This is a genomic window from Methylomonas sp. MgM2 (assembly GCF_054172045.1).
On the sequence record NZ_JBSYXO010000018.1, the window covers coordinates 1 to 57671 of the forward strand.

The 57671-nt window shown below is 50.1% G+C and carries 51 protein-coding genes (1 of these 51 running past the window's edge); 27 read left to right on the top strand and 24 right to left on the bottom strand.

What is annotated here, in order from left to right; translation table 11 throughout:
• Positions 1–165: 165 nt before the first annotated feature.
• Both ACW73I_RS13920 and ACW73I_RS13925 read right to left on the bottom strand, forming a co-directional pair.
• A complete protein-coding gene (locus tag ACW73I_RS13920; RefSeq protein ID WP_458029994.1) occupies positions 166–390 on the bottom strand; it encodes an FmdB family zinc ribbon protein in 225 nt (74 codons plus the stop codon).
• Between the two features lie 5 nt (positions 391–395).
• A complete protein-coding gene (locus ACW73I_RS13925) occupies positions 396–1523 on the bottom strand; it encodes a cobalamin-independent methionine synthase II family protein (RefSeq protein ID WP_458029995.1) in 1128 nt (375 codons plus the stop codon).
• A gap of 231 nt (positions 1524–1754) precedes the next feature.
• Here ACW73I_RS13925 and ACW73I_RS13930 point away from each other — a divergent pair, with 231 nt between their 5' ends.
• On the top strand, positions 1755–3167 hold the full coding sequence (locus ACW73I_RS13930) for an aldehyde dehydrogenase family protein (RefSeq protein ID WP_458029996.1): 1413 nt from the start codon (positions 1755–1757) through the stop codon (positions 3165–3167).
• A 19-nt stretch (positions 3168–3186) separates the two neighbouring features.
• On the opposite strand, the gene ACW73I_RS13935 is transcribed toward ACW73I_RS13930, so the two are convergent.
• Positions 3187–5457, bottom strand: a complete 2271-nt coding sequence (locus tag ACW73I_RS13935; RefSeq protein WP_458029997.1) for a DNA internalization-related competence protein ComEC/Rec2 — start codon at positions 5455–5457, stop codon at positions 3187–3189.
• Between the two features lie 146 nt (positions 5458–5603).
• Here ACW73I_RS13935 and ACW73I_RS13940 point away from each other — a divergent pair, with 146 nt between their 5' ends.
• The 3 genes from ACW73I_RS13940 to ACW73I_RS13950 all read left to right on the top strand — a co-directional run bounded on the left by ACW73I_RS13940 (position 5604) and on the right by ACW73I_RS13950 (position 9146).
• The gene (locus ACW73I_RS13940) at positions 5604–6869 is read left to right on the top strand and encodes a PepSY-associated TM helix domain-containing protein (protein WP_458029998.1); all 1266 of its coding nucleotides are present in this window, start codon (positions 5604–5606) and stop codon (positions 6867–6869) included.
• A 66-nt stretch (positions 6870–6935) separates the two neighbouring features.
• Positions 6936–7451: a DUF2062 domain-containing protein gene (locus ACW73I_RS13945; protein ID WP_458029999.1), complete on the top strand. Its 516-nt coding sequence runs from the start codon at positions 6936–6938 to the stop codon at positions 7449–7451.
• A 594-nt stretch (positions 7452–8045) separates the two neighbouring features.
• Positions 8046–9146 carry a tetratricopeptide repeat protein gene (locus ACW73I_RS13950; RefSeq protein WP_458030000.1) on the top strand — a complete coding sequence of 367 codons (1101 nt, stop codon included), beginning with the start codon at positions 8046–8048 and terminating at the stop codon, positions 9144–9146.
• Positions 9147–9361: 215 nt separating this feature from the next.
• Here ACW73I_RS13950 and lolD read toward each other — a convergent pair whose 3' ends face one another.
• From lolD to fur, 3 genes are read right to left on the bottom strand one after another with little or no spacing between them, the layout of a single operon-like run.
• Entirely contained in the window at positions 9362–10039 is a 678-nt protein-coding gene (lolD, locus tag ACW73I_RS13955; RefSeq protein WP_458030001.1) for a lipoprotein-releasing ABC transporter ATP-binding protein LolD, read from the bottom strand.
• Positions 10032–11279, bottom strand: coding sequence for a lipoprotein-releasing ABC transporter permease subunit (locus ACW73I_RS13960; protein ID WP_458030002.1), 1248 nt, complete (start codon positions 11277–11279; stop codon positions 10032–10034). Before ACW73I_RS13960 ends, lolD begins: the two co-directional genes overlap by 8 nt.
• 11 nt (positions 11280–11290) lie before the next feature.
• Positions 11291–11707, bottom strand: a complete 417-nt coding sequence (fur, locus tag ACW73I_RS13965) for a ferric iron uptake transcriptional regulator (protein WP_458030003.1) — start codon at positions 11705–11707, stop codon at positions 11291–11293.
• 114 nt (positions 11708–11821) lie between these two features.
• On the opposite strand from fur, the gene ACW73I_RS13970 reads away from it, so the two are divergent.
• Positions 11822–12364 (top strand): outer membrane protein assembly factor BamE, encoded by a 543-nt coding sequence (locus ACW73I_RS13970; protein ID WP_458030004.1) that lies wholly within the window; start codon positions 11822–11824, stop codon positions 12362–12364.
• Positions 12365–12576: 212 nt separating this feature from the next.
• Here ACW73I_RS13970 and ACW73I_RS13975 read toward each other — a convergent pair whose 3' ends face one another.
• The 4 genes from ACW73I_RS13975 to ACW73I_RS13990 form a co-directional block, all read right to left on the bottom strand.
• Positions 12577–13515: a DUF2950 domain-containing protein gene (locus ACW73I_RS13975; protein ID WP_458030005.1), complete on the bottom strand. Its 939-nt coding sequence runs from the start codon at positions 13513–13515 to the stop codon at positions 12577–12579.
• Positions 13516–13613: 98 nt separating this feature from the next.
• Complete coding sequence (locus tag ACW73I_RS13980) at positions 13614–15449, bottom strand: DUF3300 domain-containing protein (protein ID WP_458030006.1); 1836 nt, start codon at positions 15447–15449, stop codon at positions 13614–13616.
• 194 nt (positions 15450–15643) lie between these two features.
• Entirely contained in the window at positions 15644–16336 is a 693-nt protein-coding gene (locus ACW73I_RS13985) for an ion channel (protein WP_458030007.1), read from the bottom strand.
• Between the two features lie 67 nt (positions 16337–16403).
• The gene (locus tag ACW73I_RS13990; RefSeq protein ID WP_458030008.1) at positions 16404–17408 is read right to left on the bottom strand and encodes a lipoprotein N-acyltransferase Lnb domain-containing protein; all 1005 of its coding nucleotides are present in this window, start codon (positions 17406–17408) and stop codon (positions 16404–16406) included.
• Between the two features lie 228 nt (positions 17409–17636).
• Here ACW73I_RS13990 and ACW73I_RS13995 point away from each other — a divergent pair, with 228 nt between their 5' ends.
• The 7 genes from ACW73I_RS13995 (at position 17637) to treY (ending at position 27020) form a co-directional block, all read left to right on the top strand.
• On the top strand, positions 17637–17987 hold the full coding sequence (locus ACW73I_RS13995) for an STAS/SEC14 domain-containing protein (protein ID WP_458030009.1): 351 nt from the start codon (positions 17637–17639) through the stop codon (positions 17985–17987).
• A gap of 38 nt (positions 17988–18025) precedes the next feature.
• Entirely contained in the window at positions 18026–19270 is a 1245-nt protein-coding gene (locus ACW73I_RS14000; RefSeq protein ID WP_458030010.1) for a cation:proton antiporter, read from the top strand.
• Positions 19271–19440: 170 nt separating this feature from the next.
• Positions 19441–19842: a transposase gene (locus tag ACW73I_RS14005; RefSeq protein ID WP_458030081.1), complete on the top strand. Its 402-nt coding sequence runs from the start codon at positions 19441–19443 to the stop codon at positions 19840–19842.
• Between the two features lie 469 nt (positions 19843–20311).
• Positions 20312–21016 carry a DUF5752 family protein gene (locus tag ACW73I_RS14010; protein WP_458030011.1) on the top strand — a complete coding sequence of 235 codons (705 nt, stop codon included), beginning with the start codon at positions 20312–20314 and terminating at the stop codon, positions 21014–21016.
• The gene (locus ACW73I_RS14015; RefSeq protein ID WP_458030012.1) at positions 21003–22241 is read left to right on the top strand and encodes a glycosyltransferase; all 1239 of its coding nucleotides are present in this window, start codon (positions 21003–21005) and stop codon (positions 22239–22241) included. The genes ACW73I_RS14010 and ACW73I_RS14015 overlap by 14 nt, the downstream gene beginning before the upstream one ends.
• Positions 22242–22264: 23 nt before the next feature.
• Positions 22265–24127, top strand: a complete 1863-nt coding sequence (treZ, locus tag ACW73I_RS14020; RefSeq protein ID WP_458030013.1) for a malto-oligosyltrehalose trehalohydrolase — start codon at positions 22265–22267, stop codon at positions 24125–24127.
• Positions 24117–27020 carry a malto-oligosyltrehalose synthase gene (gene treY / locus ACW73I_RS14025; protein WP_458030014.1) on the top strand — a complete coding sequence of 968 codons (2904 nt, stop codon included), beginning with the start codon at positions 24117–24119 and terminating at the stop codon, positions 27018–27020. Before treZ ends, treY begins: the two co-directional genes overlap by 11 nt.
• Positions 27021–27056: 36 nt before the next feature.
• Here the strand turns inward: treY and ACW73I_RS14030 are convergent, their stop codons facing one another.
• From ACW73I_RS14030 to ACW73I_RS14040, 3 genes are read right to left on the bottom strand one after another with little or no spacing between them, the layout of a single operon-like run.
• The gene (locus tag ACW73I_RS14030; protein ID WP_458030015.1) at positions 27057–27389 is read right to left on the bottom strand and encodes a TusE/DsrC/DsvC family sulfur relay protein; all 333 of its coding nucleotides are present in this window, start codon (positions 27387–27389) and stop codon (positions 27057–27059) included.
• The gene (locus ACW73I_RS14035; protein WP_458030016.1) at positions 27380–27673 is read right to left on the bottom strand and encodes a DsrH/TusB family sulfur metabolism protein; all 294 of its coding nucleotides are present in this window, start codon (positions 27671–27673) and stop codon (positions 27380–27382) included. Before ACW73I_RS14035 ends, ACW73I_RS14030 begins: the two co-directional genes overlap by 10 nt.
• Entirely contained in the window at positions 27673–27993 is a 321-nt protein-coding gene (locus tag ACW73I_RS14040) for a DMT family transporter (protein ID WP_458030017.1), read from the bottom strand. Before ACW73I_RS14040 ends, ACW73I_RS14035 begins: the two co-directional genes overlap by 1 nt.
• An 82-nt stretch (positions 27994–28075) precedes the next feature.
• Here ACW73I_RS14040 and ACW73I_RS14045 point away from each other — a divergent pair, with 82 nt between their 5' ends.
• Both ACW73I_RS14045 and ACW73I_RS14050 read left to right on the top strand, forming a co-directional pair.
• Entirely contained in the window at positions 28076–28807 is a 732-nt protein-coding gene (locus ACW73I_RS14045) for a flagellar brake protein (RefSeq protein ID WP_458030018.1), read from the top strand.
• 208 nt (positions 28808–29015) lie between these two features.
• Positions 29016–30065: a threonine aldolase family protein gene (locus ACW73I_RS14050; protein WP_458030019.1), complete on the top strand. Its 1050-nt coding sequence runs from the start codon at positions 29016–29018 to the stop codon at positions 30063–30065.
• 692 nt (positions 30066–30757) lie between these two features.
• Here ACW73I_RS14050 and ACW73I_RS14055 read toward each other — a convergent pair.
• On the bottom strand, positions 30758–32200 hold the full coding sequence (locus ACW73I_RS14055) for an ATP-binding protein (RefSeq protein WP_458030020.1): 1443 nt from the start codon (positions 32198–32200) through the stop codon (positions 30758–30760).
• A 227-nt stretch (positions 32201–32427) separates the two neighbouring features.
• On the opposite strand from ACW73I_RS14055, the gene infA reads away from it, so the two are divergent.
• Positions 32428–32646, top strand: coding sequence for a translation initiation factor IF-1 (gene infA / locus ACW73I_RS14060; RefSeq protein ID WP_458030021.1), 219 nt, complete (start codon positions 32428–32430; stop codon positions 32644–32646).
• A 36-nt stretch (positions 32647–32682) separates the two neighbouring features.
• Here infA and clpA read toward each other — a convergent pair whose 3' ends face one another.
• Complete coding sequence (gene clpA / locus ACW73I_RS14065) at positions 32683–34962, bottom strand: ATP-dependent Clp protease ATP-binding subunit ClpA (protein WP_458030022.1); 2280 nt, start codon at positions 34960–34962, stop codon at positions 32683–32685.
• 9 nt (positions 34963–34971) lie between these two features.
• Positions 34972–35295 (bottom strand): ATP-dependent Clp protease adapter ClpS, encoded by a 324-nt coding sequence (gene clpS, locus ACW73I_RS14070; RefSeq protein WP_458030023.1) that lies wholly within the window; start codon positions 35293–35295, stop codon positions 34972–34974.
• A 125-nt stretch (positions 35296–35420) separates the two neighbouring features.
• Here clpS and ACW73I_RS14075 point away from each other — a divergent pair, with 125 nt between their 5' ends.
• From ACW73I_RS14075 to mtaB, 6 genes are all read left to right on the top strand, one after another.
• Positions 35421–35876, top strand: coding sequence for an NUDIX hydrolase (locus ACW73I_RS14075; protein WP_458030024.1), 456 nt, complete (start codon positions 35421–35423; stop codon positions 35874–35876).
• Entirely contained in the window at positions 35873–36967 is a 1095-nt protein-coding gene (mnmA, locus tag ACW73I_RS14080; RefSeq protein WP_458030025.1) for a tRNA 2-thiouridine(34) synthase MnmA, read from the top strand. Before ACW73I_RS14075 ends, mnmA begins: the two co-directional genes overlap by 4 nt.
• Before the next feature lie 62 nt (positions 36968–37029).
• Positions 37030–38388: an adenylosuccinate lyase gene (purB, locus tag ACW73I_RS14085; protein WP_458030026.1), complete on the top strand. Its 1359-nt coding sequence runs from the start codon at positions 37030–37032 to the stop codon at positions 38386–38388.
• Positions 38389–38654: 266 nt separating this feature from the next.
• Entirely contained in the window at positions 38655–40394 is a 1740-nt protein-coding gene (locus ACW73I_RS14090) for an NAD-dependent malic enzyme (protein WP_458030027.1), read from the top strand.
• 81 nt (positions 40395–40475) lie between these two features.
• The gene (locus ACW73I_RS14095) at positions 40476–41705 is read left to right on the top strand and encodes a nucleoside recognition domain-containing protein (RefSeq protein WP_458030082.1); all 1230 of its coding nucleotides are present in this window, start codon (positions 40476–40478) and stop codon (positions 41703–41705) included.
• Between the two features lie 8 nt (positions 41706–41713).
• Positions 41714–43000, top strand: coding sequence for a tRNA (N(6)-L-threonylcarbamoyladenosine(37)-C(2))-methylthiotransferase MtaB (mtaB, locus tag ACW73I_RS14100; RefSeq protein WP_458030028.1), 1287 nt, complete (start codon positions 41714–41716; stop codon positions 42998–43000).
• Between the two features lie 72 nt (positions 43001–43072).
• Here the strand turns inward: mtaB and ACW73I_RS14105 are convergent, their stop codons facing one another.
• Together ACW73I_RS14105 and ACW73I_RS14110 are read right to left on the bottom strand one after the other, a co-directional pair.
• The gene (locus ACW73I_RS14105; protein ID WP_458030029.1) at positions 43073–43831 is read right to left on the bottom strand and encodes an MlaA family lipoprotein; all 759 of its coding nucleotides are present in this window, start codon (positions 43829–43831) and stop codon (positions 43073–43075) included.
• A gap of 131 nt (positions 43832–43962) precedes the next feature.
• Complete coding sequence (locus ACW73I_RS14110) at positions 43963–44751, bottom strand: MlaA family lipoprotein (RefSeq protein ID WP_458030030.1); 789 nt, start codon at positions 44749–44751, stop codon at positions 43963–43965.
• A 93-nt stretch (positions 44752–44844) separates the two neighbouring features.
• On the opposite strand from ACW73I_RS14110, the gene rnt reads away from it, so the two are divergent.
• The gene (rnt, locus tag ACW73I_RS14115; RefSeq protein ID WP_458030031.1) at positions 44845–45507 is read left to right on the top strand and encodes a ribonuclease T; all 663 of its coding nucleotides are present in this window, start codon (positions 44845–44847) and stop codon (positions 45505–45507) included.
• Here rnt and grxD read toward each other — a convergent pair.
• The 4 genes from grxD to leuS form a co-directional block, all read right to left on the bottom strand.
• Positions 45497–45811: a Grx4 family monothiol glutaredoxin gene (gene grxD / locus ACW73I_RS14120; RefSeq protein ID WP_458030032.1), complete on the bottom strand. Its 315-nt coding sequence runs from the start codon at positions 45809–45811 to the stop codon at positions 45497–45499. The genes rnt and grxD overlap by 11 nt on opposite strands.
• Positions 45812–45894: 83 nt before the next feature.
• Entirely contained in the window at positions 45895–46911 is a 1017-nt protein-coding gene (gene holA, locus ACW73I_RS14125) for a DNA polymerase III subunit delta (protein WP_458030033.1), read from the bottom strand.
• Positions 46901–47413 carry an LPS-assembly lipoprotein LptE gene (locus ACW73I_RS14130; RefSeq protein WP_458030034.1) on the bottom strand — a complete coding sequence of 171 codons (513 nt, stop codon included), beginning with the start codon at positions 47411–47413 and terminating at the stop codon, positions 46901–46903. The genes holA and ACW73I_RS14130 overlap by 11 nt, the downstream gene beginning before the upstream one ends.
• 25 nt (positions 47414–47438) lie before the next feature.
• The gene (leuS, locus tag ACW73I_RS14135) at positions 47439–50027 is read right to left on the bottom strand and encodes a leucine--tRNA ligase (RefSeq protein WP_458030035.1); all 2589 of its coding nucleotides are present in this window, start codon (positions 50025–50027) and stop codon (positions 47439–47441) included.
• A gap of 91 nt (positions 50028–50118) precedes the next feature.
• On the opposite strand from leuS, the gene ACW73I_RS14140 reads away from it, so the two are divergent.
• Both ACW73I_RS14140 and ACW73I_RS14145 read left to right on the top strand, forming a co-directional pair.
• Positions 50119–50607, top strand: coding sequence for a zinc ribbon-containing protein (locus ACW73I_RS14140; protein WP_458030036.1), 489 nt, complete (start codon positions 50119–50121; stop codon positions 50605–50607).
• Positions 50608–50667: 60 nt separating this feature from the next.
• Positions 50668–51441, top strand: a complete 774-nt coding sequence (locus ACW73I_RS14145; protein WP_458030037.1) for a ParA family protein — start codon at positions 50668–50670, stop codon at positions 51439–51441.
• A 103-nt stretch (positions 51442–51544) separates the two neighbouring features.
• On the opposite strand, the gene ACW73I_RS14150 is transcribed toward ACW73I_RS14145, so the two are convergent.
• Both ACW73I_RS14150 and ACW73I_RS14155 read right to left on the bottom strand, forming a co-directional pair.
• The gene (locus tag ACW73I_RS14150; RefSeq protein ID WP_458030038.1) at positions 51545–52837 is read right to left on the bottom strand and encodes a cytochrome-c peroxidase; all 1293 of its coding nucleotides are present in this window, start codon (positions 52835–52837) and stop codon (positions 51545–51547) included.
• A gap of 211 nt (positions 52838–53048) precedes the next feature.
• A complete protein-coding gene (locus ACW73I_RS14155; RefSeq protein ID WP_458030039.1) occupies positions 53049–53894 on the bottom strand; it encodes an aldo/keto reductase family protein in 846 nt (281 codons plus the stop codon).
• 747 nt (positions 53895–54641) lie between these two features.
• Between ACW73I_RS14155 and ACW73I_RS14160 the strand changes: the two genes are divergently transcribed.
• From ACW73I_RS14160 to ACW73I_RS14170, 3 genes are all read left to right on the top strand, one after another.
• A complete protein-coding gene (locus ACW73I_RS14160) occupies positions 54642–54977 on the top strand; it encodes a hypothetical protein (protein ID WP_458030040.1) in 336 nt (111 codons plus the stop codon).
• 475 nt (positions 54978–55452) lie between these two features.
• On the top strand, positions 55453–56706 hold the full coding sequence (locus tag ACW73I_RS14165) for a Gfo/Idh/MocA family protein (RefSeq protein WP_458030041.1): 1254 nt from the start codon (positions 55453–55455) through the stop codon (positions 56704–56706).
• Positions 56703–57671, top strand: the 5' portion of a protein-coding gene (locus tag ACW73I_RS14170; RefSeq protein WP_458030042.1) for a Gfo/Idh/MocA family protein. The gene runs 144 nt beyond the window's last position; 969 of the gene's 1113 nt are visible here — the first part of the coding sequence; the start codon lies at positions 56703–56705; the stop codon falls past the right edge of the window. The genes ACW73I_RS14165 and ACW73I_RS14170 overlap by 4 nt, the downstream gene beginning before the upstream one ends.

Below are 57671 nucleotides of genomic sequence, written 5' to 3' on the forward strand. Positions count from 1 at the left end.
ACCGATCAGACGCAACTTGCCTTTACCTTGGCGTATCAATTCTTGCAACGCGGCGATGGGCTCCCGCCAGGACAAACCTCCGCCTATCGCCAGGCAGTCGCCGTCCTGAACGTAGCCCACCAAATCCGAGAGCCCGCAGCGCTTGTCGAAAGCCGTATGCATAAGCTAACACTCATGCGGCGACGCATGAACGGAACCGCCACAGCACGGACACGCACCCTCAAGGCTGTCTTCCAACGGATGGGCCTGCGGCGAACCGTCTTCTAACATTGCGGCTTTTTCGCCGCCGCACTGAGGACAAACCCAGCGTTCCGGCAACCGGGTTCCGGCGAACACCATGCCGCTGAAGTTGTGCCCGCACTGCGGACAATGCAGCTGATATACGGGCATAAGCCTTAAGCGGCTTTGACCGCTGGTACCGCCAATTCGGACCTCACGATCTCGGTACCCTGCACTAAGGCATGCAGTTTATCAACGGCGATATAGCGTTGCAGCAAGATCAAACCGCAATCGGTCGTAACGCCCAACCGGTCGGCCGGAATAACCTTCAACAGCCGGCGAATACGGTCGGCAACTTGTTCGGCCGTTTCGGTAATCGTACTTTTGACATCGATCACACCGGCCCAAAAGTCCACATTCGCCGGCAATGGGTGATCTTTGAATACTTCCAGACCGCTCATGTCATCGCTACGCCGGCCGCAGTTCTCCAGGTTCAAGACTTGTATGTTGGCCTCATAGGCTTTAGGCACCACCGACGCCGTGGCCGAAGGCGCTTGTCCGCGACGTTTGCTGAGGTCGAACACCTCGCCGGCCTGCGCCGTTTCGTCCGGCAAATAAGCGGGCGTTCCGCCCCAATTGCCCCAACAAACATGCACGATGATTTTGGCGTTGTTAACACCCTCGACCGCCCGGTTGAAAGCTTCAATAGCCCAACCTTCGAAGCCGTAAGGCCAGGTAAATTCGTCCAGCTGAATAAAATCGACACCCAGCGCATCGACCTCGCGCAAATCTTCATTGATTGCCGCCGCAATCGCCATCGCCCGGTCCCGCGAGGATTTGTAATGTAAATCGTTGGTGCACTGCGCCAACACCTGCACACCGGTGTATTGTACTTTGGTCGGTTTGTTTGTAGCCCTTTTCAGCGCCTTGGCTTGTTCCAGCATGATACTGCCGTGGCGTTTGACTTCCCGGTCCAGCGTTCCGGCATGTAATCGGCTATAAATGGGAAAACCCAAGTGTCCGCCTTTCAAGTTATAACCGAGACGGCGAAAGTAATAGTAAACGGCCTGATCGGCGTAATTGTCGCCGTGTAAACGACCATCGGCGATGATATCCAGACCGGCATTTTCCTGGTCCTTGGCAATTGCTGCAACCGCGTCTTCCAGGGCTTCGCGCACCAATGCATCGGGCGGTTCCTGATCGCCGGTAAAATGTCTGGCAAACTCGGCATCCCACCACCTCGGATTGGGATAATTTCCAACCATACTGGTGGGTATCAAAATCTGTTGACCACGGATATTCATAGCGCCTCCTCGGATGGGCGATCACTGGTGCGGTTAGAGTTTTTGACTACGAGGAGAGAGAACGGATCGGCGGTGTACTAAAATGATTTATTATTCTGTGAACATACCCCGATAAAACCCGTTTCCTAGACCTACTCCCGGCTTGACTTTTACTACCATTTATATTAATTCGTCAACAAATTTTGATGTCGATCAAATTTTCTGATTCCCATTTGCTGGAGGATGTCCAACATGCGCGCTGAAACCGGCAACATCGATGCAGAGATCGGCAGGCTAATACTGAATGCGCAAGCCGCACAGTCCGAAATCGCCGAATATGAGCAGGCGCAAGTCGACCGATTGACCGTCGCAATCGCTTGGGCCGTCGTACGCCAGGACCGGGCGGAGTCTTTGGCCAAATTGGCGGTCGACGAGGGCGGCTTCGGTAATTACGCCGACAAAGTCGGCAAGATCCGAAACCGCATCATGGGCACTCTGGCGGACATTTCCACGATCAAGACGGTCGGCATCGTTGAGGAAATACCGGAACAAGGTCTGATCAAAATTGCCAAGCCGGTCGGTGTCGTCGCGGCATTAATTCCGACGACCGGACCGGATGCCACACCGCCGCTTAAAGCCTTATTGGTACTAAAAGGCCGCAACGCCATCATCATCGCCGCCCATCCCCGCACGCAGAACACCACGGCCTTGGCCGTCGACTATATGCGGGAAGCGTGCGTCAAGGTCGGCGCACCGGCCGACCTGATCCAGCTGATACAAAAACCGTCGCTCGCTAAAACCCGGGAATTGATGCGGCAAGCCGATCTGATCGTCGCCACCGGCGGCGAGGCGATGGTCAAAGCCGCCTATAGTTCCGGAACCCCGGCGTACGGCGTAGGCGTCGGTAATTCGGTTCATGTCGTCGACGAAACAGCCGATATCGTCGATGCCGCCAACACGATAGCCGCCGCGAAAACCTTCGATTACGCCACCAGCTGCCTGGCCGATAACGCGGTCGTCGCGGAACACCATATTTACGACGAGCTCGTATCGGAGTTGGAAGCCAACGGCGGTTATCTATGTAACGCGGAGGAGAAGGCCCGGCTGCAAAAACTGATGTGGCCGGAAATCGGCACGGCGATTCCGGCAGTCGAGGTCATTGCGAAGTCCGCCGCCCATATCGGGCGATTGGCCGGCATCGCGTTGCCTGCCGGCAAGCTGTTTATAATCGTCGAAGAAGGCGGGGTCGGGCCGGAGCACCCGTTCTCCGGCGAAAAACTATCCCCGGTATTGACGCTTTACCGCTACCGTGACGGCATCGCCAATGCGGTCAAGCTGGTCAACGCGATTACCGCTTACCAAGGCCGCGGCCATACTTGCGGCATACGCTCGACCGCCGAGGCCAACATCATGGCACTGGCCATGGGCACTAAAACCGCGCGCGTGATGGTCAATCAAAGTCTGAACGAGGGGGCCGGCAGCCCTCGCAACGGCTTGCCTTATACATTGAGCCTAAGCTGCGGCACTTGGGGCGGAAACATCACCACCGAAAACGTTAACGCCAAACACTTTGTCAATTTGACCTGGGTATCGCGTCCGATTGCCCGGCGCACCATCGACGAACAACGACTGTTTGCCGAATATTGGGAAAAATTCGGCCAATGACGGGTCGCGAAACGGTTTTTCAATCGTCAACGGTCCAATAGCGTTTCCGGCTATCCCGCCACGAATCCACTCGCATGGTTTCATCGTCAAACATCACCGCGATGGCACCCTGTTCGGCCGTCGTCAAATAGCGGCATTCCCGTTTACGGTAACGCGCCAACACGCGTTTATCCGGAAACCCGAAGCGGTTCATATAGCCGGCCGATATCAATATCAATTCCGGGTCGACTCGATCCAGAAAATAGCCGCGAGAAGACGTTCGGCTGCCGTGATGCGGCGCAAGCAATACCGAACTCTTCAACTCATCACCATAGAAATCCGCCAATGCCCGCTCGGCCTCGCGTTCGATATCGCCCGTCAATAGCACGGCATGCTGCGGACCGGTCACTTTTAAAACGCAAGAGTTATTATTTTTCGAGTCGAACGTTTTGATGCCCGGCGATAGTATTTCGAAATCGACCCCGTCCCATCGCCAACGCTGCCCGGCTTGACAGTAGTGACCGTTGGGCAGTGCCGCCCATTCCGCCGCACTACTATAGACCTCGTCCACCGCAAGGCCTGCCAACAGAGACGCCGCGCCGCCGCTATGATCGTTTTCGCCGTGACTAATCATCAAGCGGTCGATGTGATTAATCGCTCGATAACGCAGAAAAGGCAGTATCGCCGCCTCTCCCATATCGAACTGTTCCGAATATTTTGCCCCCGTATCGTAAACCAACACGTGATTCGCCGTTTGCACCACGGTTGCCAAGCCCTGCCCTACGTCTAACATAGTCAGCCAGGCATCGCCGGGTCCGGGTTTATCCGCCCGGCCGAATATCAACGGCAAAAGCAAGAACGGGCTCAAGTATCGGGCCGGCATCCCTTTGGGCGCCAAGCACAGTAAGATGCCCGCAATTGCGAATAGCAAGGCAAACCCGCTTGGCGACGGACAGGATACCGTCGCCAACGGAAGCGCCGCCATTTTCTGTAACAACAAGCCCAGGTATTCTAGGGCATGGTCTATAAGCCAAAGCAATTCGGCGGCAAGGACAGGGGAAATCAACGCAACGGCAGCCGCCGAAAGCGCCGCCGGCGTGACCAGCAGACCGATCACAGGTACCGCAACCCAATTAGCCAGCGGCGCAATCAATGAAACCTGCTGAAAAAACACGATCAACAGCGGCGCCAGGCCGACCGCCACCGCGGTATGCAGCTTAGCCGTTCCGGACCAGGAATTTAGCCGGCTCAAGCGCCCTGCCGCCAGATAGATCAGTAAACCTACCGCCGCAAAGGACAACCAAAAACCGACGGACAATACGGCTAACGGCTCGATCAATACGACCACAAACAGAGCCGACAGTAAAACCTGCAGCGGAGCGGTATTGCGCTGCAAGACAATCGCCGCCAGTCCCACCGTCAACATGATTAAGGCTCGCTGGGTCGGAATCGAGAACCCGGCCAGCGCGGTATAAGCGAGTGCCGCCGCCCAAGCCATGACCGCCGCGACATTTTGGGGCGATACGCTCAATACGTTAGTCCATGTCCAAACGCGCCTCGCCAAGATAAATACCAAACCGGCAATCAATCCGATATGGGTGCCGGAGATGACCATTAAATGAACGGTGCCGGTCTTGCGAAATATCGCCCATTGGTCCTTCGAAATGGCGTCCTGGCTACCGATCGCCAGTGCTTTGACGACACCCAGCCACCTCGTGTGCGGCCCGGCAGCATCCAAGCCGTTCGCTATCTTCTGCCTTAATCCCGCCAGGTATCGGCCAATATGAAATTGCGGCTCGAGCATACGCGCGACGGGCTCGGGCCGCACATAGCCTGTCGCACCGATATGATTGGCAAACAACCAGGTCTCATAATCGAATCCGCCCGGATTACTCATCCCATGAGGCTTTTTTAATCTAACGGTCATGTCCCAGCTTTGGCCGGCCCTAACGGGCGTCGGCGGCATATACCAGCTCAATCTTAGTTTGCCGGGCACGCCGTTCGGCGCATCGGTCACGACAAACTCAAAACCAAAGCGGTGACCTTGCCGCTTCGGAATACCGGCGACATAGCCCTGCACCGCCACATCCCTGCCCTGCAACGCGTCTGTCAGGCGATCGGACAGCCGCCAATCCGCATACAAACCGGCCCAAACGACTCCCACCAGAAAGAAACAAGCCAAGCGCAGGCGCAGTTGGGCGAACACCAAAACCGCCGCAATGAGTGCAGCCCACTCGGAGCCATCGGGCAGTCTGGTCCATTGCTGAACGAGCGAGACACCAACGACAAATGCCGATACCGCTAAATACATCGGATTGCGCGGTTTGAAAGTGAATTCTCAAGCACCCGGCGTTGATTTTGCCTGGCTACGCTAAGCCCGGTAAACTGTAGTCTTTTTCTATTTTCCATCTTGCGGCTTATCTTCCTTTCCAAATGGCCTACCAAATTCCTCGTTCAATGACCCGGACAGTTTGGCTCCGGATTCATCTCTATTTAGCGCTCGTGTTCGGTTTATTGTTTGCGCTGATGGGGCTAACCGGCAGCCTCAACCTATATCGCGAAGAAATCGACGCCTTGCTGAATCCCGATCTCATCGTCGAACAAAATCAGGGCCAGCCTTTGCCGCTGGATAAAATTCTTGCGCAAGTGCGCAAGGCGCATCCGAATCGCCATGGCGCTTGGACGCTGGAAATGCCCCGTAGCCCAAACGGCGTGATTACGGCTTGGTTCGACAACCCCCAGGAAAGTGTAGGCAAATTCTATGCGCCGTTGATGGTCGCTATAAATCCCTATACCGGTCATGTGATTAGCAGTCGCTTTTGGGGTGAAACATTGACCACCTGGCTGCTTGATTTGCACACCCATTTGCAGTTGAATGCCGAAGGCCGCGATTTGGTCGCCATATTGGCCGTATTGCTGTTCATTTCAGTCGCCAGCGGTCTCTATTTGTGGTGGCCGGGCCTAGCCAATCCGGCTAACGCTTTTCAAATACGCCATAAATCCGGCCTGATGCGGTTTATCATGGATTTGCACCGTTTAATCGGTTTGTTCTCCGCCGGCTTTTTGTTGTTGCTGGCGTTTACCGGTTTTCATTTAGCTTATCCCAAACTGCTGGAAAATCTAACGTCCGCGCAGGACATGGGGCACGGCGGCACCGGGTCTAATGTCCAGAGTACCGCCGCTCCCAACCCTAATCCGGTCACGCTTACCGAAGCGGTTTTAATCGCACGAGGATTATTTCCAAGTTCGGAAGTAAGACGGATCACAACGCCTAGAGGCGAATTGGGTACTTATCGGATTAATCTACGCCAAAAACGCGAACTCAACCAGCGCCACCCCTTTACAACGGTATGGGTGGATAGATGGAGCGGGCAAATACGCGAGGTTAACAATCCGACGCAATTTTCGGCCGGCCAGACGTTTACGACATGGTTGTGGCCCTTACATACCGGTGAAGCCTTTGATAGCCGATTTATTTGGTTTATCGTCGGCTTGACGCCGTTAATTCTTTGGCTCAGCGGCGCCTCATATTGGCTGTACCGCAAAGGTTTGCTTCAAGACCGTGATATCGATCTGCCCGGACTATCGAAAAAAGCCTGCATCCAATTTTTAGCGCTTGGCCGGCGTTACGGCAAATCAATGATCGTACTACTGCAACCTCGATTAAGCGCGGCGTTAAGAATAGCCCGCATATCTATCAAGCGATGGTCCGAACGAGCTTGAGTCGGCTTAAGTTTGCCAAAACCTGCTAGAATCAGCCAGCAATAGTTATCCATCGAGAATAGAGACATGCCGAAAAAAATAATAAAAAAGTACATGCCGGATCACGAGAAAATCAAGTCGATCAAAAGTTTACACTTCCTCGGCGATCGTTTACACGACCCCAATCTGTGGCACCTGAACCGGCATTCGGTGTCGCTGGCTTTCGCCGTCGGTTTATTTTTTGCTTGGGTGCCCACACCCACTCAGATGGCGATGGCCGCCGCGGCGGCACTATTCGTACGTGCCAATTTGCCGATTTCCGTGGCTTTGGTTTGGATTACCAACCCGATCACGATGCCGCCATTATTTTATTTCGCCTATCGGGTTGGAATTTGGCTGTTAAATAAACCTCACTATAACGGCGAATTTTCGGTGGATACGGTATTTTCCAGCATGGCCGATATCGGCGGGCCATTCTTGTTCGGCTGCCTGGTCCTCGCCATTACCTGCTCCACCCTTGGCTACTTCGGCATGAACGCTTTCTGGCATTGGCATGTCGCCCACCGCTGGCGACTGCGAAAAGAAAGCCGAGCCAAGTCTTGAAACCAACAGGCGAAATAACGGATTGCGACTCCGCTTTCGCCTTTTACATTTATATGACTTTTCTGTTACCGCTCAAACTCGGCCTGACATTTGTAAAGTTAACCTCGATCGGATCGTAGACTGGGGGAACGGAATCGACCCATTTTTGCCACTCGCGCTTCTCCAAAGCCGCCAGTCGACCGAAGCCAGATTCTGGAATTGGAGGACTATAAAGCCGACGTTGGGACCTCAACCAAACGGCCATAAACGGACGTAGGTTAGTAGAAAAAATTGCATTCATAATCATGTAACATGGTTAATGTAATACGTATAACAAAGCCAAAATTAACATGCATATTTGAAAAGAGAAGCCATGCAATAACTTATGAGACTATTAATACCGTCGCCGAAATAGGCATTTTTGGATCTTATGAACCATACCAAATATGACAGCTACGGGTGTTCAAAGAACGCTAGTTTGCTTGATCAAGGTAACCGTATTCACCACGATTCCATTCCGATAGATAAGCACCGTGCCGGCGTTCGCGCCATCACCATAAACCCACAGAATAAAAATTAGCTAATTTCATTTAATTCTACCTGAAACCAGCAATCATGAGCGACACTATTAATGTTAGATTTTTCCAAAGTGATAAGCCCTATTATACTTACAATAAACCTCTGCCTTTATACAAGCGCCTGTTTTTCCCGAAAGGTACCTGGTCTCCATATTGCGAACCGTGCGGCAAATGGGTTCATATAGATTATCGCGTATTAGGCATAGCAATCAGCAATAATGAATTATCCGAACTTGATAAGTCGGAAATCATAAAACGAATGCTTGATCAAGACTGGTCTGTTTTGAAAACCATTGAACGTCCTCACGATTGGCATATCAACGTACCAATGATTTTCATTGCCCTAGGCCGGTGCCAAACTTGCGATGGGCCATTAATTGTCTTGGGCGAAACCCGAGGTCAGGCGAGTAATGGCACAATGTATATGGGTACGATTTTCTCTATGGAATTAGATAAAACGTCAGCTCTGGAACTTTTGGAAATAGCTATTGACCGAAACTTGGCTGTCAATGAAACAATGGAAGACAAGGTTATTGATTTATGCAAAGCCCTCGGAAGTGCGAAGGATTTTGTCCAGGTCGCTTTAATACGGCAACGTAGGAAAGAGGCATGGGCATTTGGCCAACGTGGTGCCGCCGCTCTGGGCAAGCATAAGCTAGATGAAGCCGAGGAAGCTTTTAATAACGCCCTGCAAATTTTCAAAGAATTAAATGATAGAAAGTCTCAAGCTGTGACTTATAGTAGCCTAGGATCAGTATATGGCAGTCTAGGTACACTGGATGCCGCTGTAACTTCATTTAAGAGTTCAATGGCTTTGTTCGAGGAACTAGACAGCAAGCCAGACTTGGCAAATGTCTACGGTTCTCTCAGCCAAATCCATTATGTCCAAAAGAAGTTTGATCAAGCCGAAATTTTCATCAGAAAAACATTGGAATTGGAAACGACACTGGGCAATAAACAGGGAATGATTAAAGCTTATCATGGCTTAGGGTTGACACAAATCGCACTGGACAAGCAGGAGCAGGCTAAAGATGCTTTTGCGGAAGGCTTGAGATTGAGTAAGGAAATCGGTGATAAAGCCAGCGCAAAGACCTTTCAAATCGAGTTGGATAGGACGCGATTGGAAACCAGCGGTTAACAAGGATTTTGATTCTATTTCCTGACCACATGCCAATCTGCTCGCCGAATACCGGACAGTTAAGTGGGTCATGGGTTGCTTAGCTAACTATATTGGAAAGTTACCCCGGGCGGCGGGTTTTGGCCGCTAGCTGCCCAGCAAATTGGCCGATTCGACTGTGGTCAATTACAAAAATTGGCAGGCCGAGCGTGAGCCAACGCGACCATCGTTACCCTTTACACAATCAAACCGTCTTCCATATGCAGCACGTGATCCATGCGGCCCGCCAAATCGGGATCGTGGGTAACCACCAGAAAACTCACGTGTAATTCCTGATTTAATTCCAACATCAGCTGATACATTTGATGGGCGGTTTTACTGTCCAGATTGCCCGTGGGTTCATCGGCCAGCACGCATTTAGGCGTGTTGATCAACGCCCGCGCCACCGCGGCGCGCTGGCGCTCGCCGCCGGATAATTCGCCCGGTTTGTGCTGAATACGATGGCCCAATCCGACTCTTTTCAATAATTCAGCCGCTCGCTCCTGTGCTTGCTTGATCGGCTGATTGCCTATCAATAAAGGCATCGCCACGTTTTCCAGCATGGTGAACTCACCCAACAGGTGATGAAATTGGTATATAAATCCAAGCGACTCGTTACGTAACCGGCTCAACTTACCTGAGCCGACTTTGTTCAAATCGCAGCCATCCAATACCACGGTGCCGGAGGTCGGTTTTTCCAGACCGCCCAGCAAATGCAGCAAAGTGCTTTTGCCGGAACCGGAGGCACCCATGATGGCAACCCGTTGGCCGGCATGAACGGACAAATCCACGCCTTTTAACACCTCGACATTCAGATCGCCCTGCACATAGCGCTTGGTGAGTTGCCGGCACTGCAATATCACTGGCTTACTCATACCGCAGCACCTCCGCAGGATTAACCCGAGAAGCTTGCCAGGCCGGATACAAAGTCGCCAACAAAGACAACAGAAACGCTATGCCGGCTATCCAGTACACATCCAGCCAAATCAGCTTCGAGGGCACTTCGCTGATGTAATAAACGTCGGCCGCCATGAATTGAATGCCGAAGGCTTTCTCGATAGCCGGAACGATGGTTTCCACGTTTAAGGCCAGCGCCACGCCGCCCAGCGTACCTAACAGCGTGCCGACGGTACCGATCACGCAGCCCAACACGATAAATATACCCATCACCGCGCGATTAGTGAGCCCTTGGGTTTTCAATATCGCGATATCCCCGCGCTTGTCGGTCACCACCATGACCAAGGTCGACACGATGTTGAACGCCGCGACCGCGACGATCAACAGCAAAATGATGAACATCGCCCGCTTTTCGGTTTGCACGGCCTTAAAAAAGTTACTATGGGCCAGGGTCCAGTCGCTCACCTTATATTCATAGCCTAAGGCATCGGCCAAACTTTGCGTAATCCTGGGCGCATTGAATAAATCGTCGAGCTTCAAGCGTAAACCTGACACGGCCGGTTCGATGCGGAACAACTTAGCGGCGTCGTCCAAATGTATCAATGCCATGTTGCGATCGTACTCGTACATCCCGACCTGAAATAGGCCGACAACCGTGAATCGCTTTAGACGCGGCAGAATTCCAGCCGGCGTTGAATTCACTTGAGGGGTGATCACGGTGACTTTATCACCGACAAAAACCCCCAAGTGGTTGGCCAGCTCGGCCCCTAGCACGATGCCGAATTCGCCCGACTTAAGATCGTCCAGACTGCCCACTTTCATCTTGGAAGCAACTTCCGAAACCTGCGGCTCATATTCCGGCAAAATGCCTTGAAGCATGGTTCCGCTGACTTGCCGATCCGCATTAATCATTACCTGGCCTTGAATAAATGGCGCGGAACCAAGCACGTGGGGCATGGAATGCGCGCGTTCGGATAATGCTTGCCAGTCATCCAATCGACCGTAGCGACCGGTAATTGTGGTATGTGCGGTCATACCGAGAATACGCTCGCGTAGTTCGGCTTCGAAGCCGTTCATCACCGATAACACGGTAATCAATGCCGTCACGCCCAAGGCGATCCCAAGTACGGAAGTCAATGTGATAAAGGAGATGAATTGCGTGCGCCGCTTCGCCCGGGTGTAGCGCAACCCGATATACAGGATTAAAGGTTTAAACATGCGGAGGTTAATTAAGAGCCCTTACAATCAGAGCAGTAGCCGTAGAGATAAAGACTATGTTCAGTCAGAGTATAACCTAAGCGTTCAGCGATTTCCGCTTGCCGTTTTTCGATCAATTCGTCGGTAAATTCGTCGACTTTACCGCATTTGATGCAAACCATGTGGTCGTGATGCCCGCTGTCGTTCAATTCAAAAATGGAGTTGCCACCCTCGAAATGATGGCGATTGACAAGGCCTGCCGCCTCGAACTGGGTTAAAACCCGATAAACCGTCGCCAAGCCGATTTCTTCACCCTCCGCCAGTAGGATTTTATAAACTTTTTCCGCCGACAGATGCCGGTCACCGTTTTGTTTCTCAAGTATCTCCAGAATCTTGACCCTAGGCAAGGTGACTTTTAAGCCGGCGTTACGTAATTCCTGTGATTCCATAAGCTAATATTCATCTTTCATCATAGCGCGCCATTGTAGCGTTTTTTGACCGGAGCTGTTGACGGAATTATGGGATACTATAACACCGTTTTTCGCCAGAGTTTCCGTTACTCCATGAACCGAACCATTTTTCTGCTCGCCATTGTCTCGCAAACGACATTGACTGCCTGCGAAACCATTATGACCAACCTGCCCGGCGTTTATAAAATAGATATCGAGCAAGGAAATATCATCGATCAATCGATGATCGATCAACTACGTCCGAACATGACCAAACGGCAAGTGCTTTATATTATGGGATCCCCGATGCTGCAAGATACGTTTCACGAACAACGCTGGGATTATCTTTATTCGGAACAACCGGGCGGCGAAGCGCGGACACAAAAACGCGTGACCTTATACTTCAACGACGACTCGCTAATCGGCGTTCAAGGCGATTTTCGTCCCAGTACCCTGCCGGTTGTCAAGGAATCGACCGAAACCAGCGTCGAGGTTCCCAAACGACATCTGGACTCCACGATGTGGGAAAAGATCACCAGCCTATTCGGCGGCGGTGACAGCGATCAAGCCACGGCGACTGACGACGAATCCGATAACGCACCGAAGGCATCACCTCAGGTCGATTACGAAATAGGCACCAAAGAAAATCCAATCTAATTCGATTTTTCCTAACTATTCAGCGCAGGCTGCGGAAATGCCCGCCCAGGCTTTTGCAAGAAACTACCAATCCCGCCTATTTGTTTCTAGAGGTTTATTGTTCAGTCGGGCGCGGAGCCCGGGTTAAGCCAAGACAACCTCAAGTATCGGCTGCCGTTGAAGTCGCCATTCGGCATAAAATGCCAGCGTCGAGCCAGGATGATCCGTTTTGTTCACTCAGAGCCCGGAAAAAGTTCCCAAGTTGAATCGGGATCATACTCTTTTATCTTCGCAACGACTTTTTCGGTTTTAGGGCCTAAGTCTTTTTGGTAAGTCTTACCTTGGTGATTGACCATGAAAGTCATAATGCCCGAGGATGCATATTGAGCCGGAAAGGCGATTAAACCGAATCCGGCAATCATATTTCCGTTGATGATATAGTCATATTTTCCACCGGGCGCATTGCGTCCCTGACGAGTCAGGATACGGTAATAATAACCATGATAAGGCGCGTTCTTTTCATTTTGCCCTTTTTGCTTATAACCTTGCGCTCTCGCTTCGGCAATCAGCGGACCGAGCGGGCTTTGCGGCTGTCCTTCCTCCGCCTCCCAAAACAGACCATCAAACTTGCCCGGCTCACTCATCAATTTTTGCGCATACTCCGACACGCTGTTGCCGTCCCAATCGGAACCGGCATATTCGAATTGCGCTTCGACATAACCTCGCATTGCCGCGACAGTATTCAGCTCATTACGGCCAATGCGCCGGTTTAGAATTTCTTCGCGCCCTTGTTCCGCGTCGAATTGCCAGGCTTCACCGAGTTTCACAATGGGGATAGGAAAAGACCAATCGGCATTGCCGACATGCAGTATCGATTTAGTTTCATCGACCGGTTCAACCAGCATTTTTTCTTTCGCTAAGTTAGCAAACTCTAAACGATTCTTCTTATCTTCGACGTCGTCACCGGACGATATCAAATCCGCTTCGGAGCTGCCGAATAAGGAAATAAGCTGATCTTTATCATCACTCGTTACCGCTTCGAGTAATGCCTTGGCGGCGTCATCCGGATTCGGAAAAGTTTTGGCGGCAACGCTGTTGGTTTGTCCGGGATCCGCAGAAGCGGGAGTCGAGTCCGCCGCATGAGCGGACAAGGGAATAAAAATCAGTGTCATAAGAAGCACGTGCATAATTTCGCGATACATGATTAAAACCTCGGTCTTTACGGCTTAAACAAAAATAAACGGACAGCGGTTAGCGGATAACAGAGCGATCATCGACGGCGCCCGCCACCGCCTCGAAAACCTTCTCTATCCGATGCCCGGAAGTTTCCACCACTCGCCGATCGCTGGGTGCTAAAAGCACCGCGTTGGCTAAAATCGCGCGAGGCATTAGCGTTGCGAGCGGATTCAAACGCATTGGGTCGAGTCGTTTCGCTACGCCGTTGTGTCGCCATTTGTTGCTGCCAACGTTCTTGGCCACCGGTTTGGCGCGGTTTCGATCGCGTTTGTTCGGTTCTGCCTTGATTGAAGTTGGCCGATTCGTTCAGCCTCCGAGAACTTTGCGCTGATTTTTTATTGCTTAAATTCCGCTCTTGCGCCTGACGTTGGCCCATTCCAACCGATTTTCGGCTGTTAGCGCCCCGTTCGCTCTGCCTGCGCGTGCTTCGGTCCGATGCGCTTGCCCCTTTAAATGCATTATTATCGCGCCGCTGAGTGCTCCCAAGGCGGTTCTGAACGTCACTCGCTGTGGCTTTATTTCTCCGCGCCTGACTATCCGATTTTTGCAACCGCTGCCGAACATCGTCACTGCTGAGACGGCGAGCGCCGGCGCCTCCCGAAACCGAACCTCTTCCACCTTCAGCAAAGCCCCTGGAATTTGCCGGTAAGGTTTGCGCAGCGCCCAGTCGCTGGCCGGCTAAGGCCGGTTGCTGCTGGATACGTCCAAGTCTTTGTTGCGCGTCTTTGGGATAATCGACCCCGCGCCGGTGCCGCGGATCGGGTTGCCAACCGGCAGGCAGTTGCGACGGTTTGAGGTCGGCCTGTTTAAAATAGCCGCGGCGGTCTACATTGATATCGTTGCCCGAGATATTGATGTTGCGGTTGTAATTAATATTACCGCGGTCTCCATAATAACCGCCGCCATGCCAACAGTTACCATTACGACAAACGCTGTTGCCGTAATAATGCCCCACGTAAGGCGGATAACCATAACCATAATTCCAATCATTTCTGGTCCATTCCATAATGCCCCAAGTCAACAATCCACCCACCAAGGCCCCGGTGGCAAAATTGACCCAGGAATCATCGGTCGTGGTGGTGGTCGTAGTGGTCGGGTAGTACGCCGGGTAATAGCTGCTTGCAGGGGCGGAATTGACATTTACAACGGTTGAGGATGGTGCCGGCGCCATTGGTGCTTGGTAAACCACTTCCGGATTATATTGAGGCACGTAAACGGTATCGGCCTTGGCGGGCTTGATGGTAATCACCTCCTTCTGAACCGGCGTCGACGTAACAACGGCGCCTGACGCTTCCGGCGGCTGTTCTACCGACACGACCTGTGCATCGACTTCCTGCTCGGGAGTGCTTTTTAGGAAGCCTCCGTCCTTTGCACGCTTACGCAATGCCTGAATCGTATCCATGACCTCGTCCGGTTTGGCCAAGAAGGTGTTACCAAGCCGGGTAGTCCAATCCAGATGATCGTTCATCATCTTAAGAACCATGGGCACGCTGGTAAGACGCAGGATACTGGCGTCCCAGTCTTTGCTGCTCAGCGTCGAAAGGTCGGGATTCGTTTCCAGCCAACGCGCCGCCTGCACAACCTCGAGCGGATAAGTCGAAGCCACCAGCAGTTCGGCCAGCAATGGGTCCGGGTACAAAGCAATCGGCGCTAGCAAAGATTCAAGATCATTCATTGGCGGATTTGCCGCTTGATTGCTTACCGTCGATTCAGTCGGCGCGGTCGCAATCGAACCGCTGTCGGCTGCCTTGCTTGCCGTTTCCTCCTCTTTATTGCACCCCACGGGCGTGAGAGCCAGGGCGAACAATACCGCGCGAAATAGGGCTAATTGTCGGAAATTGGAACCAAGCAGTGGTTTTGAGTGAGTCATGGCTTTTCTCTCTTCAGAAGCGCGTTCCCAAAAGTAAAAATAGAATACTAAGCGCACATTTTCAGCACGTGTCACTGAAAAAATTTAACACTTCACGTGATTCGGCAAGCACATACGCCATTCGTTTCCGGCGTACAAGTTTCCAATATTGTTGTGTTGGCAAAGTATACCGGCCAATCGGCTGGATTTGTCAGTTACTTCACTCGCCGGTTGCTGTAAACGCCGACCAAACTTGCCACCATGACGGCCAAATAAAACTGACCGACAACGGTCTCCAGGTAAGCTAAAGTTCTGGACAGGCCGCTAACGGGCGCGATGTCACCGTAACCCAAACTAGCCAATGTAACAAAGCTGAAATAAACCAGATCGGGGAATATGGCTTGTTCTTCCTCGTTAATATTGCCTGTGAATGATGCCAGGCCATACAGGTGCAGAATGCGAAACAACAACGCCCAGATCATTCCTATTAGGAGATAAACACAAAACGCTCCAATTAGCGAATTAAGGTCTACTTGATGCATGACGAACACGTTACGTCCGGCGATGAATGTGCTAAGACTACAAAAAATTAACATCAGACCAAGACCAATAGCCTCCAGCTCCCTACTGAAGCCCATAATGAAGGCCGCGCCTTCCACAAAACTGATGCCTACAATCAAGAATATGCCGAATTCGAATATACGACGGGAATCGGCCATACTCCAGACCGAAATCAACATAAACAGACTAAATAATAAAGTGACCGAATACCGCCCAACCAAGGCGACATCATCTGCAAACGGTAATATCAACAAAATTAATATCAACCCAAGAAACAGGTAAAAAAAGTTTCCACCTCGAACCAATTTATTTCGTTCGTCTTTATTGTTTATTACGCTGCTGTTCATCTGATTTACTTTTTGTTTTGAACTAATTTACCCCTAATGTCGCACGATTCGTTCTGTCGTGACGATTTCAATCTCGCTGATTAGCACCGGCACGGATACGCGCGGAAAAGTCCCCATCCTGGTCGGCCGCCTTAGCGAGTGAATTGATATGCGCACGACGTTGTAATTCCTCAAACGACATCTGCTGATCCAGTCGTTTAGACTCATAGAGATACTCAGGCAGATAACCGCTCAGTAAAATTTTCCAGGAAAACGGCAAATGATCCCGGTTGACCAACGACTGCAACCAGATGGCGACGGTACAGTTATCGAACAAGGTGTTGTAAAAGGTCGGTTTTTCGCGCAGTTCGTTGATCTTTTTCAGATAACTCAAAAATAAGCGTTCGGCGTTTTCCCGCTTGCCCGTAGCTTTATACAGATAGCCCTCCTCAACGGGATTGTTTCGGAAATTGGTGCGCAGAGCAATCACATCCCGTTCGTCGGCGACGATGTAAATCAGTTCGTACTGACGGAAAAAGCCTTTGATGGTGGAATATTCTTCGCCCTTTTCTTTTCGGGTCTCGATCGATACCGCCAAATGACCTTGGTCGCCGAAATCGAAACTCATGATGGTATGCGCGATGGCCGGCCCCATCCAATAGAAGGCAAACAGATCGACGCCTTGCAGCTTGCTTATGTTGAAGGTTTTATCGTAATAGGCGGGCTGATAGTCGAATTCGCTGCGGTAATGGAAGTTGCGTATATTGCGCAAGGTGACCTCGTCGCCATCTATCGTGGCGGAAGCAAGTCGCGCGACATCGATTTGCCAATCTCTGTCGTTGCGAGGCTCGATGGCAAGCCACCAGGCTAATAAACCGACGAATAATATCAGATGGACCATCGGCCACACATGAATGCGCCTAGAACTGAAAACACCGATCATCGCCAAGAGACCGGAAAAGCCGAATACCGCTGCAATAAGCGTTTGCAAAAGGTTTGTCTCTGAATCGCCGTAATAGATGGCCAACATGCCCCACAGGGTGATGCCGATCAGGATGGGCAGCCAGACGATTTGTTTGATGATTTTTTTCATCGCTCCCTTTAAGTCAAAGTGGTGAACTGTATTTTTTCGGTAAATCCGGCCTAAGGCATCTATACTCTTTCCGTAAAGACGGGGCAAAAATCGACGCCCGTTGTCGCAACATTAGATAAAAAAGCCGATTAAGTTTAAGTATATATATTTTGTGTATATGCCGCATGGAAAGCGCTAAGGCCGGCAACGCTACCTATCGAATTCGATCTATGTCATGAGGATAATTCCATGAGTGTGCAAATAGTCAGTAATTTCGAAGGCATCGTAACGGCCAAAATCACCGGTAAGCTTTATGCTCCCGAATTGGCCGCCTTACAGAATTGCGTAACAGACATCATCGATGACCACCGAGGGGTTATTCGTATTCTGATCATTCTCGAAAATTTTCAAGGCTTTGGTAAAGACGGCGACTGGGATAATATCGCTTTGATGACGGCCAGCGATGCTTACATCAACAAGATGGCCATAGTCGGTGAAAAGAATTGGAAAGAAACGGCTCTAACGTTTACCGCTCAAGGCTTGCGTGAATTTCCCATCGAATATTTTCCGCCGGATGAAGTATGGCGGAAGCATGGCTAAATGAAAACTAGACATCCCCTCCCTTACTCGCTGATATTATGATCTTCATAGCCGTCTTTGTACTCACCGTATTTTTTTACAGTCTGGTATCCCGCCGCTTGGAACGCACGGTAATCACCGCACCCATCATTTTTACGTTGGCGGGCATAGCGCTCTATCGCTTACCTCCGGCATTTAGCGATCCTGAACTCAAGCGACAGGGGTTTCTAGTGATAGCGGAAATCGGTTTGGTAATGACACTATTTACCGACGCCGCCCGCATCAACTTGAAAAGTTTGAGGACCAACCGTAACCTGCCGATTCGGCTGCTGACAACCGGCATGTTGCTGACCATTCTGCTGGGTACTGTCGGCGCGATGTCGATTTTTCCGAATCTTAGCTGGCAGGAAGCCGGCATCCTGGCGGCCATTCTGGCACCAACCGATGCCGGATTGGGCATGGTCATCGTCAATAGCCCCTACGTGCCTGCCCGCATCCGCCAAGCCTTGAATGTGGAGGCCGGACTCAACGACGGTCTTTCCGTGCCGTTTTTGATGTGTTTCATTGCGATGGCTTTACAAAGTAGCGAAGGCGCGGCGGCCGTGCTCTCCCGTTTCGTGGGCGAACAAATCGGTTATGGTTCCTTGATCGGAATCATTATCGGCGCCGGTGGCGGCTGGTTGATGACCTTGGCGACACGCAAACAATGGATGGCGGACTCCATGCAGCAAATGGGTCTGGTGTCGATTCCATTGTTCTGTGTGATCGCGTCCGAGGCCGCTGGGGCCAGCATGTTCATTGCGGGCTATGTCGCGGGTTTTGCCGTTCAAATAGGCTTCGCCGAAGCCGGACGCCACAGCGTGGAATTCACCGAAACCTGGGGGCAGCTGTTCGATTTTTTCGTGTTCTTTCTGTTCGGTTTGCTGGTGGCGCGTTCATGGACGCAATTTGACGCTTACCATCTATTCTACGCCGTATTCAGTCTGACATTGGCCCGCATGCTGCCGGTTGCGCTAGCCTTGCTCGGCACCGGTTTAAGCCGCTCCACCGTCTTGTTCATGGGCTGGTTCGGCCCGCGCGGTCTCGCCTCTATTGTTTTAGGCTTGGTATACCTTGAGGGTGAAGCACACCTTGGAGGCGAAGCTACCATCAAACTCGCGCTGATGATGACCATACTGATCAGCATATTCAGCCACGGCTTAAGCGCGATTCCCGGCATAAACCACTACGCCGATTGTGTCAAACGATTAAGCGGCGACGCGCCTGAACACCAAGGAGACGATGCGGAAAACATCGCCGTATAGTTTTCAACACCGGATATCGAAACGATGTTTAAACAGCACTGCGGAGTTGAACACGCGACGTATGAAACCCGCGTCTCATGAGACAAAGTGTAGTTTCGGCTGGATACGCTTTGCTTATCCAGCCTTCGCCTAATTGATAAACCTTACGACCGTACTACCTGTTCCTCGACATCTTCAGTCGCCGGATCGTCGGTTGGCAAGTGTTCGAGGACGAAAGCAGCCAACGGGCCTGCGCGCTGTTACAGGACATTGTTCTCCGCGAAGGCCTGCGGCCGCAGCAGGTCGTCCTGCATTCCGACAACGGCAGTCCGATGAAGGGCACCACGATGCTGGCGACCTTGCACCGCCTCGGCGTCATGCCGTCGTTCAACCGACCCGCGGTGAGTAACGACAACCCGTATTCCGAATCGCTGTTCAAAACCTTGAAATACCCGTTGCAATCCTTTGCCGACCTGCCCGCGGCCCGGAAATGGGCGGGCGATTTAGTGCCGTGGTATAACCACGAACACCGCCATAGTGCTATCGGCTTTGTCACGCCTAACGCCATGCCGGGCTGGACGAGGCGCTGCTAACTCAGCGCAAGGCGCTTTATGAACAAGCCAGGACTCGACATCCACGGCGCCGGAGTCGACAGACCCGCAACTGGAACAGAGTCCATATCGTGCATCTCAACCCCGAGCAGGCACAAATCAGGAGGCGCCTAACCAAAACAAAATAGCCGCATAAGTTTTTACATCAAGGCGACAACTAGCTTGAAGTTTTCCGCCCAATGCAGCGATAATGATGCTGCCCAACACCTCAATGAGGCCTGGGCAAAACGCTTTCAATCAATCAACAAATCCCAACAAAGCGCGCCTAAGCTATTTCTCACCATGAGCCTTCGCTCAGGCTCATGTCTGGATTGGAAAATACTATAATCGTGTTTATCACACGCGAAAATCGAGCAATCGCGATATTTGGCGATCATGTGGAACCATGCTATGTTAAAAACGATCTGTTTGCCTGTTAATCTTTCCAAACTTGCCGGGAAAGGAGGAAACAATGACTCCGATCGAACCAGCCGAAACCCAAGCAGGCCTTAGCTCCGCTTTTGCAATTCGCGACTGCGCGCTTATCGCTATCGCCCCCGGGGCTAAGGCACTGACCTTGAAAGAGCTGCGCAACAATCTCGCCGAGATTCATCCGGCCAGCATTTACTATCATTTCTGGGGTAGCTTATTACAAGCCCGCTTCGAGGAACACGAATATAACAACGATTTCGCGGCCTGGGCTAGACACAGCCTGCACGATGCCGAACTGGCCGAGCGTCTGGCACTTATCGATCCAACCGAATTTGAAAATATCGAAGACACCCGGCACGAGTTGATAGAAATCATCGATCAACGTTTGGACGAAAGCGAACGCCTGCAATGGCTGCCTGCCTTGCATGCTTTCGAATTCATTCAGTCGCAAATCGTCGTTTTCGACACCCGAACCGAAATCAACAGTCCCGAAGCGTTAGCCGATTTATTACCCGGCTTGTCCACGGGTTCGATTTTCTACCATTTCATAGATGCCCGTCGCCGCAGTTCGCAGAAGCTCGACGATTTCAGCATGTGGCTAGCCGCGTTCGGCGATCGCTACGCCGACCTAATTCCGAAACTATCGGAAATCGATCCTTATTTCGGTTCGCTGGCGGAATTACGCAACACCCTGGCGCGGACTTTTAGCCATTATTTCCGGGGAGTAGCCAATGAATCTGCTTGAAGAGTATGCACGCATCACCGGTGAAGACGTTATTGATCACCTTCAACAACTCGCGACGCATCTACGGGGAAGAAAAGTCGTCCATGTCAACTCTACCCGCATCGGCGGCGGCGTCGCTGAAATTCTGACCAAACTGATCCCATTATCTCGAGAATTGGGTATTGATGCTCATTGGAAGGTGATTACCGGCGAAAGCGAATTTTTTGAATGCACCAAGGGCTTTCACAACTCTTTACAGGGGGACCGGCATATCATCCCGGAACGGTTGCTGAACGTTTACGAACAAACCAACGCCGACAATGCCGACCAACTTCGATCGCAACTTCAAGACGCGGAATTCGTGTTCATCCACGATCCGCAACCTGCCGCTCTGATCAAGCATTTTCCCGAACGCAAAGGCAAGTGGATATGGCGCTGCCATATCGATGCCAGCCACCCTTACCGCCCGGTCTGGAAATATTTGCGCAATTTTATTACTCCCTATGACGCCAGCATTTTCTCGCTCGCTTCGTTCGCACAGAATCTTCCCCATCCCAAATACATTATTCCGCCCAGCATAGACCCTTTGGCGGAGAAAAACATCGATCTGCCGGCGGGCGAAATTGACGCTGTCTACCAACAATTCGACTTGGACAAAGAACGACCGGTGATGCTGCAAGTCTCGCGTTTCGACCGTTTCAAAGACCCGGTCGGCGTGATTCGTGCCTACCAAATGACCAAAAAGTTTTTACCCAGCGTGCAATTGGTACTTGCCGGCGGTAGCGCCACCGACGACCCGGAAGGCGAAGCCGTGTTACAAGAAGTGCAGATCGCAGCCGCCGAGGATAGCGATATTCATGTCTTATTGCTGCCGCCGGATGCGCATCGTACGATCAACGCGCTGCAACGTGCCGCCAATATCGTATTGCAAAAATCGCTGAAGGAAGGTTTCGGCCTGACCGTCACCGAAGCACTATGGAAGGGTAAACCGGTCATAGGGGGCGATGTCGGTGGCATTCGGCTGCAAGTCGTCAATTTTCATACCGGCTTTCTGGTCAGCACGCCGGAAGGCGCCGCGCTACGCGCCCGTTATCTGCTGCACAAACCGGAACAGCTAAAAGAAATGGGAGAAAAAGGGATGCAATTTGTACGCGAAAACTTCTTGATTACCCGCCAGTTGCGCGAACATTTGACGCTGATGCTGATTTTGCAAAATCAAGGGAAGGATAGGATAGAGTTGTTCTAATATCTAGTTTCGGCGATATATGGATGAGCAATACTGATAACAAGCCTGTTCACCGGCATCACTCCATGCCGTTCGGCGCCGAGTTGCTGTGTAATGGACGCACGCGTTTTCGGCTTTGGGCGCCCGCCGCGCGCCGCGTAGATATTTGTTTCTTGGAAAACGATCGGGAATTATTGTTTAGCATGGACGCGCTGCCGGGAGGCTGGTTTGAATTGACTCCTTTCGTGGCTCGAGCCGGCACCCGTTATCTTTTCCGCATCGACGACCGGCTTTGTGTTCCAGACCCGGCCTCGCGCCAACAAGCCGATGACGTCCACGGGTGTAGTATAGTCGTCGATACCGGACACTGGTCGTGGACAGACCAAGACTGGCGAGGTCGCCCCTGGGAAGAGACTGTTATTTATGAATTGCATGTTGGCACTTTTTCCCCGGAAGGCACCTACAGAGCCGTAGCCGACAAACTAGACCATCTGGTGTCGCTAGGCGTTACTGCAATTGAATTGATGCCGATCGCTGAATTTCCGGGTCGGCACGATTGGGGCTACGATGGCGTATTACCTTTTGCACCGTCAAATAGTTACGGCAGCCCCGACGATTTGAAATATTTGATTCAAACCGCGCATGCCAAAGGCATGATGATGTTTCTGGATGTGGTCTACAATCATTTCGGACCGGAAGGCAATTATCTGCATCACTATGCGCCGGATTTTTTTAATTCGGCATACCATACGCCATGGGGTGCAGCCATCAATTTCGATGGTGAAAACAGCGACTGCGTGCGGCGGTATTTCATCCACAATGCGTTATATTGGTTAGAAGAATTTCACTTTGATGGTCTACGCCTCGACGCGGTGCACTCCATTTTCGATAAAACCCAACCGGACATCCTGGAAGAACTGGCCGACGCAATCCTAAGTCATTTCGGGCGGTTTCGTCATATCCATTTGATACTGGAAAACGACCATAACGCTGCCCACTATCTCCGCCGAGATAACGTAGGCAAGCCCCTTCGTTACGCCGCGCAATGGAACGACGATATACACCATGTCTTGCATGTATTACTGACCGGCGAAAAGCAAGGCTATTACGTCGATTACACCGACGCACCGATTTCGCACCTGGGCCGGTGCTTGACTGAAGGTTTCGCCTATCAAGGGGAATCGTCTATCTATCGGAACGGCGAAAACAGAGGAGAACTGAGTTGTGATCTGTCACCCTTAGCCTTTGTTAGTTTTTTGCAAAACCACGACCAGGTCGGCAACCGCGCCTTAGCCGAACGCATTAGCGTTTTGGCGCCGGAACAGGCGATCCGCGCGGCAACGGCCCTCTTGCTGCTGGCGCCCTTCCCGCCTTTGTTATTCATGGGGCAGGAATGGGGCAGCCGCCAGCCATTTGCTTTTTTTTGCGACTTCGAGCCCGAACTGGCCCAAAAAGTCAACGAAGGCCGCCGGCTAGAATTTAACCGGTTCTTCGGTTTCGCCGACGATGGCCTGCCCATCACCGATCCTTCTAGTGAAACCGCCTTTATTAACTCCGTGCTGGATTGGGAAACGGTGAATGCTACGCAAGGAACGCGATGGTTAGAATTTCATAAGAACTTGCTGAAATTGCGCCATCGAGAAATCATCCCCAGACTCTCCGGCATGCGAGGGAGAGCGCTTGTTCGAACGATAGGCCAACACGCCTTGAAGGTATGCTGGCGCTTGAGCGACGATTCCGAGCTCTGTCTGATCACCAATTTAAGTGCTCAGCCGATAGCGCTAAATGATAAGCCTCAGGGACGCTTGCTGTTCGTTACTCCGAATTCCATCAACGTCCAAGCACAAACATTACCAGGCTGGTCGACAATCTGGACGCTAAAGCACATGAATTTTCATGCAAAATGAATTAGTTCCGCGTGCCGTTTACCGCCTGCAACTCAATCCCGATTTCACCTTCAACGATGCCAGCGATATCGTCCCTTATCTGCAGGCATTGGGTATCAGCCATCTATATTTGTCTCCCAGCCTAAAACCGCGAGCGGGTAGCGGCCATGGCTACGATATCGTCGACCACAACAGACTGAACCCGGATTTGGGCGGCGGCAAAGCCTTCGCCCGACTCGTCGACTGTTTGCACGCCCACGCCATGGGATTGATACTCGATGTTGTACCCAACCACATGGGTATCGGCAGCGGCGAGAATCGCTGGTGGTTGGATGTGCTGGAAAACGGCGAGGCCTCTACTTATGCCACCTACTTCGATATAGACTGGCACCCTATCAGGGAAAGTCTGCGCGGCAAGGTGTTGTTACCCATACTTGGCGACCATTACGGCAAAATTTTGGAGGCTGGTGAACTGAAACTCGAATTCGACGAAAAACACGGCGAATTTTCCGTTTGTTATTTTGCGTGGCGCCTTCCGCTCAACCCAGAAACCTATCCAACGATATTAACCCACGACGTTGAATGCTTCGCTATGCTGGCAAACCGGGAAAATCACTCCGCGATCGAATGGCATAGCCTGTTGACCGATTTTGAGCAATTACATCAACTTAGAGCAACACCGGTGGAAAAGGCGCGTTCCGCCGCCGCTTGCAAAAAGCAACTAGCCGCTCTTTATCAACATTCGTCCTGCGTGAAACTCTATATCGAACAGGTACTCGTCGTTTTTAACGGCGTGCCCGGTCAATGCGAGTCGTTCGATCGATTGCACGAGCTATTGGAATTGCAAGCATATAAGCTCTCGTATTGGCGAGTCGCCTCCGACGAGATCAATTATCGCCGTTTCTTCGACATCAATCATTTGCTTTGCCTGCGGCAACAGAATCCCGAAGTTTTCGAAGCCAGCCACAGACTCATCTTCGCGCTGATCGCCGATGGCAGTGTCGATGGATTGCGCATCGATCACATTGATGGTTTATGGGATCCCGGCGGCTACTGCCGGCGGCTGCAACAGGAGGCGGGACGCATCAAGCCTCGAGCATTGAATCAAAAAAACGCCGAACCCGAGCGTCCGCTATACCTCTTAGCCGAGAAAATATTGGCCGGATACGAACATTTGCGCGAAGATTGGCCCATCGCTGGAACAACGGGTTATGAATTTGCCAACTCGGTCAACGGCCTATTGGTCGACAGCGGCGCGGAACGCGAACTGACTCGAATTTATGCTCGCTTTATCGGCCGGAAGCTGGATTTCAACGAGGTGCTTTACGAATGTAAACGGCAAGTAGTCCGCAACCAACTTTCCAGCCATCTGACGACGCTGGTCAACCTTCTAGCGGCGATCGCGGAATTCAACCGCAGCACGCGCGACTACACCTTGAACGGACTACGCGAGGCTTTGACCGAGGTCGTGGCCTTCTTTCCAGTCTACAGAACCTATATCAATATAGGCAATATTAAAGATGAAGACCGCCGTTTCGTCGATTGGGCCATCGCCCAGGCCAAAAAACGCAGTCCGGCGGCGGATATCACTATCTTCGATTTCATTCACGATGTCATGTTGTTTCAGAACTCCGAAAGTCATGGTGCCGAGTATGTTGGCCAAATTCGGCAGTTCGTCATGAAATTCCAGCAATACACTGCACCGGTAATGGCCAAGGGCATGGAAGATACCAGCTTTTACGTTTACAACCGCTTGGTCTCGCTAAACGACGTCGGCGGCGATCCTCGCCGCTTTGGAACGTCCATAGCTGCCTTTCATCACGCCAATCAGCAGCGTCTGAAACAATGGCCCGATAGCCTGATCACGCTTGCAACTCATGATAGCAAGCGTAGCGGCGACGTACGTGCCCGTATCGATACGCTGAGTGAATTTGCATCGGACTGGCGCCAAGCCCTTTCCCGTTGGCGCCGGCTCAATCGCGGCAAGAAGCGACGAGTGAATGGGCAGCTAGCGCCTTCGCGCAATGCCGAATATTTGCTCTACCAAACCCTGTTGGGCGCTTGGCCGCTGGAAAATATGACCGATGATGCTAGGCAAACATTCGCCGAGCGCATCGAAACCTATATGCTGAAGGCGGTGCGGGAAGCGAAAGTCAATACCTCCTGGATCAATCCGAATCAAGATTACGAAGAGGCCGTCAGCGGATTTGTCATAAGCGCGCTGAACCCTAAGCAAAGCGGGGCCTTTTACGAGGATTTTCTGATGTTCCAACGCCGAATTAGCCTGTTCGGTTTTTATAACAGTCTTGCCCAAACCTTGTTGCTATTGACTTCGCCAGGCGTTCCTGACTTATACCAAGGCACCGAGTTATGGCAATACACTCTGGTCGATCCGGACAGCCGTCAACCGGTGGATTTTGCATTGCGTCAGCGCGGCCTGAAGAACTTCTTGGAGGCACAACACAGCATAACCCCCTCGGGGAAACTGCGGAACATGTTAAATCACATCGAGAGCGGCCAAGCCAAATTGTTCGTGATATGGAAAACCCTAAACTTCAGAAAAGCCTATCCCGAGCTGTTCAGCCGAGGCGACTACCAAGCGTTGGAAACCGAAGGTCAAAAGGCCGAACACGTTTGCGCCTTCGTGCGGAGAAAAAACGATCACTTGGCCCTTACAGTCGTCGGCAGATGTTACGCTCAGCTGGAGCCCGGTTCGAATCCGCATACCTTTAATTGGGAGGATACTCGGATCATACTGCCCGATACCCTCAAACAAGTAAGCTTTCGAAACGTGTTCTCCGGGGCGGTGCTGCAAATCAAGCCGCAGGACGGGCTACCCTGTTTAACCGCCGAAGAATTATTCAAAGTTTTGCCTATCGCCTTATTGGTAGCCGATGGGATGAAATGCGGTTAATTCCGGGTAAAAGCATGCGGCAAAGCCGCTTCGATGCTATAAACAAGTGGGCGGCTTCGGCAAACCCGCCAGTTTGCATGCGTATTTCAGTGGCCCTTTAGGAAAAAGTTTTTGTAAGTAACGACTTTGGCCTTTTTCGTCACCTAATTTTTTGCGTATTGCCGCGGCAAACATGCGTGCATTCGGTAAATGCCGAAACTGGAAATAATAATCCCGGATAAAGAGCAAAATCTCCCAGTGCGCCGGACTCAGTTCTAAGTCTTCCCGAGATGCCAGACTCTCTGCAACCTGCTCGTTCCACTGTTCAGCATCGCGCAAAAACCCATCGTCGCTGGTTTCGAGACTCAAACCATCGACGATCAGCACCATGTTTGAATCACCGTATTTTTTTCCGTTAACTCTACAAACTTCAGGTAGTCAATCGACTGCACACCGTGTAATAGTTGCTCTACCGCAATTCCGCCGACAGACAATACATCCCGCAGCACAAAGATATGACAACCGCGTTTTAACAATTCACTCAGTAAAGGGTTATCTTTATGCCCCTTAAACGCCGCCCAAACCGCGCCCGATTGTAAAATCAAATCATCGTCAGCGGCTATTCGATCAGCCACGGCTGCCGATATTGAATTTTGAGCTATTAGATGCAACATTACTCGACGTACGTCAGTCTTAAACCAACAACACCCACCACGATCATCATGATAGAGGCTAATCGGACTAAGTCTGCGGATTCTTTAAATAAAAAAATACCTAAGACAGCCGCGCCGACCGTACCCATCCCAGTCCAGACGGCATAAGCAGTGCCTAACGGCAACGTTTTCAAAGACCACATCAATAATCCAAAGCTGCAAGCACCAGATACGCAAGTAGCCACACTAGGCCATAATTTGCTAAATCCTTCGTTATATTTAAGACTCAACGCAAAAATAATTTCCGAGCACCCGGCACTAAATAATAACAACCACCCCATTAAACTACCCTTTTACATGCACAATAATTGTTACTATTTTACAATAGCCCTCTCGATAACCTGCAACTCTTAGCATCCATTAATGGCAACAGAATCCGATTATTTGGTGAGAAGCACCAAAATGGTGTTTAACCACTTTAACGAACTGGTGACTAAAAAATGCCTGATCACCGCGCATTTCGGCGACAGAAACGAATCGTTTTTGACGACCATAATCGGACTGGATAAGCAAAACAATACGCTCAATCTTGATTGCGCGCCGTCGGATACATTGGACCAACGGCTTATTTCCTCTCCCAAGGTGCTGTTTCGAACCGAAGTGAACGGCATCAAAGTGTCTTTCAGCGGAAAGGAAATCAAAAAAATTGCATCCGGCTCCGATTGGGTACTGTCAATGCCGATACCGGATTCGATCTTCTGGATGCAACGCCGGAAGTTTTACCGAGTAAAAATTCCGCTATCGCATACAAACAGTTATTGCCGCTTGACCTTTAACGTTGACGAAGAAACCCAGAGCGAAACGTTTCGATTATATGATTTAAGCATTTCAGGATTTTCATTCCTGAATCCTAACCCCAAATGGCAAGATCAATTGCAACCCGATTGCGAGTTCGTTGATTGCACCTTGCATCTGAACAATGGGAACCACGCGCCAGTTAGCTTTGTGATCAAGAACAATGTCGAGGTTCGCACGAATCCGTTGGGTGTTCAGGATAAGATTGGTTGCCTGATAAATCATCTATCACCTAGTTTCGAGACCAGCGTCCAACGTTACATGCAAGAAATACAACTACTGCAAAAAAAAATTGGCTAACCGGAAAGTCTTATTGCCTGAAAACGCCACATTCACATCCGCAACCTAATAACACGTTTACGGCCTGACGACCGGCCGCGCACAAAACGCACATTGTGCAAATCGATCTTCCCGGCTATACCGCAAGGTCGATTTTGGGTATTCTTTTAGCTTGTTTGATTGATTGTTACTGATACGGACTCGATCATTTAATGCTGAATTAGCCGCCATGATTTTTGCTTCGGATAACTGGGCTGGCGCTCACCCCGCCATCGCAAAACGCTTGTTAAAGGAGTCAACCGGTTTTTCGGCGCCTTACGGCGCCAGTCAACTGGACGACGAAGTCGAGCATCGTTTTAGCGAAATTTTTGAGCGCGAAGTTGCCGTGTTTTTCGTCGGAACCGGAACTGCGGCGAATTCGCTGGCTTTGGCGTCGGTCAATCGACCCGGTGGCGTGACGTTTTGCCATCGCGAGGCTCATATGATTGAGGACGAATGCGGAGCGCCTGAATTTTTCACCCACGGTGCGCGGCTAGCCCCGGTCGACGGCGAAAACGGCAAAATAGATCCCCATCACTTAAAGGCTGAAATCGCCCGATTCCCGCCGGGTTTTGTCCATACCGGTCAACCAATGGCCATTTCGCTGACGCAGGCTACTGAAATCGGCACCTTATATAGGCCTGATGAAATCACCGCGATCTCAAATGTCGCCAAACAATATGCCTTGCCCTTGCATGTGGATGGAGCGCGTTTCGCGAATGCAATAGCCGCATTAAATCTGTCGCCTGCCGAATTGAGCTGGAAACTCGGTATCGACATCCTATCCTTCGGTGCAACAAAAAATGGCTGCTGGTGTGCCGAGGCCTTAGTCTATATGCATCCTGAGATGGCGCGTGATCTGCCGTTCATTAGAAAACGAGCGGCACAATTATTTTCAAAGACTCGTTTTATTGCCTGCCAATTCGACGAATATTTAAAAAATAGCCTTTGGCTAGAGCTTGCGACCCATGCCAACCAAATGGGACAACGCTTACAACGCGGCATTAAAGACTCCGAACATGCCCGGCTGGCTTGGCATGCGGAAACCAATGAGATTTTCTGCATCATGGATAAATGCCGCGCAGACTGGCTTAGACAACAGGGTGCGGTTTTTTATAATTGGAATCCTCCACATGCCAAACAAGAAATTCTCGGCGAAAACGAAGTATTAGTACGCTTAGTCACCAGTTTCGCCACGGAAGAAAAACAAGTTGACCGATTTCTCGGCTTGCTGGGATAGGCAATCGTTATGCGCACCTAGCACCAGAATATCGGGAGGAATCGAAAAGGCTGGATCGGTTGGCCTGGTAACGTTGAAATGAAAATTGATTTAATTAGGTCGTAAGCGGTGCTTGAGCCGTTCGAATATGCGCTCAAACGCAATAACCCTGATCTTCAATTGAAACACGGTTTAAACGCCGCTGATATCGGCAATACGCCTTTATTAATAATCGTTGAAGCCGGTTCTTTTTAGACGAACCAATTTGTTTATTTTGAAGCGCCACGTAAAGACTTCGCGCTTGGTCGGTCAATTTATTGTTATCCATTGTATTTCCCGCTAACGATTCTGTTCGATCCAAGTTCCCTGTCAAAGCGTAAAGTAAGAACCGATCGTGTTAAATTTGTTAAGCTAATATCCTTGCTTTTTCCTACATCGGCAATTGTACGGAGGTATACGCGAATTAATAATTATGGATAAAGCAATAAAAAGACTTAGTGATTTCTCGCTAAGCCTTTCCCTCCGACTGGCTGATTACAAATATTAAATACGCTTTTAACAATCAATTAAATCAATACCTTGCAATGTTTGCCGTAGCCAAAAACAGTCTAAGCAAGCCATAATTCGGCTTATAGCGATCTAGCGTAGCTATGATTTAGCTACGGCAGATAATCTACATGAGCACAATTGGACCATCCTACTTGAATATTGATCTAGAGTGGGTTTGATAATACGTTAACACTCTCTAAAATATTCGTTCCTAGCGTATAAGCGTACAAGCTCGCGGGAATAAACTTGAATCTTACCCCTCTGTAATGTGCATTATCATCGGAGATTGTTCTACTCGTAATTAAAATCGGTTGTAAAACTTTTGAATTTTGCAAAACAAAATCGACACAATTATCCAATTCATCCCGCATAGAATATGGGCGATCACTCCATTTAACCTCCACCACCCACTCTGGTCTCTGATCAGAATCATTCAAATACACAATATCTATTTCACCTGAATTCCAGCGTGCATAATAAAGTTCGACTTGTTTACTATGCTGCCATTGGCTAAATATAGCTGTCTCGGTAAGCGCACCCATCGCATCAGATTCAAAGTCTAGTTGTCCGAACAGCGCGGCGCGCATAGAGGGATTCGTTAAATAAACCTTAAAACACATTGCTCGCTTAAAGCGTTTTGCATTCTGATCTATTCGTTCAACACGTTTTATTAAAAAAGCGGCTTCAAGATATTCTAGATACCGTTTGATAGTATTTTTAGCGACACCTGAAGACTTTGAAAGCCCTTCTAAACTTACTTCGTTACCCGTATTATATGCAAGCGTAGTAAAGAGGCGATTTAACTCCTGAATGTCATTGATTCCATAAAGACTTGGTAAATCGCGCAACAAAACTTTATCTATAATATCGCTTTTAATATACTGTCCTGGATTACTCCGTATCGTTTCCGAAAATACAGCCTCAGGGTATCCGCCAAAGTTCAAATACTTGACGAATTCCACGTTTAGCGCATTTATATCTTTAGCATGGTAGTCAAATTCATCGTTAGTCGAAATCCTTTCAATCAGCTCATCCTCTTTGCCTATGAAAAATAGATATTCGGCAAAGGTCAATGGCGGCAATACATAATCTGTAAATCGGCCTGCTCCAGATTCATTGCTTTTTAACCTCAATGCTGCCGCAGCCGATCCGGTAGCAGTAAACCTATAATCGTGATAAGAATCTACTAATGACTTTAAATGAATTTCCCAATTTTTTAAATACTGTATTTCGTCAAAGAATATGTATAGCGTTGCGTCGCGTTTATGCTGATACAATTCTTGAAAAAGCCCAAGAATCCCCTCAAGAGATAGTCCTGTATAAATTGGTGTTTCAAGCGAAACATAAAGAATTGCGTTGGGATCCTCTCCGGCGTCAAGCAACGTCCGTATAGAATGATAGACCATCACAGTCTTACCAATTCTACGCGGCCCCATCAACACTATCGCTCTACGCAGTGACATGTCAGTAATTGTGCGGTGGAATGTATCAAAGTACTTACGACGCGGTGTATTTTCATACACGATTTTGCAACTCGCACCAGTCTCCCACCAAGGATTGTCAAATTTGAGCCGAGCTACAATATCTTTTTTAGCTATCTCGAGCATAATAACCGCACATAAGATTAGAACAGTGATCTAATGTTAGTTCATAATCAAAACAAGATCAACACGCTAACTCTATTTTCTCAAGCAGGATTTGCTCAGCTTTACAGACAACGGTCGAAGCTTATGCGCCGTTTGTCTCTTATTATTAAACGAGAAATTACCATCATTAAATCAATGCATAATTCGATTCATGATAGAATGGCTGTTTTAATAACTTAGGTATTATTATGGCTAAAGAAGATCAAATTGAAATGGAGGGTAAGGTTATCGACACTCTACCAAATACGATGTTTCGTGTTGAATTAGAAAACGGTCATATCGTGACTGCGCATATTTCAGGCAAAATGCGTAAGCACTATATACGCATTCTGACTGGCGACAAAGTCAGAGTAGAGCTCACACCCTACGATCTAAGCAAAGGTCGCATCACTTTCCGCAACCGCTAATCCCGTTCCGCACGGGATTGCGCTTGCGCTACTCGCTTAAACAATTTGGTTCACTTCAGACACCATCAGTTGCTTGCCTTCGACTCCGAACGCCAACTGCTCGTCTTCGACAAAAACACGAACGTGACCACCGTTTACCAGACGACCGAATAACAGATCTTCAGCTAAAGGTTTTTTAACTTTTTCCTGGATAAGTCTGGCCATCGGTCTCGCGCCCATTTTTTCATCGTAACCATGTTCGGCCAACCAGATTCTTGCTTCCGGCTCCAACGTCAATGTAACGTTTTTATCGGCCAGAACCGCTTCTAATTCGAAAATGAATTTGTCGACGACGCTGGCAACGATATTGATATCCAACGGTTTGAACTGCACAATCGCGTCCAGACGGTTTCTGAATTCAGGCGAGAAGGCCCGCTCGATAACCTTCATGCTATCGGTAGCATGATCTTGTTGCGTAAATCCAATCGAGGCGCGCGCGCCCTCCTCGGCGCCCGCGTTAGTGGTCATAATCAAGATAATGTTTCGAAAATCGGCTTTGCGACCGTTATTATCGGTTAGGGTGCCGTGATCCATCACCTGCAATAGCAGATTGAACACATCGGGATGGGCCTTTTCCAACTCATCCAGTAACAACACGGCATGCGGATGTTTGGTCACCGCCTCCGTCAGCAATCCACCCTGATCAAAGCCGACATAGCCCGGAGGAGCGCCTATCAATCGCGACACTGTGTGGCGTTCCATATATTCGGACATATCGAACCGGATCAGCTCTATACCGAGCACCTTCGCCAGCTGCCGCGTCACTTCGGTCTTACCGACACCGGTCGGTCCGGCAAACAAAAACGAACCTATGGTTTTGCTGGTATCGCGCAAACCGGCCCGCGACAGTTTGATCGCCGAAGCCAATTCGGAAATCGCTTCATCCTGACCAAACACCAACATCTTCAGGTTCTTTTCCAGACTGGACAGTTTGTCTTTATCACTGGACGAAACCGATTGTGCCGGCACCCGGGCAATCTTGGCAATTATCTCCTCAATTTCCGGCGCATCTATCGTATCTTTACGTTCACCGACAACAAACAAGCGCTGACGTGCTCCGGCCTCGTCAATCACGTCAATTGCCTTATCGGGCAAATGCCGGTCGGTAATATAACGCACGGACAATTCCACTGCCGCGCGCAAGGCATCCTGGGTATATTTTAAACCGTGATGTTCCTCGAAACGTGTCTTAAGTCCTTTTAATATTTGCACGGTATCTTCAACCGACGGCTCAATCACATCAATCTTTTGGAAGCGCCGCGCTAACGCATGATCTTTTTCGAAAATTCCGCGATACTCCTGATAAGTAGTGGAACCGATACAACGCAACTGTCCGGACGCCAACACGGGCTTTATCAAATTTGACGCATCCATCACACCGCCCGAAGCCGACCCTGCTCCGATAATGGTATGAATTTCATCAATGAACAATATCGAATTAGGTTCTTTTTTTAGCTGCGCAACAAGTGATTTCAAGCGTTTTTCAAAATCACCGCGATATTTGGTGCCCGCTACCAGTGCCCCCATATCCAATGAATAAATGACGTTGTTAAGCAAAACATCCGGAACTTGTTCTTCGACAATACGCTTGGCCAGGCCTTCCGCAATTGCCGTTTTGCCGACACCCGCCTCACCGACCAGCAATGGATTGTTTTTACGCCGACGGCATAGAACCTGTATAGTCCGCTCCACTTCCAATTCGCGGCCTATCAAAGGATCGATATTTCCTTTCAGCGCTTCTTCATTAAGATTGGTAGCGTATTTTTCCAGCGGACTCGTCGTCGCTTCGCTAATGCCGCGCTCGGTTTCACCCTCTTCATTCGGCTCATTTTTTTGTCTATGCTCAATTTTCGAAACGCCGTGAGCCAAATAGTTAACAACGTCCAAGCGAGTGATATCCTGTTTGTTCAATAAGTAGACCGCATGTGAATCCTGCTCGCTGAATAAAGCAACAAACAAATTGGCACCGGTGACTTCTTTTTTATCGGAGGCCTGTACGTGAAACACGGCTCGCTGTAGCACGCGTTGAAACCCCAAAGTTGGCTGAGTTTCTCGCTGAATACCCTCAGGAATTAACGATATCGTTTCGTCAATAAATCGAGTCAACTCGCCGCGAAGCGCATTAACGTTACAACCACAGGCAATCAATATCGGTATCGTCGTGGAGTTGTCCAATAATGCTAATAGCAAATGCTCGACGGTGATAAATTCATGACGCTTAGCATGAGCATTGGTAAACGCAGCATTCAATGTCACTTCAAGTTCTTTACTTAACATGGCTACCTCTCACGCTTCTTCCATCGTGCACATCAACGGATGATGATGCTCTCTGGAATAGTCATTAACAATATGTACTTTGGTTTCGGCCACATCTTTGGTGTAGGTGCCGCACACCCCCATCCCTTGCGTATGCACTTGCAACATCACTTGCGTAGCTCGCTCAAGATTCATATCAAAAAAATCGGTCAATATCTGAACGACAAAATCCATAGGCGTAAAGTCATCATTCAACAAGATCACTTTATATAACGGCGGTCTTTTCAGTTCAGGTTTCGCTTGCTGAACGGCAGTGTCGCCATCAGAATCTTTCAAAGGATCAAAATCAGTCATGGTCCAAACGCGCCTCTCTATCACTAGGTTCTAAAATAGCGTCTTGTCGGTCAAATTTCAATCTTTGCACAAACAAAAAACAATTCGCGTAAAATGCGCGACCTTTAGCGTATTATTTGAAGCTCATGGTTTGGAAACCCTGTGTAACCGTTGCCGCGGTGATTGAAAAAGACCGCCGATTTTTGCTTGTCGAAGAGACAACCGACAATGGCCTTATGTTCAATCAACCAGCCGGACATTTGGAACCCGGTGAAGATTTAATCAGCGCAGTCAAACGCGAAGTATTGGAGGAAACCGCTTGGCAATTCGACCCCGAAGCCGTAGTCGCCGTGCAACTTTGGCGAAGAAACCCGAATTCTCAAAGCTTTGTTCGATTCTGTTTTACTGGTAGTGTTCATAGTCACAATCCGGCTCAAAAACTCGACGACGGCATCATTACCACCCATTGGTTAAGTCGCGCCGAAATTACCGAACGCAGCGCGCGGCTTCGAAGTCCACTGGTCCTGAAAACCCTCGAAGCCTATTTGAGCGGCCAACGTTATCCTCTCGATGTATTACAGTCGTTTTTAGATTTAGCATGAGTAAACATATCATCGTCGGCATGTCCGGCGGCGTCGATTCATCGGTTACGGCATTATTACTGCAAGAACAGGGCCATCAAGTCACCGGCTTGTTCATGAAGAATTGGGAAGAAGACGACGGCACCGAATATTGCACCGCGATGCAAGACTTAGCCGATGCGCAACAAGTCGCCGATACGCTCGGTATCGAACTAAAAACCGTCAACTTTTCCGCCGAGTATTGGGACGAGGTATTTGAGGTATTTCTGTCGGAATTTAAAGCTGGACGAACCCCTAATCCCGACATACTTTGTAACAAACACGTCAAATTCAAGGCGTTTTTGGAGTATGCCATTCAAGACCTGGGGGCGGAATATATCGCCACCGGCCATTATGCGCGTGTCCGTGAACAAGATGGCGAATTTCAACTCTTGAAAGGCTTGGACCCGAGTAAAGAGCAAAGCTACTTTTTATATGCCGTGGGCCAGGCAGCCCTGTCCAAAACATTGTTCCCGATCGGCCACCTTCAAAAATCGGAAATTCGCGCGATGGCCGACAAAGCCGGTTTCGCAAACAGCCGCAAAAAGGACAGCACCGGCATTTGCTTCATTGGCGAACGCAAATTCAAGGATTTTTTGGAACGCTACCTGCCTCATCAAGCCGGTGAAATGCGCACACCGGAAGGCAAATACATCGGTAAACACCACGGTTTGATGTACTACACGCTGGGGCAGCGTCAAGGCTTGGGCATAGGCGGCGTCAAAGACGCACCGGACGAGCCTTGGTTCGTGTTGGACAAAGACTTGCAAAACAATGTGCTGATTGTCGGCCAAGGCCACGATCATCCACGGATGATGCAGAACACCCTGGAAGCCGGCCAACTGGATTGGTGCGGCAATCAACCGTTGACCGAAACGCAGCACTGTGCCGCCAAAACCCGTTACCGCCAGCCCGACCAAGCCTGCATCGTCGAACCCATAGACAACGGCACGCGCGTCAGAGTCCGCTTCGACCAGGCGCAGCGTGCAATTACGCCCGGCCAATCAGTCGTGTTTTATCTCGGCGAGATTTGTTTGGGCGGGGGTATTATCGAATCCAGATATAACGCTTAGAATCTTTGTAGGATGGTTCGAACTCACTAAGGCCATCGCATCATTCAGGACAGGAACTAACCATGACATTAACCTCCATCTCCCCCATCGACGGCCGCTACGGCAGCAAAGTCGACGCCCTGCGCCCCATCTTCAGCGAATACGGTTTGATCCGTTATCGAGTCGAAGTCGAGGTGCGCTGGCTACAAGCCTTGGCAGCGGAAACCAAGATCGCCGAAGTCCCCGCGCTATCGCCCGAAGCCAATGCCGTATTGAATGGCATCGTTACTAATTTCTCGGAAGCCGACGCCCGAGCCGTCAAGGACATCGAAAAAACCACCAACCATGACGTCAAAGCCGTCGAATATTTCCTTAAATCCAAAATCAAGGACAACGCCGAACTGCAAGCGGTCAACGAGTTCTTTCACTTCGCCTGCACTTCGGAAGACATCAACAACTTGTCTTACGCGCTAATGCTGAAAGAGGGCCGAAGCCTGGTTTTAAGCGAGATCGACGCCGTCATCGATGCAATCAAGCGCTTGGCTCTAGCCGCCGCCGACCAGCCTATGTTGTCGCGCACCCATGGCCAATCCGCTACTCCGACCACGGTCGGAAAGGAATTTGCCAACGTCGTGGCCCGCATGCAGCGCCAACGTGCGCAACTGGCCAAAGTCGAGCTATTAGGCAAAATCAACGGCGCGGTCGGTAACTACAATGCCCATAGCGTGGCTTACCCGGAAGTCGATTGGCCTAAATTCGCCCAAAACTTCGTCGAGTCACTGGGATTGACATTCAACCCTTACACGATACAAATCGAACCGCATGATTATATGGCCGAATTTTTTCATGCGATGTCGCGCTTCAACACCATTTTGCTGGATTTCGACCGCGACGTTTGGGGTTATATCTCGCTGGGCTACTTTAAACAAAAAACCGTCGCGGGCGAAGTCGGGTCGTCCACCATGCCGCATAAAGTCAACCCGATCGATTTCGAAAACTCCGAAGGCAATTTGGGCTTGGCGAATGCCATTTTCGGCTTTTTGGCCGACAAGTTGCCGGTATCGCGCTGGCAACGCGATCTGACCGACTCTACCGTGTTGCGCAACATCGGCGTCGGCATCGCCCATACCAGCATCGCGATTCAATCCAGTTTGAAAGGCATCTCAAAGTTGGAGTTAAACGCTGCGGCTTTGGACCAAGATTTGGATCAAAACTGGGAGGTATTAGCCGAGCCGATTCAAACCGTCATGCGCCGTTATGGCGTTGAAAAGCCATACGAAAAGCTCAAAGAACTGACTCGCGGCCAGCGAGTCACCGACGAAGGTATGCGCGCCTTCGTCGAAAAACTGGAAATTCCCGCCGCGGCAAAATCGGAACTGCTCGCGCTGACACCGCACAACTATATCGGTTATGCGGCAACCTTAGCCAAAAACATACAATAACACTCGCTAACGGCCTCGCTTTTACCCGAGCGAGGCTTTTTTCCGCGCCTATCAGCCATTCGAACCGATAGGTGCATGTTGTTCGCACGACCAATTCGGTGCATAGTCATTGACAGTGTATGATGCTGGTGCAATGTTCATGCTAAGCGTGAACGTAAGCCCTTGATATATTGACAGTCCTTCGTGGCATCCTAATTGCTATGTTATGAGCAAGTTAATCTTAACTTTTGGCATCGCCAACTCTTCTGAATTCTTCACGCACTTGCATGACCAAACTGAGCGACTATTTCGATTATCGACGTGATGCCGATGGCACGCCCTATATCGCCGTCTTCATCCGCGGCATTCCGCTTCTAAGATTACCGGCAACCAATAAAGGCACTGCATTCACCGAACAAGAACGCATAGAATTGGGCCTGGACGGCATATTGCCGCCGCGCATCACCGATCTCGATCAACAAGTCGACCGCCTTTACTTCAGTTTTTGCAAGCAAATTTCCGACATTGCAAAGTATCAGTTTCTGCGTGCAATTCAAGACCGCTCGGAAGTGCTGTTTTATGCCCTACTTGAGAGGCATCTGGAAGAAATGGTGCCTATCGTTTATACGCCGACTATCGGTCTCGCCGTACAGCAATTCAGTTCGCTATACCGAACGGCCCGTGGCCTTACCTTATCGCCCAATAACATCGATCGGGCCGATGCCATTTTTAAAAACTATTTTTTACACGATGTACGCATGATAGTGGTAACCGACGCATCCGCCATTCTCGGAATAGGCGACCAAGGCATGGGCGGACTTTCGATCTGCGTCGGCAAACTGGCTTTGTACACCGTGGGCGGAGGCTTATGTCCTTTCCAATCCTTGCCGATTAATCTCGATGTTGGCACCAACCGCGTCGAATTGCTGGACGACCCGCACTATTTGGGCGTCCGGAACAAACGCCTAAACCGGGAGGCCTATTTCTCACTCGTCGACAAATTCGTCGATGCCGTTCATCGGACTTGGCCAAAAGCGATCATACAATGGGAAGACTTCAACAAAGACGTGGCGTTTGACGTGCTCGCGCGTTACCGCGAACAAGTTCCCAGCTTCAACGACGATATTCAAGGCACCGGCGCGATGGCGCTAGCCGGCTTATTATCGGCCTGCAAGAAAAAAAATCAGACCTTGGCCGAGCAAGTTATCGTCATTGCCGGCGGCGGCGCGGCCGGCATTGGCGTGGCTAGCACGATTAAAGCCGGCATGATGGCTTCAGGCTTAAGCGAGGAACAAGCCCGCCGACGCATTTTTGTCGTCGATATATCCGGCTTGGTCGTAAAAAACTCAACTCTGGAAGCATACAAGCTCCCTATCGCCCACGACCATTCCGTCTATCGGGAGTGGGAAGTCTCCGGAAATCGGCCGCCGAATCTGTTAGAGGTCGTCACCCACAGCAATGCCGGCGTCTTAATCGGTTTAACCGGGGCTGCCGGCTTATTCGACGAACGCATAATAAAAACCATGGCTAGGCGGCATGCTCAACCCATCGTATTTGCATTGTCCAACCCAACGGCCAATTGCGAGGCAAGCCCCGAAGACATCATCAAATGGACCGATGGCAGGGCGATTGTTGCGACCGGCAGCCCGTTTCCAGCCGTTGAATACAATGACGATATTCACCCGATAGGCCAAGGCAATAATGCCTTCATCTTTCCCGGCCTAGGCCTAGCCGCGGTGATAGGGGAATGCAGCTGCATCAGCGACGCCATGGTACTGGAAGCGGCTTATGCATTGGCTGATTACGTCGAGACTCATTGCAAGAAAAACGGCTTGATCTATCCGCCCATAGCGGATTTAAAACCCATCAGTCGTTACATTGCGACCCGCGTACTGGCACAAGCGCTAGCCGACGGCTCGTCGGTGCGGCGTGAACTGTTGAAAACCGACCTCAGCGAGGTCGTCGACGCAAATCTGTGGAAAGCGCAATACCTACCCTGCCGCTATGTTTCCGACTCGTCTAGCTAGCCCGCCAGTTTTTCGATATTGATGCGGTAAATCGCTGGTAGAATAATTGCTTTATTGTCAGCGCCTTACCATCACTTTTCCGTGCTCAACCGTATCTGGATATTCCTTTTTCTGTCGGCTTTTGTCGCTGCGACGATCCAACTGTTCGTATTAGGCAATCAAACGGTATTCGGCGAGATGGTGGGGGCGATGTTCAGCTTGTCAAAAACCGCCTTCGAAATCTCATTAGGATTAAGCGGCGTGCTGGCGCTGTGGATGGGTATCATGAACATCGGTGAGCATAGTGGATTCATCAGCGTTTTGACCCGCGCGCTGACACCTCTATTCCGCCGACTAATGCCCGACATTCCAAAAAATCATCCAGCCCTCGGCGCGATCACCATGAACATGGCCGCCAATATGTTGGGGCTAGACAATGCCGCCACGCCGATGGGCATCAAGGCCATGCAGGAAATGCAAACCTTGAACCCGCATCCGGATAAAGCCAGCAATGCCCAGATTTTGTTTCTGGTGCTAAACACCTCATCGGTGACCTTATTCCCGGTGACTATTTTCGCCTATCGTGCTCAATTGGGTGCGTCCAATCCCACGGACGTCTTTATTCCGATTTTGCTTGCAACCTTTGCGTCAACTCTGGCCGGCTTGCTAGCGGTTGCCTGGATACAAAAAATCAGACTGCTGGACCGCATCGTATTGCTTTACTTGATTGGAATCACCGCATTGATTGCCCTAATGCTGGCGTATTTCGCGGGATTGACTCGAATCGAGATGATGCATCAATCGGCCTTGGCCAGCCACATCATATTATTCGGTTTGGTAACTACGTTTATTGGTGCCGCCGCCTGGAAAGGCCTGAATGTCTACGATATATTCATCGATGGCGCCAAACAAGGCTTTCAAACCGCCGTCGGCATCATTCCCTATTTGGTGGCGATGTTGGTAGCCTTTGGGGTATTCCGCGCCAGCGGCGCCTTGGAACTGTTGACGACGGCAATTCGGGCGATCGTGGGATTTTTTCACGGTGACGAACGCTTCATCGACGCCTTGCCCACCGCCTTGATGAAGCCATTTAGCGGCAGCGGTGCGCGGGCTATGATGATAGACACGATGCAAACACACGGTGCCGATTCCTTTGCCGGCCGGCTTGCCTCGGTCGTACAAGGCAGCACCGAAACCACGTTTTACGTACTCGCGGTATATTTCGGCGCGGTCAACATCAAACACGTCCGACACGCCGCGATCTGTGGTTTAATAGCCGATTTTGTTGGTATTTTCACTGCCATTTTCGTGACTTATTGGTTTTTTGGATAAACCGAAACATGCAAATACATTTGAAAACTCTGGGCTGTCGCTTGAACGAAGCCGAACTGGAAACCTGGGCGCAAGGCTTTCAGGTCGCAGGCCACGGCATCACGCGCGATATCAGCGGGGCTCAGTTGGTCATATTGAACTCCTGCGCGGTGACTCAGGATGCCGTAAAAAAATCCAAACAATTGATACGCCGCATTCATAGAGACAACCCGCAAGCTAAACTGGTCGTCAGCGGCTGTTACGCGACTCTGAACCCAAGCGAAGCAGAACAATTGATGGGGGTAGACCTCGTTGTCGGCAATCAGGACAAAAATCGGCTGGTCGAAAAAGCCTTAACCGAATTAAACCTGGATTGCATGCCGGCCATGTCGACCGAACCGGGCGAAGTTTCGCTGTTCGGCCGCGGCCGGCAACGGGCTTTCGTTAAAGTGCAGGACGGATGCCGTTATCGCTGCACCTTTTGCATCGTCACAGTGGCGCGGGGCGAGGAACGCAGCCGGCCGATTCAGGATGCAGTCGACGAAATCAATAGGCTGCATGCGCAAGGCATTAACGAAGCCATCATTACCGGCGTCCATCTGGGCGGTTACGGCAGCGATATTGATAGCAATTTGGTCGAATTGATACAGGCTATTTTGGAGCGAACCGACATTCCTCGCTTACGCATGGGCTCGCTCGAGCCTTGGGAGCTCCCGGATGGTTTTTTTGATTTATTCGAAAATCCACGGCTAATGCCGCATCTGCATCTACCCTTACAAAGCGGCAGCGACAGTGTACTGCGGCGCATGGCGCGCCGCTGCAAAACCGATGACTTTGCCAGTATCGTTGAACAAGCTCGGGCCACTATACCTCATTTCAATATCACCACCGACATCATAGTCGGCTTCCCTGGCGAAACCGAACGGGAGTGGCGGGAAAGCCTGACTTATATAGAACAAATCGGATTCGGGCATATACATATCTTCAGCTATTCGCCACGTGAAGGCACCAAAGCCGCCGGATTACCCAATCAACTTGGTCTGGATATTAAAAAACAGCGCAGTCGCCAATTACATGAAATCGCAGAGCAAATGAAAAAAGCTTTTATAGCCAAAAACATCGGCATTCAGATTCCGGTTTTATGGGAAGGCCAAACACAAGCGCTGGAAAACGGGCAAGTCCGTTATTTTGGCTATTCCCCCAATTATTTACGTGTTGCCTGCGATGTCGACACCGATACGATACTGGAAAATCGAATTCTAGACGCAAAACTGATACGAGCGGAATCCGGTTTCGTTGCTGTAGGATTGATTTAAAGTTCGACGCCATTACTTGGACGGCGCGATGTTTTTTCGAAGAGATTTATATCAAAACGGATAGGCTTGCGATCATTCTTCGTCGGCCTCATCGAAATTCAGCATATCCTCTTCCGGAACATTGCCATCGTGAACCAGATAATTCCGCCGGGAAAAATACGCGGCACGAAAAAAAGCATAACGGTCAAGCGCCGCCTCGTTAGCCACTTTTTCAGCCTCCAAACTATCGGCACGCAAATCGACTGCATCCGTAAGGCTTAAACCGCCTGCAACGGCGGTCGAAACCGACGACGAGGAAAAATATATCCCAGTGTAACTAATTGGATTCATTGCCGCGTCTACAATGAGCCCCAATACACCTCTGGGCGAACTTGGGCCTAACAACGGCAAGACTAAATAAGGTCCCGTAGACATGCCCCAAACTCCCAGGGTTTGATCGAAATCTTCATTATGCTTCACCAAGTCTATCGTACTGGCGACGTCAATCAGGCCACCCACCCCGACTATCGAATTCACTAAAAAGCGCGCGCCATCGGCCGCACTCTGGACGAATTTCCCCTGCAAGACATCGTTTAACGTGACGTGGATATCACCGATATTGCTAAAAAAATTGGTAACCGCCTCGTCTACGAAATCCGGGGTAATCCAACGATAACCTCGAGCGACTGGCTTCGCTACGAAGTCGTCCACACCATCATTGAACGATTGTACGCCGCGATTCCAATCTTCCCAAGGATCGGCCGGGTTGCCGGTTTGAGTCGTAGCACAACCGTTCAGATGTACAATTGCGGCGATTGCAGCAACTAATCCGCCTATTTTTTTGGCTATCATAACCGACTCCAAGCATGCCCTAATATAATTTGACGCTAACCTATCCTATCGATCGTATTGTGGTAATTCCTCCTATAAAAAAGCCACCAACCCGAAGCGGTTGGTGGCTTTTCTTGACTTCCTCGAAAATCTTAGTAAATAGGTTTGCGAATAAGCGGACCGTAACCTTCGTCTTTGAGTTCCTCGAATTTCAACACATCGTCTTCAGGAACGTTACCATCGTTTACTAAATATTTACGATTCGAAAAGTAGGCATCCCGGAAAAACTGATAGCGATCCAGTGCCGCTTCGCTCGCAACTTTTTCCATACCCAACAGATCGGCGCGTAAATCGACGACTTTTAAAGCACCTCCACCTATAGCTACCGCCGCGCCTATCCACTCAGGATTTAGATAAAATCCGGCATAGGTAAATGGATTCAAGGCGGCATCCCCGACCAAACCGACGACTCCGCGCGGCGAGCTCGGTCCAAAGAATGGCAAAACGAAATAAGGCCCGGTTGGAACACCCCATACACCTAAAGTTTGGTCGAAGTCTTCGTTGTGTTTAGGCAAATCTATCATCGTGCCGACGTCAATAAAACCGCCGATACCAGCCGTCGTGTTAACCAGCAAACGCGCGCCATCCATACCGGATTCCAGAAATTTACCCTGCAACAGATTATTGGCGCATACTGCAACATCATCGATATTGCTGAAAAAGTTAGTGATCCCTTGATCAACGAAATCAGGCGTGATCCATTTGTAACCTTCGGCAACCGGCTTCATTACATAGTCGTCGAGATTATCGTTAAATGACTGCATACTCCGATTCCAACTTTCCCACGGATCGTTTGGATCGGGTGTTTTAACCGTCGCGCATCCGCTGACTAAAGCGATCATTGCGATAGCAACTAGCGAACCGAATTTACCGCCTTGCATAACTTTCACCTCTTTAACCTGATTTGTTGTTTATAGCAGTCAAAAACTGACGTAACATACCATATAAACGACATTTTAAGCCAAAAAACGACCATGCAAACCGACTTTAAGCCACTAGGCGAACGCTTCCGAGGATATTTACCCGTTATCGTGGATATCGAAACCGCCGGCTTTAACGCAAAAAAGAACCCGCTACTGGAAATAGCCGCCGTCATCGTTGAACAAGATAAAGAAGGCCGCTTAAAAATCACCGAAAAACATCACTGCAATATTGTTCCATTCAAAAACTCGGAATTAGACGAAGCCGCATTAAAGTTTACCGGCATCGATCCGTATCATCCGTTCCGCATGGCCGTAGAAGAAAAAGAAGCCTTGAATAAACTCTTCGCCCCGATTAAATCCGCCGTCAAACGAAATGAGTGCAAACGCGCCATATTGGTGGGTCATAACCCGGCATTCGATATCAATTTTCTGAATGCCGCTATTGAGCGCACGCAGTATAAAAGAAGCCCTTTTCATCCTTTTAGCAGCTTTGATACTGCAACATTAGGCGGCCTGGTATTCGGTCAAACCGTGTTAGCAAAAATTGCAGAAGCTGCCGGCCTAAAATGGGACAATCAAAAAGCCCATTCGGCATTGTATGATGCAGAACAAACGGCGGAGTTGTTCTGCATCATCTACAACCGCTGGCAAAAATTGCAAGCATTCGAAGGCGTAGACGGGCAAACCCGCCTACTGACGAGAATTAATGCGTAGCACTATCAAGCATAACTTGAAGCTCGCCGTTGTTGAACAGATCCATCACAATATCGCAACCTCCAATCAATTCACCGTTGATATATAACTGCGGATAGGTTGGCCAATTCGAATATTCTTTCAGAGCCTCACGTATTTCCGGCTCTTCGAAAATATTGATTGCTCGATACTGCGCGTTGCAAGCTTGTAATATCTGGATAACCCGTCCGGAAAAGCCGCATTGCGGAAAGTCGGGCGTCCCTTTCATATACAAAATTACCGGTGCACTAGCTAGTTGCTCTTGGATTCTCTCGACTATATTCATGGTTTATACTTGATGTGAATTGAAAACCTAGTAATTTTATCAGGATAATATTTCGATTTAAACAACGCTCAGGCATATCGGTTTCATATGGCCATATCCGGCCGACAAGATTTCAAGCAGATTTGAAACAGAGTATCCCACCCATCTCCCGAAGTCTGACCTTTGATTTGTCGATCCGCCTTGGCGCTAAGCGCCAATAATGACCGGATCTGCGGCAATGTAAGGCGCTGCAACGCGTCGTGCATCAGCTGTTTTCGCTTATCCCAAATCTGATATTTTTTGAAAACCGACTCCCGCTGACCGCCGCCCTCAAGCTCGGTTTTTACATTGAACAAAGCCCTAGCATCGCGGCTAAGCGCCCACAATATCACCGGAGCGGCTATCCCCTCGGCCTTTAAACCGTTTAAGATTTTGACCGAGCGATTGAATTTTCCGGCCAGCATGGCGTCAGTCAACTTGAAAACATCAAACCGCGCGCTATCGGCAACCGTATCTTCAATCGTAGCTCTATCGATTTTTGCTTGGCCGTGCAAGATAAATAATTTTTCGATCTCCTGCGCCGCCGCCAACAAATTGCCTTCGATACGCGATGCTAAGACTTTTGCCGCATCGAGTTCAAGTCTCATACCTTTTCGATCCGCCCTACGCTGCAGCCAAATCAACAGTTCCCGGCCCTGAAGCGGCCAAATTTGAACGACCACGCCCGCAGCATCAATCGCTTTAAACCATTGCGACTTTAGCGAGGCCGCATCGAGCTTTCCGGCTGTGATCAGCAAAACCGTATCCGCAGGCAAATGCTGACAATAGGTCGACAATGCCTTACTGCCCTCTATGCCCGGCCTACCCGAAGGTAAGCGCAAATCAATCAGTTTCTTTTCCGCAAATATCGACATTGAATCGGCTTCAACGGCGAGTTGCTGCCAATCAACACCCTGATCGATACTAATCACTTCTCGGACGCCGAAACCGGCACGCCGCGCTGCCGCTCGAATTGCATCCGTAGCCTCACCCGCCTGTAAGGGCTCGTCACCGCTGACCAAATAAATCGGTTCAAGTGTTTTTTGCAGCGATGAATCCAACTGTTCAGGCTTAAAGCGCATCGTTGTCTTTCTTTGACTTCGCTGCGGCTTCCGCCCGAGAGATTAACATTCGCGCCACCTGTCTATACATTTCGCTTCGAATCGTAGTCTCTTCGTTTTCCTTTGCCAGTAAAGTCAATTGGTCATTAAAAAAATCCCGGCTTAATTCAATAGTTTGCTCGCGGAGCAAGGGATTTTCTTTATTATCGTAAAATTGAAATCTCAGATAATACTCAAGTTCCATTTCTTGGGATTTACCGGTCTGTCCTAAAGAGATCACCCTTCGCCTCATGTCTTCCTTTAAAACCTTGATGACGACGCCGGCCTGATTTGGCGAAGCCGCATAATTGATACGCGACGCTTTCATCAAAGCTTTTACTTCTCGATTCAAGTTACCGGACATCCCGAAAACATAAACACTTTCAAGCTCGGATGACAGAGCCATCGAACCGCGTAAATGGTAGCCGCAAGCCGTCGATAAACTCAACACAAACACCAGAACAAGCTTGCTAAAGTTTCGCATCTGACCCAAACCATTCGTAAAACAATTAAACAACAATATTCACCAACTTTTGCGGAACGACTATCAATTTTCTGACCGGTTTACCTTCAATGTAACGTTGCACATTGTCGTCAGCCAAAGCCAAGGCCTCAACCTGTTCTCTGGTCGCCGAAACAGCCACCGACAACTTGCCTCGCAATTTACCATTGACTTGTAGGACCATTTCAATCGAATCTTGTTGCAAGGCCGATTCATCCAACGCAGGCCAGACCGCAACCACGATATCGTCACCGTGACCCAATTCGCGCCAAAGTTGCTGCGCGATGTGGGGAATGATCGGCGACAGCATCAGCACGATGTTCTCCAACACTTCCTGGCGCACGGCAATACCGTTGTCGCCGGCATCCTCGAACTTATTCAGGGCGTTGACCAATTCCATGTTAGCGGCAATCGCGGTATTAAAGGTATGCCGGCGCCCCATGTCGTCCGCCACTTTTTGCAAGGTTTGGTGTAACTGGCGGCGCAAGGCCTTTTGCTCTTCGTTCAAAGCAGCCTTATCCATTATCGGAACGGCCCGGCCGCCTTCGACGTGTAAGTACACTTGGCGCCACAAGCGTTTTAGAAAACGGGACGCGCCTTCCACGCCGGCGTCGTTCCATTCCAGGGATTGGTCCGGCGGCGAGGTAAACATCGTGTATAAACGTACGGTGTCGGCACCGTATTTATCGATCAGCAGTTGAGGATCCACGCCGTTGTTTTTGGACTTGGACATTTTCTCGATCGGGCCGACGCTGACAGGGGTACCGTCTTCCAACAATTTGGCGCCGACTATTTTGCCCTTGCTATCGCGCTCGACTTCGATCTGGGTCAGATTGTAATAACGCTTGTGGCCGTGCTCGTCGATTTGATAAAAAGTCTCGGCAACGACCATGCCTTGGGTCAGCAGGTTTTTGAAGGGTTCGTCGCAAACCAATAAGCCTTCGTCGCGCAGCAATTTAGTGTAGAAACGGGCATAAAGCAGATGCAGAATCGCGTGTTCGATACCGCCGATGTAATGGTCTACCGGCAACCAATAATCGGCGCGCCGGTCCAGCATCGCCGTTTCCGCGTCCGGGCAAGCGTAACGGGCGAAATACCAGGACGATTCCATAAAAGTATCGAAGGTGTCGGTCTCGCGCCGGGCGGCTTTACCGCATTTCGGACAATCGGCCTGAGGGAAAGTCGGGTGCGCGCCTAAAGGCGATTGCGAGCCGTCCAATACCACGTCGCGCGGCAGAGTCACCGGTAATTGCTCGTCAGGCACCGGCACCGTGCCGCAATCGTCGCAATAGATCACCGGTACCGGCGCGCCCCAGTAACGCTGACGCGATACGCCCCAATCGCGCAAACGGAAATTGGTCTTGCGTTCGCCCTTGCCCAAAGCGGTCAATTGCTCTGCGATCGCACCGAAGGCCTGTTTAAACGCCAAACCGTCGAATTCGCCGGAATTTTTCAACAAACCTTTGTCGGTAAAGGCGTTTTCCTCTACACTATCGTCCGCACCGTCGGCGGAAGCGATCACCGCTTTGATCGCAATACCGTATTTCTTCGCGAATTCGTAATCGCGTTGGTCGTGAGCCGGTACCGACATCACCGCGCCGGTGCCGTAACTCATCAGCACGAAATTGGCGATCCAAACCGGTACTTGTTCGCCTGTCAGAGGATGCGTCGCCATGAGACCGGAATCGATGCCGCGTTTCTCCATGGTTTCCATGGCCGCTTCCGAGGTTTCCATCTGCTTGCAAGATTCAATGAATGCGGCAATGTCGGCGCTGGTTTCCGCCGCCTTGAGCGCCACCGGATGTTCGGCGGCCACCGCTACGTAAGTCACGCCCATCACGGTGTCGGGCCGCGTCGTGTAAATGCGCACGGGCTGGGCGAAGCCATCGACCGCGAAATCCATTTCCACGCCTTCCGAGCGCCCTATCCAATTGGCCTGCATGGTTCTGACCTGTTCCGGCCATCCGGGCAATTTTTGCAAGCCGTCGAGTAGTTCCTGCGCGTATTCGGTGATCCTCAGGAACCACTGCGAAATTTCTTTTTTCTCGACTTTGGTATCGCAGCGCCAGCAGCAGCCGTCGATGACCTGCTCGTTGGCCAAAACGGTCTGATCGTTAGGGCACCAGTTGACCGGCGCGGTCTTTTTATAAACCAAATCTTTTTCAAGCAGGCGCAAAAAAAACCATTGTTCCCACTTGTAATATTCGGGATCGCAGGTTGCCAGTTCCCGCGTCCAATCGTAGCCGAATCCCAAGCGCTTCAGCTGATCGCGCATATAATCGATGTTGGAATAAGTCCAATCGGCAGGATGCACCTTGTTTTGCATCGCGGCGTTTTCCGCCGGCAAACCGAAGGCATCCCAGCCCATCGGTTGCAATACGTGTTTGCCCTGCATGCGCTGAAAGCGGCTGATCACGTCTCCGATCGTGTAGTTACGCACGTGCCCCATGTGTAATTTGCCGCTGGGATAGGGAAACATCGACAAGCAATAGTATTTTTCCTTGCCGGTATCTTCAGTGGCGGTAAAGACGCCCGACTGCTCCCAATCAGCCTGTACTTTTTGCTCAATTACCGAGGGGTTGTATTGCTCTTCCATCCTGTTCGTCTTTTGATATAAAAAGGCGCTAGAATACCTCACAGACGCTTAAATCTAAAGCGTGACATGAGTAAAACAACAAGGAGACACCATGGGCGAAAACAAATTAATCAAAGCGTACGATGAGTTGATGAACCATTTGTACGAAGCGTTGGACGGCACCTTACATTCGGTTGCCGAAGCCTTGGATATCGCCAAAGACAAGACGGCGTCTTTGGGGGGACATACCCAGGAAGAAATCAATAAAGTCGCCGATTATGTGATGCGCGACGTTCAACACATCGCCACTTCGCCGACGCTGGAGGAAGAAAATAATTCGATGTCCGAGTGGCTTAAGTTCGACATCGACTTGATTGAAAACTTCGCGCTGGATGCCTTCATGGACATCGCCGATAAAACCAAACTCAAACTGGCGGCACTGGAAATGGAAGCGAAACAATATCATCCTTACAAAAGCGGCGAAGTCGCGAGCCCAGGCACCTTTACCTGCGACGCCTGCGGGAAGCAAATCGCGTTTAAATCGACCAGTATCATCCCCAAATGCCCGGCATGCAACTGCGATACGTTCACACGTTGTTGATAATACAGGGATAAACCTTATAATGCAGATCTTTATTAATGTTTTTTATCGAGGGCGATTATGCGCAGGGTGATTTTCAACCAAAAGGGCGGTGTCGGCAAATCCACTATTACATGCAATCTTGCGGCTATCAGTGCCGTCGAAGGCAAAAAGACTTTGGTCATCGACCTCGATATACAAGGCAACTCAACCCAGTATTTGTTAGGCGGAAAAGTTGCCGATTCGGACAAGACCATCGCCCGCTTCTTTAAAGACAGCTTGGGATTGGCGTTGTTTGGTGCCGTTAATGAAAGCCTGGACGGCACTATTCACGAGACCCCCTTTCCCAATCTCTATGTCCTGCCGTCCCATCCCGATCTGGAAGGCTTGCAAAGCCGCTTGGAGTCACGCCACAAAATTTATAAACTGAAAGAAGCACTGGAAAAATTGGACGGTTTCGAGCAGATTTATATCGATACCCCGCCGATTATGAACTTTTATAGTTTATCGGCCCTGATTGCGGCGGAAAAATGCTTAATACCGTTTGATTGCGATACCTTCGCGCGTGAAGCCTTGTATACGCTGATGCGTTCGATTGCCGAAGTCAAGGCCGACCACAACCCGGATCTGCATGTGGAAGGCGTTGTCGTCAATCAATATCAAAAGCAAGCTAATCTACCGCGCCAACTCGTTGAAGATTTAATTGCCGAAGGCTTGCCGGTCTTGGACACCAAAATCTCGACATCCGTGAAAGTACGCGAGTCGCATAGCGATGCGAAGCCGCTAATCCACTATGCGCCTTCGCATAAGTTAACCGAAGAATATCGGGCTTTGCATATAGAACTGCATCAATAAGCTTGTGCGAAAATGCCGGGAATCCTGTCCCGGCTTTGTTCCTTGATCGCTATAAACCGCTTGCCGCTAACCATCAGATCATAGGCTAAATCACGTATCGAACTCAGCGGTGACGACGATACCCATGTCTGCCGTGCTGATGTTCGAGCTCCGACTTAGCATATGGCGAAGGCGTACCGGTAGGCACACGTCTATCATGACCCCATTCGGGATAATCGTCGGTCAACGTTTTTAGAAACGCCACCAGCGCCTTTTCTTCAAAAGGCGATAAACCAAGATCGCCGAGTTCGTCACGGTTAACGGTATCAACCTCTCTCGCCTCTTCATAAAATTCCGGCTCCGGCCAACCGGTTTTGCCGAAACCGGGTTGATTTATGTCCGCTACATAACCCAAGGTATCGCGCGTGTTGTAAAAATGAACGATCTGTTCCAATGTCGCCATCGAACCGTTATGCCCGTACGGTGCAGTTAGCGCAATGTTTCTAAGCGACATGACTTTATGTTTCCCTTTTTCTTCGTCTATGCCCAGTTGACCACCTAAGCCTTCGTCAGGTTTAGGGTTGCCCGGAATATTGACATTCCTAGGCAAGCCGATGTTGTCGTAAGTAAAATCGGTGAATAAGGCCGGCTCAACCACATGACCGTCGTCATCCAAGGTCGCTTCGCCAATGTGGCATGCCGCGCAATTGCCTTTCCCATTGAATACATCGAACCCTTTGGCTTCCAAAGGTGTAAATTTAGTTTTCCCGCTTATAACATAATCGAACTTGGAATTGAATTTGTTGAACACCGGACTTTGTTCGAATAGGCTGATCGCAGTCGCCGCGGCTTCAAACACTTGCGCCTGATCTTCCGGCGAAGACATATCTATCCGGTCTAGGTCGATCCTATACGCCTGCTCGAATAAGCGTTTATATTTGCGGTTTTCCTTCAAACGATCGATAAACTCGGCGATATCGGGTAACGCCATCTCAACTGGATTCAGAAACGGCCCCTGCGCCTGTTCGATTAGCGTTTTTGCCCGGCCGTTCCAGAATTGCCCTCCGACGTAAAGACCCTCGTTTTCATCGAAGTGAAAATCCGGGCTAAATCCGGCATAACCCACACTCGGTGCATTCAAGCTGCCGGATAAGCCGTCAACTGACCCTTTTGAAACCGCAGTTCCATGTTTGACGTTATCCGGGTCGACGAAACCGGGCACACGCCTCGTGACGAACGGCTTGGCACGCGCCGGTTCCAAACTATGGCAACTCGAACAAGATTGGTTTCTGTTTAACGAAAGGTTCTGATCAGTGAAAAGCGTTTTCCCCAGTTCCTGTTCTGACGTTAACGCCGCTTGACCGGCATAACCAGTCATACTCCCCAAAAGTAAGGTTGTTCCGATCAAAGTCTTCATGCACAAGTCTCCAAAAAAGTTTGGAGCGTATTTTACAACTGATAATCATTCTCATTCAAGTTTAATTGATATGCCGTTCCCGTTTCCTTCGGACACTGTAATCATCGCACTTCAAAATTCGGCGCCTTAATCCTTCGCCCTCCTGGAGAAAAATGGAAAAGGCAGTTATTCCGAAGTGCAAACAGTGTCACTTTATGTCGATCTCGTAAAATCAGAGCAAGCCACTTATTTCACCGCATTCTTCCTCAGTCAATTCAAATTCAAAAATTGCCAAATCTTCAAGCATGTGTTCAGTTGAAGTTGTGCCGGTTAAAGGCAAAACCCCTATCTGAGTCAAATAACGGAAAAAGATTTGAGCCGGAGTCCGCTGATATCTTGCGGAAAGACTATCGATTGTGCCGGAAGCTAAAACTTTCGGATTAGCAGTTAAGGTCCAAAAGCTCTGGTAAATCACACTTTGCTGGTGGCAAAATTCGCGTAACGCTCTATCGTAACCGGTATCGGCATAAAACCGGTTTTGTAGTATTGCCGGTTTGACAGTCGCGTTTTCATATAGAAAACCGAATGTTTCAAGGCTATAGCAATTACTAATACCCAATTGCTTAGCATCGCCTGTGTGGTAAATAGTCTCCATCGCGCGCCAGACTTCCAGCAACTGATCAGCTTCTGCCAGAGGCGAATGCAATATCAGTCCATCCAAATAATGAGTCTTAAGGTTTTTTAAAGATACATGAAAAGACTGGGCCACTTGTTCCTTAAGCTCGGCTTTTGGATCGTACGGGATTTGCGCAGGATCGTGCCCATTTAAAGGCGTGAATTTACTCTGTAGATAGATCTGCTCGCGACTTATCCCTTGTTCGTAACATTTTATTAAAGCATCGCCGACGCCAGGCTCGAAATAATGTTTCGGCTGGCAAGCAGTATCGATGCCGCGAAAGCCGTGAATAATTGCCTGTTGCACCAACGATGCCGTGCGTTCCTTCTTCCATGCCGTACCATAAATCAGGCGCGGCATTTTAACACCGTAAGTCGAAGTAATTGTGTTGCTGTGATTCATATCGGCTCCAATTAGAGATTGAATTAAACAGCTTAAGGTACAAACTACAATCCCGTGTTAGTTAAGGACTAAAAAGTGAATATTTAAAATGGGTAAGATCACTTACTTCCGGGGATCATTCTCCCTCATTTCATTCCATATATCTTCCCAACACGAATGAAATTGACTATTGAATAATCTTTTCCAAAAAACGATTTCCTCCCAATAATCGCGGATCGCAAAAGGGCGTCGTCAGTGCCGTTAGATTTTTTACGCAGTCAGCCTTAGTCTACTGTCCGATGGAGCCCGCACCTGAAGCATATTGAAACACGCCTTGTTGATATAACTGAATTATAAAGGCCGTCATCGATACATCCGACCATGCGGCTGTGCCTAATTGGCGGAAACGACAACGCTGACGGAAAAAAACAACTCGACATAAGGCTGTGTTCGACTCAGCAAAATTACTAAAATACCGTTAGCCCGCTTAGACTTCGGTTCGCGCATATTGGATATCGCCATGTCGTGCGGCGCTATATCGAATTAGAAACGGAGGCAATCCACACAAAATTGAAAAGCGGCGGCAGGTTCGCCGTTTTAGACTTTTTATGTCCAAATGCGGCTGATATAAATAGATATTTTTAAAAAAAAGAGCTAACCTTTGAATAATTAAAAGAGACTACACACTTTTTAGCGTCAAAATACGACATCTAAAGATTAATACCGATTATTCGTTTCATTAACTTCGAGCGGTGAGTAATTAAGAATATGCCTGATCCTAAAAAAATTTATGTTTTAGCGTTGCTATGCGCCATATCAAATCCATCCTGGTCTAGAGAGGTTAATTTTTGTAAAGTCGTCAGAGTTATTGATGAAAACAATGTAAGTGCGCCTCCCACCATCAATTACCAGGATTGTTCAGGCATAACGTTTCTTGATTATGGCAAATATTTTGTAGAAGCATCTTGTTGGCCTGGGTCCGTCGATCTTCTGGAGGGAAAATGTGAAAAATATGGCGATAAGGATCTCGACCAGAATCAAAATGCCGATCAAGTTTCTGAAGATGAAATTCAGAAGGACTCAATTGCCGATTCTTTCAAATGAGGAGATAGCCGATATCCAGTCGATTTAGCGATTACGTAGGCTCGTCAACACCGCCCGGTCCCGTGCCTTATGCCTCGCGGGATCCATTAGGTTGGATTATCTTGTTATTTAAGATATCGCCGGACTGCGCTAATCGCCCGAATCCGCGATGTTCTCGTCGATCCACCCTAAATATCGGAGAGAAAGGTGTCTGCTTGCCTGCGTCTCAAATCAGTAGCGATGCAAAGCATCCGCACGTATCCGTATCATCGATCCGCTTACACCTTCGTTGTTCCAATTCGTACAAACGATCGGCGGTTAGGCCACCCGTTGTCGGCACTCTACGCCAACTCGCGCTCGCTCCCGACGAATCCGTTAACGGCAGTCCGGCCCGATCGACAACATCCCGCTATGGGCGCATCCGCTGCTGACTATCGGCTTCGGCGCCCATCGACATTAGTATCCTTATCCGATTCTCAATCATTCAACGATAACAATGAAAACCAAAGACCAAAGACAGAAACCGACCGAATTTCACCTTCCATCCGCCGTCGTCGCAAAACTGAAACCCGTGGGTATCGGGTTTGTAGGAGCCGGATTCGTGTTCGATTGCTATATGCAGACCCACCATCTACATCCCTGGCTGGAAATTCGGGCGGTCTTTGATAGAAACCCGGCCCGGCTGCAACAAGTAAAGGATTATTTTAAGGTTAAGACCGTTGATTCACTGGACGCCTTACTGAGCGACCCGACCATTTCAATCGTTTTGAATCTGACCAATCCGTCGGAACATTTCCAGATTTCCAAGGCAATTATCGAGGCAGGAAAACACGTCTATTCCGAAAAACCGCTTTCTACCGATGTCGAATCGGCACAAGAATTGGTGAGGCTGGCGGAACAGCACGGCGTCCAGATTGGCTGCGCACCGTCTACCTTATTCGGCGAGTCGGCACAAACCCTGTGGCGCGGGTTGCGCGAGGGTCTGATCGGCCCGCCGAGGCTGGTTATTTGCAACCTGGATGAGGGGGCTTCCCACTGCCAAAATATCGCTGAAACCCTGGTGAATCCTTCCGGCGCAAAATGGCCCGCATGGGATGAATATCGGGTGGGGTGCACCGTCGAACATGCGGGGTATGTTCTGAGTTGGCTGGTGGCTTATTTCGGGTCGGTGCGGCGCGTATCGAACTACTCGAAAGTCTGTTTCACCGACAAAGGGGTACCGGTACCCCAAGAAGAAATGGCACCGGATTTTGCGACCGCGATACTGGAATTCGATGACGGTGTCACCGCGCAAATTAACTCCAGCGTCGTCGCGCCCCCCAATCATGGGCTCAGCATTATCGGTGAAAAAGCTTATCTCAAAGTCGATCATATTTGGCCATTCGCCTGCCCGGTGAAACTGGTTTATCACGATAAACCCTGGATCAGCGAAACACTGCCCCCAGTCTCCAAGCCCGTTTGGGATCCTAAAGGGCTAAGTAAACCGTGGTACTACCGTCATTGGAGGCTGCGCTCTTATTTTCTGGATTCAGCGGACTGGAATTTTGGTGTCGGCGACGACAAAATGCGCGGAGTAACCGAATTCATGCGGGCCGTCGAATCAGGCGAGCCCTATGCCTTGGGTGGAAACTTCAGCACCCATATCACGGAAATCACCTACGCGATTCAGAACCGCTCGAAAAATGCCGAATGGCAAACCATGACCACCTCAGCACCGGCAATCGACCCGCCATCCTGGGTAAACACGTGAGCACGTTGAACAAGATACGCTGGGGCATAGTCGGCACCGGATGGATGGCTCGGCGCTTTGCCATCACTCTCAACGCTCTGGATGAAGCAAGCATTGTCGCCGTCTGCTCGCAAGACCGTGCACGGGCTGAATCATTCAAAGCGCAATTCGGCATCGAAAAATGCTATGTCGATACTGCCGATCTAGTGAACGACGCGGAATTGGATGTGATCTACGTCGCCACGCCCCATACGCTGCATTTCGCCACAGCGATGCTGGCACTAAATGCCGGAAAACCCGTGCTATGCGAAAAACCCTTCGCCATGAACGCCGACCAAGCCCGGGCTATCGCGGCTCTGGCTAAAGCAAAACAGTTGTTTTGTATGGAAGCGATGTGGACCCGGTTTTTGCCGCTGTACCGTAATCTCAAGAACGTCATAGCGGAAGCGGGATTGGGCGAGCCCATTGCGCTGATGGCCGAGTTCGGCCGTAACGTACCCTTCGACCCAACGGGTCGGTTCTACAATCCCGCACTCGGCGGCGGAGCTCTGCTCGATATGGGAGTTTACGGCATTTCCGTCGCCATCCATCTATTCGGCCCACCGGAAGAAATTATCAGCCAAGCCAGCATCGGCAGCACCGGCGTGGACGAACAATGCTCGGTGGTCTTGCGTTACCCCCAGGGCTTAGCCACCCTAACCAACAGCATTCGCAGCGAACTTAGGAATGATCTACGGTTATTCTGTACCCATGGCGGTTTAAGGGTCGCACCGCTCTTCATCGAAGCCAACCGGCTGGAACTTTGGCATTTATCAACCAACACACCGCCAGCACTGCCGCAAATAGAACCCAAATCCGAGGCAATAAGGCGGCCCCTAAAAGGTCTAGTGAAAAATCTCCTGGCCGGGGTTCGAAACCCGCCGGAGGTTTCGCCTCCTGAACCCTTCTCCACCTTGGAATATCCGTGCCTATCCAACCGGCACGCT

What these genes read in the sequence shown, in the direction of transcription:
- holA (WP_458030033.1), bottom strand. Translation starts at nt 46,911, where the DNA reads ATGCGCTTTAAGCCTGAACAGTTGGATTCATCGCTGCAAAAAACACTT.
- ACW73I_RS14145 (WP_458030037.1), top strand. Translation starts at nt 50,668, where the DNA reads ATGCGCAGGGTGATTTTCAACCAAAAGGGCGGTGTCGGCAAATCCACT.
- ACW73I_RS14050 (WP_458030019.1), top strand. Translation starts at nt 29,016, where the DNA reads ATGATTTTTGCTTCGGATAACTGGGCTGGCGCTCACCCCGCCATCGCA.
- ACW73I_RS14010 (WP_458030011.1), top strand. Translation starts at nt 20,312, where the DNA reads ATGACTCCGATCGAACCAGCCGAAACCCAAGCAGGCCTTAGCTCCGCT.
- ACW73I_RS14035 (WP_458030016.1), bottom strand. Translation starts at nt 27,673, where the DNA reads ATGTTGCATCTAATAGCTCAAAATTCAATATCGGCAGCCGTGGCTGAT.
- infA (WP_458030021.1), top strand. Translation starts at nt 32,428, where the DNA reads ATGGCTAAAGAAGATCAAATTGAAATGGAGGGTAAGGTTATCGACACT.
- ACW73I_RS13945 (WP_458029999.1), top strand. Translation starts at nt 6,936, where the DNA reads ATGCCGAAAAAAATAATAAAAAAGTACATGCCGGATCACGAGAAAATC.
- ACW73I_RS13975 (WP_458030005.1), bottom strand. Translation starts at nt 13,515, where the DNA reads ATGACACTGATTTTTATTCCCTTGTCCGCTCATGCGGCGGACTCGACT.
- ACW73I_RS13950 (WP_458030000.1), top strand. Translation starts at nt 8,046, where the DNA reads ATGAGCGACACTATTAATGTTAGATTTTTCCAAAGTGATAAGCCCTAT.
- lolD (WP_458030001.1), bottom strand. Translation starts at nt 10,039, where the DNA reads ATGAGTAAGCCAGTGATATTGCAGTGCCGGCAACTCACCAAGCGCTAT.
- ACW73I_RS13985 (WP_458030007.1), bottom strand. Translation starts at nt 16,336, where the DNA reads ATGAACAGCAGCGTAATAAACAATAAAGACGAACGAAATAAATTGGTT.
- ACW73I_RS13995 (WP_458030009.1), top strand. Translation starts at nt 17,637, where the DNA reads ATGAGTGTGCAAATAGTCAGTAATTTCGAAGGCATCGTAACGGCCAAA.
- ACW73I_RS13935 (WP_458029997.1), bottom strand. Translation starts at nt 5,457, where the DNA reads ATGTATTTAGCGGTATCGGCATTTGTCGTTGGTGTCTCGCTCGTTCAG.
- ACW73I_RS14075 (WP_458030024.1), top strand. Translation starts at nt 35,421, where the DNA reads ATGGTTTGGAAACCCTGTGTAACCGTTGCCGCGGTGATTGAAAAAGAC.
- ACW73I_RS14140 (WP_458030036.1), top strand. Translation starts at nt 50,119, where the DNA reads ATGGGCGAAAACAAATTAATCAAAGCGTACGATGAGTTGATGAACCAT.
- leuS (WP_458030035.1), bottom strand. Translation starts at nt 50,027, where the DNA reads ATGGAAGAGCAATACAACCCCTCGGTAATTGAGCAAAAAGTACAGGCT.
- clpS (WP_458030023.1), bottom strand. Translation starts at nt 35,295, where the DNA reads ATGACTGATTTTGATCCTTTGAAAGATTCTGATGGCGACACTGCCGTT.
- ACW73I_RS14130 (WP_458030034.1), bottom strand. Translation starts at nt 47,413, where the DNA reads ATGCGAAACTTTAGCAAGCTTGTTCTGGTGTTTGTGTTGAGTTTATCG.
- ACW73I_RS14040 (WP_458030017.1), bottom strand. Translation starts at nt 27,993, where the DNA reads ATGGGGTGGTTGTTATTATTTAGTGCCGGGTGCTCGGAAATTATTTTT.
- clpA (WP_458030022.1), bottom strand. Translation starts at nt 34,962, where the DNA reads ATGTTAAGTAAAGAACTTGAAGTGACATTGAATGCTGCGTTTACCAAT.
- ACW73I_RS14110 (WP_458030030.1), bottom strand. Translation starts at nt 44,751, where the DNA reads ATGCAAGGCGGTAAATTCGGTTCGCTAGTTGCTATCGCAATGATCGCT.
- fur (WP_458030003.1), bottom strand. Translation starts at nt 11,707, where the DNA reads ATGGAATCACAGGAATTACGTAACGCCGGCTTAAAAGTCACCTTGCCT.
- ACW73I_RS14090 (WP_458030027.1), top strand. Translation starts at nt 38,655, where the DNA reads ATGACCAAACTGAGCGACTATTTCGATTATCGACGTGATGCCGATGGC.
- ACW73I_RS13960 (WP_458030002.1), bottom strand. Translation starts at nt 11,279, where the DNA reads ATGTTTAAACCTTTAATCCTGTATATCGGGTTGCGCTACACCCGGGCG.
- ACW73I_RS13925 (WP_458029995.1), bottom strand. Translation starts at nt 1,523, where the DNA reads ATGAATATCCGTGGTCAACAGATTTTGATACCCACCAGTATGGTTGGA.
- mnmA (WP_458030025.1), top strand. Translation starts at nt 35,873, where the DNA reads ATGAGTAAACATATCATCGTCGGCATGTCCGGCGGCGTCGATTCATCG.
- ACW73I_RS14030 (WP_458030015.1), bottom strand. Translation starts at nt 27,389, where the DNA reads ATGGTGCTGATCGTCGATGGTTTGAGTCTCGAAACCAGCGACGATGGG.
- ACW73I_RS14055 (WP_458030020.1), bottom strand. Translation starts at nt 32,200, where the DNA reads ATGCTCGAGATAGCTAAAAAAGATATTGTAGCTCGGCTCAAATTTGAC.
- rnt (WP_458030031.1), top strand. Translation starts at nt 44,845, where the DNA reads ATGCAAACCGACTTTAAGCCACTAGGCGAACGCTTCCGAGGATATTTA.
- ACW73I_RS14015 (WP_458030012.1), top strand. Translation starts at nt 21,003, where the DNA reads ATGAATCTGCTTGAAGAGTATGCACGCATCACCGGTGAAGACGTTATT.
- ACW73I_RS14155 (WP_458030039.1), bottom strand. Translation starts at nt 53,894, where the DNA reads ATGAATCACAGCAACACAATTACTTCGACTTACGGTGTTAAAATGCCG.
- ACW73I_RS13970 (WP_458030004.1), top strand. Translation starts at nt 11,822, where the DNA reads ATGAACCGAACCATTTTTCTGCTCGCCATTGTCTCGCAAACGACATTG.
- ACW73I_RS14160 (WP_458030040.1), top strand. Translation starts at nt 54,642, where the DNA reads ATGCCTGATCCTAAAAAAATTTATGTTTTAGCGTTGCTATGCGCCATA.
- ACW73I_RS13940 (WP_458029998.1), top strand. Translation starts at nt 5,604, where the DNA reads ATGACCCGGACAGTTTGGCTCCGGATTCATCTCTATTTAGCGCTCGTG.
- ACW73I_RS14045 (WP_458030018.1), top strand. Translation starts at nt 28,076, where the DNA reads ATGGCAACAGAATCCGATTATTTGGTGAGAAGCACCAAAATGGTGTTT.
- ACW73I_RS14000 (WP_458030010.1), top strand. Translation starts at nt 18,026, where the DNA reads ATGATCTTCATAGCCGTCTTTGTACTCACCGTATTTTTTTACAGTCTG.
- mtaB (WP_458030028.1), top strand. Translation starts at nt 41,714, where the DNA reads ATGCAAATACATTTGAAAACTCTGGGCTGTCGCTTGAACGAAGCCGAA.
- ACW73I_RS14150 (WP_458030038.1), bottom strand. Translation starts at nt 52,837, where the DNA reads ATGAAGACTTTGATCGGAACAACCTTACTTTTGGGGAGTATGACTGGT.
- ACW73I_RS13930 (WP_458029996.1), top strand. Translation starts at nt 1,755, where the DNA reads ATGCGCGCTGAAACCGGCAACATCGATGCAGAGATCGGCAGGCTAATA.
- ACW73I_RS13920 (WP_458029994.1), bottom strand. Translation starts at nt 390, where the DNA reads ATGCCCGTATATCAGCTGCATTGTCCGCAGTGCGGGCACAACTTCAGC.
- purB (WP_458030026.1), top strand. Translation starts at nt 37,030, where the DNA reads ATGACATTAACCTCCATCTCCCCCATCGACGGCCGCTACGGCAGCAAA.
- treZ (WP_458030013.1), top strand. Translation starts at nt 22,265, where the DNA reads ATGAGCAATACTGATAACAAGCCTGTTCACCGGCATCACTCCATGCCG.
- treY (WP_458030014.1), top strand. Translation starts at nt 24,117, where the DNA reads ATGCAAAATGAATTAGTTCCGCGTGCCGTTTACCGCCTGCAACTCAAT.
- ACW73I_RS13990 (WP_458030008.1), bottom strand. Translation starts at nt 17,408, where the DNA reads ATGAAAAAAATCATCAAACAAATCGTCTGGCTGCCCATCCTGATCGGC.
- grxD (WP_458030032.1), bottom strand. Translation starts at nt 45,811, where the DNA reads ATGAATATAGTCGAGAGAATCCAAGAGCAACTAGCTAGTGCACCGGTA.
- ACW73I_RS13980 (WP_458030006.1), bottom strand. Translation starts at nt 15,449, where the DNA reads ATGACTCACTCAAAACCACTGCTTGGTTCCAATTTCCGACAATTAGCC.
- ACW73I_RS14165 (WP_458030041.1), top strand. Translation starts at nt 55,453, where the DNA reads ATGAAAACCAAAGACCAAAGACAGAAACCGACCGAATTTCACCTTCCA.
- ACW73I_RS14105 (WP_458030029.1), bottom strand. Translation starts at nt 43,831, where the DNA reads ATGATAGCCAAAAAAATAGGCGGATTAGTTGCTGCAATCGCCGCAATT.